The 56,894-nt window shown below is 70.1% G+C and carries 54 protein-coding genes, 1 tRNA gene and 2 riboswitches (1 of these 57 only partly in view); of the genes, 22 read left to right on the top strand and 33 right to left on the bottom strand.

Annotated elements, in window-relative coordinates; genetic code table 11:
• Positions 1–213: 213 nt before the first annotated feature.
• Complete coding sequence (locus HAV40_RS18910) at positions 214–363, top strand: hypothetical protein (protein ID WP_166383025.1); 150 nt, start codon at positions 214–216, stop codon at positions 361–363.
• Positions 364–626: 263 nt separating this feature from the next.
• Here the strand turns inward: HAV40_RS18910 and HAV40_RS18905 are convergent, their stop codons facing one another.
• The 3 genes from HAV40_RS18905 to HAV40_RS18895 all read right to left on the bottom strand — a co-directional run bounded on the left by HAV40_RS18905 (position 627) and on the right by HAV40_RS18895 (position 3,561).
• Positions 627–809 carry a hypothetical protein gene (locus HAV40_RS18905; RefSeq protein ID WP_166383023.1) on the bottom strand — a complete coding sequence of 61 codons (183 nt, stop codon included), beginning with the start codon at positions 807–809 and terminating at the stop codon, positions 627–629.
• A gap of 456 nt (positions 810–1,265) precedes the next feature.
• The gene (locus HAV40_RS18900; protein WP_166383021.1) at positions 1,266–3,008 is read right to left on the bottom strand and encodes a glycosyltransferase family 87 protein; all 1,743 of its coding nucleotides are present in this window, start codon (positions 3,006–3,008) and stop codon (positions 1,266–1,268) included.
• A 148-nt stretch (positions 3,009–3,156) separates the two neighbouring features.
• Positions 3,157–3,561, bottom strand: a complete 405-nt coding sequence (locus HAV40_RS18895; protein WP_166383019.1) for a hypothetical protein — start codon at positions 3,559–3,561, stop codon at positions 3,157–3,159.
• Between the two features lie 1,553 nt (positions 3,562–5,114).
• Between HAV40_RS18895 and HAV40_RS18890 the strand changes: the two genes are divergently transcribed.
• Entirely contained in the window at positions 5,115–6,059 is a 945-nt protein-coding gene (locus HAV40_RS18890; protein ID WP_203671136.1) for an alpha/beta hydrolase, read from the top strand.
• 125 nt (positions 6,060–6,184) lie between these two features.
• Positions 6,185–6,261, top strand: a tRNA-Arg gene (locus HAV40_RS18885).
• A 76-nt stretch (positions 6,262–6,337) separates the two neighbouring features.
• Here the strand turns inward: HAV40_RS18885 and HAV40_RS18880 are convergent.
• Positions 6,338–6,568, bottom strand: a complete 231-nt coding sequence (locus HAV40_RS18880; protein ID WP_166383017.1) for a winged helix-turn-helix domain-containing protein — start codon at positions 6,566–6,568, stop codon at positions 6,338–6,340.
• Positions 6,569–6,830: 262 nt separating this feature from the next.
• Between HAV40_RS18880 and HAV40_RS18875 the strand changes: the two genes are divergently transcribed.
• Positions 6,831–7,685 carry a DUF4190 domain-containing protein gene (locus tag HAV40_RS18875; protein ID WP_166383015.1) on the top strand — a complete coding sequence of 285 codons (855 nt, stop codon included), beginning with the start codon at positions 6,831–6,833 and terminating at the stop codon, positions 7,683–7,685.
• Between the two features lie 44 nt (positions 7,686–7,729).
• Here the strand turns inward: HAV40_RS18875 and HAV40_RS18870 are convergent, their stop codons facing one another.
• Genes HAV40_RS18870 through HAV40_RS18850 form a run of 5 tightly spaced genes read right to left on the bottom strand, consistent with a single transcriptional unit; the run spans position 7,730 to position 12,284 of the window.
• Positions 7,730–9,409: an insulinase family protein gene (locus tag HAV40_RS18870; RefSeq protein ID WP_166383013.1), complete on the bottom strand. Its 1,680-nt coding sequence runs from the start codon at positions 9,407–9,409 to the stop codon at positions 7,730–7,732.
• Between the two features lie 3 nt (positions 9,410–9,412).
• Positions 9,413–10,351 carry a hypothetical protein gene (locus HAV40_RS18865; RefSeq protein ID WP_166383011.1) on the bottom strand — a complete coding sequence of 313 codons (939 nt, stop codon included), beginning with the start codon at positions 10,349–10,351 and terminating at the stop codon, positions 9,413–9,415.
• A 55-nt stretch (positions 10,352–10,406) separates the two neighbouring features.
• Positions 10,407–11,399, bottom strand: a complete 993-nt coding sequence (locus HAV40_RS18860; protein WP_166383009.1) for an NADP-dependent oxidoreductase — start codon at positions 11,397–11,399, stop codon at positions 10,407–10,409.
• Entirely contained in the window at positions 11,396–11,866 is a 471-nt protein-coding gene (locus tag HAV40_RS18855) for a MarR family winged helix-turn-helix transcriptional regulator (RefSeq protein ID WP_166383007.1), read from the bottom strand. The genes HAV40_RS18860 and HAV40_RS18855 overlap by 4 nt, the downstream gene beginning before the upstream one ends.
• Before the next feature lie 4 nt (positions 11,867–11,870).
• A complete protein-coding gene (locus HAV40_RS18850) occupies positions 11,871–12,284 on the bottom strand; it encodes an organic hydroperoxide resistance protein (RefSeq protein WP_166383005.1) in 414 nt (137 codons plus the stop codon).
• A gap of 111 nt (positions 12,285–12,395) precedes the next feature.
• Here HAV40_RS18850 and HAV40_RS18845 point away from each other — a divergent pair, with 111 nt between their 5' ends.
• Together HAV40_RS18845 and HAV40_RS18840 are read left to right on the top strand one after the other, a co-directional pair.
• Positions 12,396–13,004: a thermonuclease family protein gene (locus tag HAV40_RS18845; RefSeq protein ID WP_166383002.1), complete on the top strand. Its 609-nt coding sequence runs from the start codon at positions 12,396–12,398 to the stop codon at positions 13,002–13,004.
• Between the two features lie 66 nt (positions 13,005–13,070).
• Positions 13,071–13,838: a serine/threonine-protein kinase gene (locus HAV40_RS18840; protein ID WP_166383000.1), complete on the top strand. Its 768-nt coding sequence runs from the start codon at positions 13,071–13,073 to the stop codon at positions 13,836–13,838.
• A gap of 7 nt (positions 13,839–13,845) precedes the next feature.
• Here HAV40_RS18840 and HAV40_RS18835 read toward each other — a convergent pair whose 3' ends face one another.
• Both HAV40_RS18835 and HAV40_RS18830 read right to left on the bottom strand, forming a co-directional pair.
• Positions 13,846–14,043, bottom strand: coding sequence for a DUF397 domain-containing protein (locus HAV40_RS18835; RefSeq protein WP_166382998.1), 198 nt, complete (start codon positions 14,041–14,043; stop codon positions 13,846–13,848).
• Positions 14,044–14,241: 198 nt separating this feature from the next.
• Positions 14,242–14,436 carry a DUF397 domain-containing protein gene (locus HAV40_RS18830; RefSeq protein ID WP_203671134.1) on the bottom strand — a complete coding sequence of 65 codons (195 nt, stop codon included), beginning with the start codon at positions 14,434–14,436 and terminating at the stop codon, positions 14,242–14,244.
• A 167-nt stretch (positions 14,437–14,603) separates the two neighbouring features.
• Between HAV40_RS18830 and HAV40_RS18825 the strand changes: the two genes are divergently transcribed.
• Positions 14,604–15,500, top strand: coding sequence for a helix-turn-helix domain-containing protein (locus HAV40_RS18825; RefSeq protein ID WP_308441006.1), 897 nt, complete (start codon positions 14,604–14,606; stop codon positions 15,498–15,500).
• A gap of 46 nt (positions 15,501–15,546) precedes the next feature.
• Positions 15,547–16,281: a PIG-L deacetylase family protein gene (locus tag HAV40_RS18820; RefSeq protein WP_166382994.1), complete on the top strand. Its 735-nt coding sequence runs from the start codon at positions 15,547–15,549 to the stop codon at positions 16,279–16,281.
• Between the two features lie 66 nt (positions 16,282–16,347).
• Here HAV40_RS18820 and HAV40_RS18815 read toward each other — a convergent pair whose 3' ends face one another.
• Positions 16,348–16,851, bottom strand: a complete 504-nt coding sequence (locus HAV40_RS18815) for a DUF6232 family protein (protein ID WP_166382992.1) — start codon at positions 16,849–16,851, stop codon at positions 16,348–16,350.
• A 489-nt stretch (positions 16,852–17,340) separates the two neighbouring features.
• Positions 17,341–17,480: riboswitch (cyclic di-AMP (ydaO/yuaA leader) on the top strand.
• 9 nt (positions 17,481–17,489) lie between these two features.
• Between HAV40_RS18815 and HAV40_RS18810 the strand changes: the two genes are divergently transcribed.
• Positions 17,490–18,470: an NlpC/P60 family protein gene (locus HAV40_RS18810; RefSeq protein WP_239085994.1), complete on the top strand. Its 981-nt coding sequence runs from the start codon at positions 17,490–17,492 to the stop codon at positions 18,468–18,470.
• Positions 18,471–18,546: 76 nt separating this feature from the next.
• Here the strand turns inward: HAV40_RS18810 and HAV40_RS18805 are convergent, their stop codons facing one another.
• The 4 genes from HAV40_RS18805 to HAV40_RS18790 form a co-directional block, all read right to left on the bottom strand.
• Positions 18,547–19,479: a sigma-70 family RNA polymerase sigma factor gene (locus HAV40_RS18805; RefSeq protein ID WP_155369971.1), complete on the bottom strand. Its 933-nt coding sequence runs from the start codon at positions 19,477–19,479 to the stop codon at positions 18,547–18,549.
• 494 nt (positions 19,480–19,973) lie between these two features.
• On the bottom strand, positions 19,974–20,900 hold the full coding sequence (locus tag HAV40_RS18800; protein ID WP_166382990.1) for an N-acetylmuramic acid 6-phosphate etherase: 927 nt from the start codon (positions 20,898–20,900) through the stop codon (positions 19,974–19,976).
• Entirely contained in the window at positions 20,893–21,837 is a 945-nt protein-coding gene (locus HAV40_RS18795; protein ID WP_166382988.1) for a MurR/RpiR family transcriptional regulator, read from the bottom strand. Before HAV40_RS18795 ends, HAV40_RS18800 begins: the two co-directional genes overlap by 8 nt.
• 15 nt (positions 21,838–21,852) lie before the next feature.
• A complete protein-coding gene (locus HAV40_RS18790; RefSeq protein WP_239085992.1) occupies positions 21,853–22,467 on the bottom strand; it encodes a dTMP kinase in 615 nt (204 codons plus the stop codon).
• Between the two features lie 144 nt (positions 22,468–22,611).
• Here HAV40_RS18790 and HAV40_RS18785 point away from each other — a divergent pair, with 144 nt between their 5' ends.
• Positions 22,612–23,508 carry an MHYT domain-containing protein gene (locus tag HAV40_RS18785; protein WP_166382984.1) on the top strand — a complete coding sequence of 299 codons (897 nt, stop codon included), beginning with the start codon at positions 22,612–22,614 and terminating at the stop codon, positions 23,506–23,508.
• Positions 23,509–23,626: 118 nt separating this feature from the next.
• Positions 23,627–24,349, top strand: coding sequence for an HD domain-containing protein (locus tag HAV40_RS18780; protein ID WP_166382982.1), 723 nt, complete (start codon positions 23,627–23,629; stop codon positions 24,347–24,349).
• A gap of 3 nt (positions 24,350–24,352) precedes the next feature.
• Here HAV40_RS18780 and HAV40_RS18775 read toward each other — a convergent pair whose 3' ends face one another.
• The 3 genes from HAV40_RS18775 to HAV40_RS18765 form a co-directional block, all read right to left on the bottom strand.
• Entirely contained in the window at positions 24,353–25,348 is a 996-nt protein-coding gene (locus tag HAV40_RS18775; protein ID WP_166383196.1) for a ribonucleotide-diphosphate reductase subunit beta, read from the bottom strand.
• Between the two features lie 17 nt (positions 25,349–25,365).
• Positions 25,366–27,846, bottom strand: a complete 2,481-nt coding sequence (locus HAV40_RS18770) for a ribonucleoside-diphosphate reductase subunit alpha (protein WP_203671132.1) — start codon at positions 27,844–27,846, stop codon at positions 25,366–25,368.
• Between the two features lie 252 nt (positions 27,847–28,098).
• Positions 28,099–28,283: riboswitch (cobalamin riboswitch) on the bottom strand.
• A 178-nt stretch (positions 28,284–28,461) separates the two neighbouring features.
• Positions 28,462–28,935: a rhodanese-like domain-containing protein gene (locus HAV40_RS18765; RefSeq protein ID WP_166382980.1), complete on the bottom strand. Its 474-nt coding sequence runs from the start codon at positions 28,933–28,935 to the stop codon at positions 28,462–28,464.
• A gap of 95 nt (positions 28,936–29,030) precedes the next feature.
• On the opposite strand from HAV40_RS18765, the gene HAV40_RS18760 reads away from it, so the two are divergent.
• A complete protein-coding gene (locus HAV40_RS18760) occupies positions 29,031–30,014 on the top strand; it encodes a helix-turn-helix domain-containing protein (protein WP_166382978.1) in 984 nt (327 codons plus the stop codon).
• A gap of 37 nt (positions 30,015–30,051) precedes the next feature.
• Here the strand turns inward: HAV40_RS18760 and HAV40_RS18755 are convergent, their stop codons facing one another.
• Positions 30,052–32,082 carry an AfsR/SARP family transcriptional regulator gene (locus HAV40_RS18755; protein WP_166382976.1) on the bottom strand — a complete coding sequence of 677 codons (2,031 nt, stop codon included), beginning with the start codon at positions 32,080–32,082 and terminating at the stop codon, positions 30,052–30,054.
• A 187-nt stretch (positions 32,083–32,269) separates the two neighbouring features.
• Between HAV40_RS18755 and HAV40_RS18750 the strand changes: the two genes are divergently transcribed.
• Entirely contained in the window at positions 32,270–33,142 is an 873-nt protein-coding gene (locus HAV40_RS18750) for a M23 family metallopeptidase (RefSeq protein ID WP_239085990.1), read from the top strand.
• A 35-nt stretch (positions 33,143–33,177) separates the two neighbouring features.
• Positions 33,178–33,957 (top strand): M23 family metallopeptidase, encoded by a 780-nt coding sequence (locus HAV40_RS18745; protein WP_166382974.1) that lies wholly within the window; start codon positions 33,178–33,180, stop codon positions 33,955–33,957.
• A 211-nt stretch (positions 33,958–34,168) separates the two neighbouring features.
• Here HAV40_RS18745 and HAV40_RS18740 read toward each other — a convergent pair whose 3' ends face one another.
• The 8 genes from HAV40_RS18740 to HAV40_RS18705 form a co-directional block, all read right to left on the bottom strand.
• Positions 34,169–35,173, bottom strand: coding sequence for a sugar phosphate isomerase/epimerase family protein (locus HAV40_RS18740; protein ID WP_166382972.1), 1,005 nt, complete (start codon positions 35,171–35,173; stop codon positions 34,169–34,171).
• Positions 35,174–35,289: 116 nt separating this feature from the next.
• Complete coding sequence (locus HAV40_RS18735; protein ID WP_203671158.1) at positions 35,290–36,459, bottom strand: Gfo/Idh/MocA family protein; 1,170 nt, start codon at positions 36,457–36,459, stop codon at positions 35,290–35,292.
• 89 nt (positions 36,460–36,548) lie between these two features.
• Positions 36,549–37,604: a substrate-binding domain-containing protein gene (locus tag HAV40_RS18730; protein WP_166382968.1), complete on the bottom strand. Its 1,056-nt coding sequence runs from the start codon at positions 37,602–37,604 to the stop codon at positions 36,549–36,551.
• 138 nt (positions 37,605–37,742) lie between these two features.
• On the bottom strand, positions 37,743–38,828 hold the full coding sequence (locus HAV40_RS18725; RefSeq protein WP_409364945.1) for an ABC transporter permease: 1,086 nt from the start codon (positions 38,826–38,828) through the stop codon (positions 37,743–37,745).
• 2 nt (positions 38,829–38,830) lie between these two features.
• On the bottom strand, positions 38,831–40,381 hold the full coding sequence (locus tag HAV40_RS18720) for a sugar ABC transporter ATP-binding protein (protein WP_166382964.1): 1,551 nt from the start codon (positions 40,379–40,381) through the stop codon (positions 38,831–38,833).
• A 25-nt stretch (positions 40,382–40,406) separates the two neighbouring features.
• Positions 40,407–41,594: an ROK family transcriptional regulator gene (locus tag HAV40_RS18715; protein WP_166382962.1), complete on the bottom strand. Its 1,188-nt coding sequence runs from the start codon at positions 41,592–41,594 to the stop codon at positions 40,407–40,409.
• Between the two features lie 675 nt (positions 41,595–42,269).
• A complete protein-coding gene (locus HAV40_RS18710; protein WP_166382960.1) occupies positions 42,270–42,767 on the bottom strand; it encodes a GbsR/MarR family transcriptional regulator in 498 nt (165 codons plus the stop codon).
• A 190-nt stretch (positions 42,768–42,957) separates the two neighbouring features.
• Positions 42,958–43,395 (bottom strand): hypothetical protein, encoded by a 438-nt coding sequence (locus tag HAV40_RS18705; protein ID WP_166382959.1) that lies wholly within the window; start codon positions 43,393–43,395, stop codon positions 42,958–42,960.
• A gap of 161 nt (positions 43,396–43,556) precedes the next feature.
• Between HAV40_RS18705 and HAV40_RS18700 the strand changes: the two genes are divergently transcribed.
• Positions 43,557–44,480 (top strand): DUF1835 domain-containing protein, encoded by a 924-nt coding sequence (locus HAV40_RS18700; RefSeq protein ID WP_166382957.1) that lies wholly within the window; start codon positions 43,557–43,559, stop codon positions 44,478–44,480.
• A 4-nt stretch (positions 44,481–44,484) separates the two neighbouring features.
• Here the strand turns inward: HAV40_RS18700 and HAV40_RS18695 are convergent, their stop codons facing one another.
• Positions 44,485–45,042 (bottom strand): DM13 domain-containing protein, encoded by a 558-nt coding sequence (locus tag HAV40_RS18695; protein ID WP_166382955.1) that lies wholly within the window; start codon positions 45,040–45,042, stop codon positions 44,485–44,487.
• Between the two features lie 112 nt (positions 45,043–45,154).
• On the opposite strand from HAV40_RS18695, the gene HAV40_RS18690 reads away from it, so the two are divergent.
• From HAV40_RS18690 to HAV40_RS18665, 6 genes are all read left to right on the top strand, one after another.
• A complete protein-coding gene (locus HAV40_RS18690; protein WP_166382953.1) occupies positions 45,155–45,859 on the top strand; it encodes a response regulator transcription factor in 705 nt (234 codons plus the stop codon).
• Positions 45,852–46,865 (top strand): sensor histidine kinase, encoded by a 1,014-nt coding sequence (locus HAV40_RS18685; protein ID WP_166382951.1) that lies wholly within the window; start codon positions 45,852–45,854, stop codon positions 46,863–46,865. Before HAV40_RS18690 ends, HAV40_RS18685 begins: the two co-directional genes overlap by 8 nt.
• Before the next feature lie 65 nt (positions 46,866–46,930).
• Positions 46,931–47,977 carry a lactonase family protein gene (locus tag HAV40_RS18680; protein ID WP_166382949.1) on the top strand — a complete coding sequence of 349 codons (1,047 nt, stop codon included), beginning with the start codon at positions 46,931–46,933 and terminating at the stop codon, positions 47,975–47,977.
• A gap of 279 nt (positions 47,978–48,256) precedes the next feature.
• Positions 48,257–48,574, top strand: a complete 318-nt coding sequence (locus HAV40_RS18675; RefSeq protein WP_239085989.1) for a GlsB/YeaQ/YmgE family stress response membrane protein — start codon at positions 48,257–48,259, stop codon at positions 48,572–48,574.
• Positions 48,575–48,684: 110 nt separating this feature from the next.
• Positions 48,685–49,182, top strand: a complete 498-nt coding sequence (locus tag HAV40_RS18670) for a hypothetical protein (protein WP_155369965.1) — start codon at positions 48,685–48,687, stop codon at positions 49,180–49,182.
• A gap of 134 nt (positions 49,183–49,316) precedes the next feature.
• Positions 49,317–49,706, top strand: a complete 390-nt coding sequence (locus HAV40_RS18665; RefSeq protein WP_239086019.1) for a PaaI family thioesterase — start codon at positions 49,317–49,319, stop codon at positions 49,704–49,706.
• A gap of 93 nt (positions 49,707–49,799) precedes the next feature.
• Here HAV40_RS18665 and HAV40_RS18660 read toward each other — a convergent pair whose 3' ends face one another.
• Positions 49,800–51,266: a pyridoxal phosphate-dependent decarboxylase family protein gene (locus tag HAV40_RS18660; RefSeq protein WP_166382947.1), complete on the bottom strand. Its 1,467-nt coding sequence runs from the start codon at positions 51,264–51,266 to the stop codon at positions 49,800–49,802.
• Positions 51,263–52,672, bottom strand: coding sequence for an MFS transporter (locus tag HAV40_RS18655; protein WP_166382945.1), 1,410 nt, complete (start codon positions 52,670–52,672; stop codon positions 51,263–51,265). The genes HAV40_RS18660 and HAV40_RS18655 overlap by 4 nt, the downstream gene beginning before the upstream one ends.
• Before the next feature lie 143 nt (positions 52,673–52,815).
• Here HAV40_RS18655 and HAV40_RS18650 point away from each other — a divergent pair, with 143 nt between their 5' ends.
• Positions 52,816–53,436 carry a GTP cyclohydrolase II gene (locus tag HAV40_RS18650; RefSeq protein ID WP_166382943.1) on the top strand — a complete coding sequence of 207 codons (621 nt, stop codon included), beginning with the start codon at positions 52,816–52,818 and terminating at the stop codon, positions 53,434–53,436.
• A gap of 249 nt (positions 53,437–53,685) precedes the next feature.
• On the opposite strand, the gene HAV40_RS18645 is transcribed toward HAV40_RS18650, so the two are convergent.
• Together HAV40_RS18645 and HAV40_RS18640 are read right to left on the bottom strand one after the other, a co-directional pair.
• Complete coding sequence (locus HAV40_RS18645) at positions 53,686–55,665, bottom strand: cellulase family glycosylhydrolase (protein WP_166382941.1); 1,980 nt, start codon at positions 55,663–55,665, stop codon at positions 53,686–53,688.
• 29 nt (positions 55,666–55,694) lie between these two features.
• Positions 55,695–56,894, bottom strand: the end of a protein-coding gene (locus HAV40_RS18640; RefSeq protein WP_239085987.1) for a glycoside hydrolase family 2 protein. Its footprint extends 1,230 nt past the window's final position; the window shows 1,200 of its 2,430 coding nt (coding positions 1,231–2,430); the start codon falls outside the window, past its right edge; the stop codon is at positions 55,695–55,697.

The raw sequence follows: 56,894 nt of genomic DNA, 5'->3' as shown, positions 1-56,894 counted from the left end.
GCCGCCTCCAGGCCGTCGAGCCTGCCTCCGGCCGTTGCCAGGCCGTCAAGCGGCGACCAACGACGACCGGTATTGCCTGACAACGCTAAGCGGAACATAAGCCCAAAGGGCATGCTGATCGCTTGACCATGAGGACGACGGACGAGGCGGCCTGTACGCCGGATTCTGGCCACGCTGGCGGGTCTGGGGGGGTAGTTACAGCGTCCGACGATCGTGCGCACGTACTACATCGACGGCCCGACCGCGGAGCCCATCACCGACCGGGCACATGCGCTGCGCGTGGCCGCGGGCATCCTGACCGGCAAAGCGGTCGGCCAGCACACGGCCGCCAAGCCCAAAGACACCTTGCTCGAAGGCATCTGACCGTACCCCCGGCGACCGAGCCGAAGGCGTGGTCGGAGGTCAGGCCGACCGGCTCGCCCACCTGCGCCCGGACGAGTACAGCGGATGGGGGTGCCGAGCAGGTCGCTGCGGCGCTCAAGCCCCACGGCGTCGGCACTGTCCAAGGGTCGGCACCCGACCCCACGACCGGCAAGGGTGCCAACCGGCGGGCATCGTCCGGACCACGTGACCCACGCGCTCACCGAACATGACGGACCCTCGCACGATCTACGCAGGTGCCAGTATCAGTCGGACTTCTTGTGCCTGATTGCAGCCTCAATCAGGAGCAGCGCGCCGCCAATTACCAGGAACGCTGCTACCGCCGATGCATCGTCCGGAACCTGACTGCCGTCGTTGGTGATTGCGAACAGTATCAAACCTCCGACGATGCCACTGAGGCCTACCGCTCCGCTCCAGTCAACCTTCACGATTCGCAGGATACGGGGCGAGCGCCATTACCGCTGTCCTGTGCAGGGTGAGTAACTGGCCGATGGCCAAAACCCTGAAGGTCCGCCCCCGGCGGCTCACCCGTCGGCAACTGCTACGCCAGCCCCCAACGGCTGGCCAGTGTTCCTGCTACCGCCGATCCAACGGCCCGTCGCGGACTGCGCCGCCTGCCAGAAAGCCAAGGTCGACGGTATCCTGCATGACCGGCAGGCGTGCCGGTGCTTTACCTGTCAGTGGGTTGATGCGGCCCCACCGACCCGTACCGCACCGCACCCGGGCGATGACGACCGGTGCCGCACGCCTGCTTGCCATCCGCGCCGGCGAACCTCCGGCCTGGTCGTCATCGAATAGGCCCGACGCCCGCACAAAACAAGCCCGGCAACACTGTGAATGAGCAGGACGATTGACCTAAGAAGTAGTTACTTCGTTCTCGACTACTATCGATCATCCCGCGTCGACAGAATCTTCGAGGCTCCAGAATAGACCATCTGACCCGTCGCATCGTAACCGACCAGGTCGACAGCATCGCTTGGCTTGACGGCGTATCCAAAGTACCGAACACCGTCCACCGTGGAAATCTTGACCGGCTCTCCGCTGGGTCGACTCTGCGTGACAGAGATAATCCGGGCAACCTGCGATCCGACAACGCCTCGGACAAATAAGATCTTGGCGTTTCCTTCGACCGCAATATTAACTGGCACCTCCGCCATCTTCAGCCCAACTTCGCAGTCATTCCCCATTATTTGATAATGAACAACAGACTGAGTGCAGCTCTGAACACCTATCCTCACGACTTCAACCTGCCACTTAACTCCATCAATTTCACCCGATGAGAGCGTCATAACCAGCTGTTGGCCACTTGGGCGCAGCACTTCCGGTGTTGTGTTGCCGCACCCGCCGAGAAGTAATGTTGCCGCTAGACAGGGTATCGCCATTTTCATAATTTTAGAACCCGCGCCCTTATCGGTTGATTGAGATGGGATATTGAACCTTAAAATTGAATGACTCTGGACAAGAGTAGTGCCGATCTTCGCGATTTCGGTAAACGGAAGAAGACCGGCAACGGCTAGTGCCAGCAGGCCACGTGCGTTACCGCCTAGCTGCGCCGCTGCAGGGAACGCCTTCGCGGTTATGGTTCCTAGGGGCACAATCATGATCACTAGCGCGATGGTCCGCCACAGATAGGTCGTCCACCGCCGATCGAACGAAGCGGCAGCGGCAAATACGAGCCAGACCTGGTGATGAGTCCAGGATACAGGCGAAATGGCAATTGCAGTTGCTCCTATGACGCTTGCTCCCACGACAAGATGCTCATTACGCGACGCTCGCACTCCTCGCCAGAGACCAAGTGCGAGTATGGCGGCAGACAATAGGATTAGGATCACAAACTTCTCGACTCCATTTATCCCAAGTCGCAAGAGCATACCATTAATCGACTGATTGCCACCATTCGAAAGGTCGCCGATCCGGTCCGTTGCCGATAGTAGTTCGAACCAAAAATAGCTCGAGTCGCTCGGCAGCAAAAGCCAGGCAACTCCGGTGCAACCCGCAAAAGTAGCGAGACTCATAAATGCCGTGCGTCGCTGTCCCGATAGCCAATAATAGGGAATAAATATCAATGGTGTGAGCTTTAGGGCGGATGCTACTCCTGTAGCAATACCTCTATGGCGCGCCGGAACGATCTTTAGTGCGTCGATCAGGACCAGAGCCACAAGGACCCAAGAGATTTGCCCAAAGCGGATGTTGCTCGACATCGGCGCCGAAACGAAGAGAACTACTGCGACAGCAGGCGTCCACCACGGAGCGGCCTCAGAGTTCCTGCCCCTTATTTTCGACCCAATCGCTACTGAAAGTATGACAATTAGCGATACTGTACCGATAAACCAAAGCCATCCGGCCGTACTTTCAGTGATCAAACCTAGGGGCGAGAGCACAAGGCCAGCGAATGGAGGGTAGGTGAACGGATCGCCATTTTGCGCGGCGAAAATGTAGAGGGAGCCATCATCGATTAGCGTGCGGACTGAACCATAGTAAACCGCCAGGTCGGCGAACGTATCTGATGGTGGCCGACGCAGCGCGGCGAAGGCATAGACGGTTACAATGCCTATAGCTGTGGCCCAGATAATGCCTGCAGCTACGCTGGCCTTAGTGCTACTTAAGCCCATACGCTCCCCCCACAAGATGATAGGGTGGCGGCCCCCGGGAGGGTGGCCGCCACCTGTCGCCAATCCGTTTAACTAGACGGCATCAAAAGGTTCGGCTACTGGCGGATGGAGTGCCTCGACAGCCTGACGCCGTAGCTGCCGGGCGGAACTGTGGCCCGCCGGATTACACCGTGACCGACGCCTGCACGCCCTGGCAGGGGGCTCCGTAGTATGTGTTGCCCGAAGCGTTCAGGCCGCGCCAGCGGAAGTAGTAACTTGTTCCGATCTGGACTCCAACTGGGTTCCAGTGCCACCACTGTCCATCCGCCCAAGCATTGCTGCTATTCCAGATGATCCCGCTATTGCTCGTCCTCAAGATCGAAATGTTGAAAAGGTACGCATCTCCACCGGAGCAGGCTTTTCCATAAGGCGTCACTGTTGGATTGGCTGGTAGCCAATCGCCGCTCGCGCGATAGCTGGCACTGGTGCTCCAGGTTTGGTAGAAGGCCGCTGCTGGCGATTGGACCGTTACTGCTGAAGCGGCCAGAATTCCAGCCACTAGTGTCGCTCGAATCAATGTTCGCAGCACGCTTGTCTCCCCTCTGACAGGTGCGACGCATCGCGATCGATGCAGCCGCAGGTTTGGCATTGCAGTTGATCGCTTCGAAGCTTGGCCAGAATTGCAGAGCAAGCGGGAGGTGTCAATGTGTTTTTTCATGAATTGAGATACGTAGATGGCGCCTTGGCCGTTCCTGCTGGATAGCGGGCCGATGCCGAAGCATTGGGCGTCGGGCAACTTGTGCAACGGTGCCCACTTCTACTAAGAATGTGATGATCGTCGATGTGCAGTGTGGCCACGTGAGCAGCTGCGGACCCGATCGCGCAGCTGCTTTCCGCCCCAAACGCGCCCGGCTTACGGCGACGTCGGGCTGGCAGGCAGGCAGTACTGCCAGGGAAACACCGCGTGCGTTGACTCACATCAGTAAATATGTAAGTGTGTGAACGCTTTGAGCAAGTGCCTACTTGGAGGGATGGCTTGCCGGCCATCCCGAACGCGGGGAGGAAGAATGAAAGCCAAGCACATGCTTCAGCGTGCCTTGCGGCGCGTCGTCATCATCGGGGGAATTGCAGCTCTGTCAGTGGCATCCGCCGCGCCCGCTGCCCAGGCTTGGTCCCAAAACTGGCCTTCGGAGGCTACCTACCGCGCAAGCTACGACTTCATACCGACGAGGTCAAGTGTTCGTATCGGCGGAACAGCCTGTACGGGTGCCGATGGAACGGCATTCAAGCTGACGCTGATGAGGACAAGTGGCGCATCCGTCATCTACACAGCTCCTCGCAAGGCGGTCGACAATACCTGGCATTACATAGACACGACAACTCCCTATGCAAACCAGGCGCACTACATGCGGCACACGACTGAAAGGTACAGTACTAGCTCTGGCATTTGGGTCAACGCATTTTCGTTGTGTCAGGGTGTTTCTGCAACCTGGTAGACAATTAGATCGCCTTTTCGAGTGCTTGGTCGCATGTAGACATTCCCATCATCTATATTCGAATGCCTAACATTATCTCGTCCGGCGGTCGCGTTCACGGACGAGTATTTACTGCGCCTTAAGGTGGCTACCGAGAAGGCGTCAACCCGGATGCGCCATTTCCTCAGCGCTTGGGATTGGTGCATCTGTTCTGACAGGCATGCGTAAGCGGTAAGTTCAGCAGCTTCCATGGAAGTGCTTAGTGTGGTCCTGCCTAGGTACGTGGCACCTAGGCAGGGGAGGTTGGCCCGCGAGGCCCGGCTAGCGCCAACGTCTCGCGGGCCAGGCCGTATGGGCGGTTTGCGGTTGGCTCGTTCCTGCCTTCGGCTGGCAGCCTCGGTCGATGAACCATGGTCATGCCGCTGGCGTAGCACCTGACCTGCAATCACCGGTGTGCGCTTTGGAGCAACCGACGATCGTGATGTTCGTGTCGAACACTGTCTTTTCTCCTCTCGGCCTGCGATGCCACTGAGAGTGCGCCGCAACCACCGCCGCACACCATCGCCCCGTCGCGCGCGCTGTGGACGGCGTCCCACTTGGGGATAACGGCCTGATCATGGAGTTGATCTGTTATGGCCCGGCACCTACTTCGCGGTAACATAGGCCCGTGCAGACCGACATCCTGGGCGAGCCGTACCTGCAGCGGGTCATCGAACTCCCCGACGACGACCAGGGCCGGGTCGTGGCCACCCTGGTCATCCGGCGCGCGCCCGAACCCACCCGGCGCGCGGTGCTCTACCTGCACGGATTCACCGACTACTTCTTCCAGACCCACCTGGCCGACTTCTTCGTCGCACGCGGCTACGACTTCTACGCCCTCGATCTGCGCAAGTACGGCCGCAGCCTGCTGGCGCACCAGACGCCCAACTTCACCCGCAGCATGGACGAGTACTTCCCCGAGCTGGACGAGGCGGCGCGGATCATCCGCGAGGAGGACGGCCACGACACGATGGTGGTCGCCGCGCACTCCACCGGAGGCCTGATCTCCGCGCTGTGGGCGCACGCCCGCGCCGGGGCCGGGCTCGTCGACGGACTGCTGCTCAACAGCCCGTTCTTCGACATCAACGCGCCGTGGATCATGCGCCGCCCGGCGGTGTCGGCGGTCGGCTCACTGGCCCAGCGCGCGCCGTACCGGGTGATTCCGCTGAAGCTGCCCGGCCTGTACGGCCGCAGCCTGCACCGCGACCACGACGGCGAGTGGGACTACCGCATCGACTGGAAGCCGGTGAGCGGCTTCCCGGTCCGGGTCGCCTGGCTCAAGGCGATCCGCAGCGGCCAGCGCCGCCTGCACGCCGGGCTGGGTCTGCAGGTGCCGGTGTTCGTCGGCTGCTCGACGGCGTCATACCGCCAGCGCGCCTGGTCGGAACAGGCGCACGAGACCGACGCCGTGCTCAACGTGGACCACATCGTGCGCTGGGCCCCCGCCCTCGGCCGCAACGTCACCGTCGCCCGCATCGAGGGCGGCAAACACGACCTCACCCTGTCCCGCCAGCCCGCCCGCGACCGCTTCTTCACCGAGTCCGCCCACTGGCTCAGCGCCCAGCTCCCCTGACCACCCAGCCGGTCGATCATGAACTTAAGTCACTGTTCGGCGGCGTGTCGCTGCCCTAGGATCGTGGTCAACTTCCGCCGGGTAGCCGATCACGGCGGACGTCTCGCACGGTAGCCTTCAATCGCGCGCTCGTAGCTCAGCTGGATAGAGCAGGGGCCTTCTAATCCTCAGGTCGCAGGTTCGAGTCCTGCCGGGCGCACCACACTTACCAGACGACATCTAGACGGGACAGAGACCTCCGTAAGACCGGAGGTCCGGGTCGAGTCCGCGAAGGTCCGTCAGGCCTGCGGTTCCCCAGCTACGAACACGCCCTTGCCTGGATGCCCGATGACCAGGTCACGGTCATGCAGCAAGGAGACCGCCCGGTACACAGTCGCCGGGCTGACGTCGTACTGGTCGGCAAGCTGAGCGGTGCTGGGCAGCTTCGCCCCCGGCGACAGCTCACCACTCTTGATCTTCTCGGTGATCGCATCAGCGATCCTGCGGTAGTCCGCTTTGGCGACAGGCATATGCGTTCCTCGGTTCGGCTTCTCGATGAGACCACGCCCGAACTGTCGTCATCAAGTGCAGCGATTGACGACTCCCTCCGCATCACATCTCTCCTGTACTTGAGCCACGCTTGGTAACCAGTCTCAGCCTTGGGAATCGCCTGCGCGTACCAGCCCTTCCCAGTTGTCGCGGCGGCCGCCGGGACCCGTTGTGCCTGCCCACCCGTCCAGCCAGGCGAGAACGAGCACGCGGCCCGTCGGCCCGTGGTGGTAGCTTCCGGCGGTGAACTACCCCTCTCCTGATTCGACCCCGCCGCCCTACGGGCAGCAGCCGTACCCGCAGGTCCCGCCGCCCCCGGGCGCGCCGCAGTCCGGCCCGCCGGCCGACCCGTACGCGCCCTACGGCTCGGCCCCCCAGTACGGCACGGGCCAGCAGCAGTACGGCACCGGCCCGCAGTACGCCGCGAGCCAGCCCTACAGCGCTCCCCCGCAGCAGACGCCCCCGGGCGGTTACGGCGTCCCCTACCAGCAGGGGCCCCCGCCGCCGTCCGGCACGAACGGCTTCGCCATCGCCTCGCTGATCTTCGGCGTGCTGGGCGGCATCCTGTTCGGCTTCATCTTCGGCTTCGTGGCGCTGTCGCAGATCAAGAAGCGCAACCAGAACGGCCGGGGCATGGCCATCGCGGGCATCGTGCTCAGTTCGCTGTGGACGCTGGCCATCTGCGCCGGGGTCGCGATCGCGGTCATCGCCGGGGCGAACGCGGACACGACCGACACCACCGGCGGCGACGACACGTCGGTGCACTCGCTGCGCATCGGCGACTGCCTCAACGATCTCAGCACCGAGGACGAGATCGAGGAGCTGCCGGTAGTGCCGTGCACCGAGCTGCACGACGGCGAGGTGTACGCGGAGTTCAAGCTGACCGAGTCGACGTTCCCGGGCATCGAGGCGATCGAGAAGAAGGCCGACCCGCGCTGCGCGGACCTGCTGAAGTCGTACGCCCCCAAGGCTGTGGACGATCCGGCCGTGGACACCTACTACCTCTACCCGACGTCGGAGAGCTGGGCGGGTGGGGACCGGGCGGTGACCTGCATCGCCACGTTCGATCCGGCCCGTACGGGCAAGCTCAAGGGCTGAACCGCCGACGCCGCCCGGGACCGCGTGTCCCGGGCGGCGTCGTGTCAGCGGCGTCGCCGCCGCAGCAGCACCACGGGGGTCGCGAACAGCGCGGTGCCCACCGCCGCGAAGCCGAGCAGTGTCAGGTCGAGCGGCGTGCCCCCGGTCCGGATCGCGGCGACGGCCTGCGCCACGCCGAAGACGCCCAGTGCCACGGCGACCAGCGTGAGCAGCACGATCGCGATGACCTCACCGGCGTTCGCAGCGCCGCCACGGGAGGCCGCGGCGCTGGGGCGTCCGGCGGCGGGCCTGGGGATCGCACCAGGGCCGCGCAGTGGCATCGGCAGGTGGCGGTCAGGGTCGACGGCGGCGTCGAGCGCGGCCAGTTCGGCCTGCGGCACGGCCCACAGGGCGGGTTCGAGGTGCAGCACGATGCCGTCGTCGCCGATGAGGCGGCGGGCACCGTCGGGCCAGGTCAGCATGGCCGCGCAGGCGTCGTAGCGGACCGTGGCGCGCGAGCCGGGGCGCACGATGCCGGCCGCCTGCGGCCCGATCACGAGCGCGACGTCCGCGTCGTCGCGGTGGGCATACCGGCGGCCGTCCGCCTCGTGCGCCGACGATGTCGGCGCGGCGGCGAAACCGGCCCAGTCGGCCGTGGTGCGGTGGGGTGTCTGCAGCAGTCCGGTGTCGGCGGCTTCGACGGCGACGGCGTGCACCTGCTCGGCGGTGACCGCCGACAGCTCGGCCCGCAGTTCGTCCACGGTCAGGTGACGCTGGCCGGTGAGCAGGTTGAGGGCGTGTCCGGGCAGGCGGGCCGCTTCGATCTCCGGGTGGTTCAGCTTGTCCAGGGCCTTGGTGCGTACGGCGGCGACGCTGCGCGGGTCGACGGCACCGTGGCGCATCCGGGCGAGCACGTCGACGAAACCGCCCAGCACGGCTCCCTGCTTCTCCGGCAGCGCGTCGGCGTACGCCGTGATCGTGGCGTAGCCGTCGCCGCGCGGGTCGTACGAGGAGGTGGCGGTGTAGGAGTAGCCGCCCTCCTGGCGCAGGTCGCGGAACAGTTCCCGTTCGAGCACGCCGGAGTGCACGCTGGCGGCGGTGCTGCGGCGGACCACCGCGCTGAAGACCACGCTGGTGTCGTCGCCGGCGAACCAGGCGGGGGTGCTCGGCAACACGGCGGTGGGCGGGGGCACGACTCGGCGTACGCCCGACCGCAGTGGCAGCCGCAGGCCGGCCGGGACGCCGCGCCCCGCGATCCACAGCACGGCGTTGTCGCGGGTGAAGTAGTCCTCGACCCACTGCCGCAGGTCGTCGGGGCCCAGCCGGGACAGGCCCCACTCGGGGTAGCCGGGCAGGCCGTAGCCTCGCGCGCCGTATCGCCGCACGGGCAGGGTGGTGGTGCCGCCGCGGCTGCGGCTCTCGGTGCGCAGGATCTCCTTCTCGATCTCCAGCCGGTGCATCGGCAGCGCGGCGAGCCCGGCGCACACCTTGTCGAGGTAGCCGACCACATCGGACTCGGAGCCGCGCAGGTGGAAGTGGGTGTAGACGGACGCGGTCTCGCCGTTGTAGTGGTAGTCCGACAGCCCGCTGTCGTGCAGCGCCAGGTGCTCGACCAGGTGCGTGAGGCCGTGCCGGGACAGCGTCTCGTCGGCCTGGCCGACCCGGAACATCAGCCCGGCCGCGGTCTGCCCGGACGACGGCGCGACCAGGGTGGGCACACCGTCGACCTCGGTCAGCTCGATCACCGGTCAGCCCTTCCGCGCGCGGGCGCGGTGCCGGGCGAACTGCTCGGCGGGGTCGCCGAGGTAGGCCCAGGGGAAACGGTCGGCCAGGTCGCCGAGGGCGTCGAAGTGGACGCGAGCCCGGCGGTGCTCCCCGGCGAGGCTGAAGGCCGCCGCGAACAGGTTGTGCGTGGTCACCCAGCCGTAGACCGGCCGGTACGACGGGTGCAGCACGGACCGGGCGGCGGCGTCGGCGAGTTCGGCGACCACGTCGGGGCGGCGGAAGTAGGCCGCCTGCTCGCCGCCGCGCAGCTCGCGCCAGCGCTCGACGTGGGCCTGGGCGAGCAGCCCGGCGTGCAGGCCGCCCTCGGGCGCGTCCGCGGCGGCCGTACGCGCGAACGCGAACGCGGCCGCCCAGCTGCCGCCCCATTTCGGGCACAGCTGCTGCAGGAGCTGCGCCTGTGCGCCGTGCATGTGCGGGTGGTGCCTGGCCAGCCGGTCGTAGCGCCGCCGGGCCTCGGCCTGGCCGAGTTCCAGGCCGCGCGCGTTGGTCAGGCGCAGCGCCCAGGCGACGCCGTCGGCGGGGTCGCGCGCGGTGACGTCGATCAGCAGCTGCTCACCGCGGCGCAGGTGCGCGTGCATCCGGTCGAGGCGGTCCCGGCTGACGTCCCGCGCCCCGGTGCGGGCCTGCCAGGCCAGCCCGATCGCGCGTGCGGCGAGCAGCACCCTGGGCAGCGGGTCCGTCGGCGACGCCTGCGCGACGTCCGGCAGGAACGTGTCCGCCTCCGGCTGGTCGCCGACGATCCGGGCCGTGAAGTAGGCGTCGTCGACGGTCGGCAACCGTGCGAAGTGGCCGGACAGCGCGGCCCAGTCGCCCTGACGACACCACGACCGCACGTCGGCGACCTCGGGAAAGGCCGCGGCGTGCGCCAGCGCGGAGGGCGCCGGTCGACTGATGATCGTCACCGGGGCATCCTAGGTGACCGGTTACGCTCCGCGATGCCCCGTGACGACCACCGTGCTACAGCCTGACCACCATCTTGCCGGTGTTCGCGCCCGTCAGCAGGCCGCCGAACGCCTCCGGCGCGTTCTCCAGGCCTTCGACCACGGTCTCCTCGGCCTTGATCTCACCGGCGGCGTACCAGGCGCCGACCTCGCGGATCAGGTCGGCCATGCGGTCGTTGTGGTCGGTGACGATGAACCCGCGCATGGTGAGCCGCTTGCCGATGAGCAGCGCCATGTTGTCCGGCCCCGGCACCGGCTCGTTGTACGCCGAGATCGCCCCGCACAGCGCGAACCGGGCGAACGGCTTCGCCCTGGCGATGGCGGCGGTCAGGTGGTCGCCGCCGACATTGTCGAAGTACACGTCGATCCCGTCCGGCGCGGCCTGCTTGAGCTGACCGGACACGTCGCCGTCGCGGTAGTTGAACGCGGCGTCGAAGCCGAGGTCGCCGGTGAGGTGGGCGACCTTCGCCGCGCTGCCCGCGCTGCCGATCACGCGGGCCGCGCCCTTGAGCCGGGCGAGCTGGCCGACCAGGCTGCCGACCGCACCGGCCGCGCCGGACACGAACACGGTGTCGCCGGGCTTCATCGCGGCGATGTCGAGCAGCCCGACGTACGCGGTGAGGCCGGGCATGCCGAGCACGCCGAGGAACGCGCTCGGCGGGGCGACCGGCTCGATCTTGCGGAAGCGCCGGGCGTCGTCGACGGCCCACTCCCGCCAGCCGTAGCCGTGCAGCACCAGGTCGCCGGGCTTCAGGTCGACCGAGCGCGACGCGACGACCTCGCCGACGGCCCCGCCGTCGAGCACCGCGTCCAGGGCGAACGGCGGCACGTACGACTTGACGTCGTTCATCCGCCCGCGCATGTACGGGTCCACCGACATCACCAGGTTGCGTACCTTGACCTGGCCTTCGGCGGGTTCCGGAACGTCCACCTCGACCAGGCGGAAGTTGTCCGGGGTGGGCACGCCCACGGGCCGGGAAGCCAGGTGGATCTCACGTCCGACGGTCACGTCGTCTCCTTGTCCGGGGCGGCCGTGGCCGCCTCAGTGATCTTGCGCAGCGTGTCGCGCAGATAGGTGAGTTCGGAAGCGGGCACGCCGGTCGCCTCGGCGATGGCCCGCGGGATGCCGGTGGCCTGGTCACGCAGGCCGTCCCCGGCGGCGGTGAGGCTGACCACCACGGAGCGCTCGTCGCGCGGGTCGCGGGCCCGGTCCACCAGACCGGCCGCTTCCAGCCGCTTGAGCAGCGGCGACAGCGTGCCCGAGTCGAGCTGTAGGGACTCGCCCAGCGCCTTGACCGAGGTCTGCCCGCGCTCCCAGAGCACCAGCATCACCAGATACTGTGGATAGGTCAGGCCGAGCCGTTCCAGGACGGGCCGGTAGACCGCGGTCAGCGCGCGGCTGGCCGCGTACAGCGCGAAGCAGACCTGCTTGGTCAGGTCCAGGTCACCGGGGTCCGGGCGGTCGGCGCGGGTCATGGTCTCAGCGAAGCACGAGCTGGACGTCGATGTTGCCACGGGTCGCGTTCGAGTACGGGCAGAACTGGTGCGCGGTGTCGACGAGCTGGCGCGCCGTGTCGGCGGGCACGCCCGGCAGGGCGACCTCCAGCGTCACGGACAGGCCGAACCCGGCGCCCTCGCGGCCGAGCCCGACGTGCGCGGTCACCTCGGACCCGTCGACGTCGGCCTTGCCCCGCCGCGCGACCAGCCGCAACGCGGAGTGGAAGCACGCCGCGTACCCCGCCGCGAACAGTTGCTCCGGGTTGGTGGCCCCGCCCGCGCCGCCCAGCTCGACGGGCGTCGCCACGGCCGCCTCCAGCAGCCCGTCCGAGCTGCGCACCGTGCCGTCACGTCCATCGCCGCTGGCCGTAGCCACAGCCGTGTAAAGAGGAGTCATACCCCGACCCTAACGACGGTTTAGATTGCGCACAACTAAACCGCCCGCGACACATCTCACTCTCCGGAGCGCGGTGGTGAGGGATGGAGGTGGTGCGAGGATGGGCAAGTGGTGCGTAGGGGGCGAAACGGGCGGCGGCGGGAGTTGCGGGCGACGTTGTTCTGGCTGGTCGTGCTGGTGCTGGCGGCGGGTGGGTGGCTCTGGTACGCCCACGGGCGGCCGGCGGGGACGCCGGTGGTCGCGAGCAGCCCGTCCATCCGGCCCACAGGGCCGCCCGCCGGGGCGCAGCCGGTGCGCGTCGACTTCGTGCTCGACGGCGACTCGCTGCAGGTCACGGCCGAGCAGCCGGGTGCGGTGATCGACGTCACCGCGCCCGTACAGCTACGGCTGCTCGGCATCGACGCACCCGAATCGCACGGTGCCGACGGCAGTCCACAGTGCTGGTCCGAGACGGCGCGCGACGAGCTGAAGGGGCTGGCCCCGAGCGGGGCACGACTGTGGCTGTTACCCGACAGACAGCAGCTCGACCCGTACGGCCGCCACCTGGTCTACGCGTGGACCGACGGCGGGCGCTTCGTCAACGGCGAGCTGGCCGCGCGCGGAGCCGTGCGTGAGCTGGCGATCCGGCCGAACCTGGCGCATCAGGCCGACCTGCACGACGCCGTCGAGCAGGCCCGCGCACAGCGCCGTGGCCTGTGGGGAAGCTGCGTGGACAGATAATCATTTAGCGAAGATTTCAAGTACGTCCAATGGCTTTGTGCAGTTGATTGCGGAAGAATCCCGCCCGTGGAAGTTCCGATCGGTACGGCGCTGGCAGGGCGGTACGTGCTGACCAGGCCTCTGGCGCGCGGCGGAGTATCCACTGTGTACCAGGCCGTCGACGCCACGGCCGGCCGCCGGCTCGCGGTGAAGGTGGTCGACGACCGCTATTCCGGCCTGATCCGGCACGAGGCCGCGATGACCGACCGGCTGCGCCACCCGCACGTGCCCAAGGTGCTCGACGTCGGCGTGGAGACCGGCCCCGACGGGCGCGACATCGGCTACCTGGCCCTGGAACTGCTCAAGGGCGAGGCCCTGACCAGCGTGCTGCTGGACGGGCCGCTGCCGTGGACCGGCGCGGTGCGGATCGCGGCGACGGCCGCCGACGTGCTCGCGGTGGCGCACCGGCGCGGCGTCGTGCACCGCGACCTGACCCCGGGCAACGTCATGATCACCACGACCGGGCCGAAGGTCGTCGACTTCGGCCTGGCCGAGCTCATCGTCAGCACCGGCATGCCGCAGTTCGCCAACCCCTCCGACGACGTGTACGCGCTCGGCGCGCTGCTCTACCAGTCGTTGACCGGCAAGTCGCCGTATGCCGGGGCCCACCGCAGCCCGCACGGTCCCACCGCGCTGCGCCACCTGGCACCCACGCCGGTGCTGGCCGTGCGTGGCCTGCCACAGGCCGTCTCCGACCTGTGCCGCGCCTGCATGGACAAGAACTCCACGGCGCGGCCCAGCGCCCGGGAGGCGTCACTGCGACTGTGGACCATCGTCGGCAACGCCATGCACTGATCGCTGGTCAGTCGCGGAACTCTCCGGTGGCGACTGCGGCGCAGAAGACACGCCACTCCTCGCGGTCGAACGTCAGCCAGGGGCCGTCAGGTTCCTGTGAGTTGCGCACCAGCACACTCGGCCCGTCGAAGCACACTTCGACGCAGTGCGCGGACTCACACGCCTGAGCGGTCACCCACCTTCGGCCGGTCTCTTTCTCGGACATGGCACCGCCTCATGCCTCGCATCCGGATCCCCGTCCACCACTGTGACACAAGAGGCTCGAGCAGGATATAGCCGGTGATGCCGGTGAGCCGCAGCGCGGCGGTGCCGCCGGGATGAATCACGGAGGTGGTCCCCCGGAGTCGGCAAAGGCACGTCGCGAGAATACGGCGACGTGCCTTTCACTCACGGGGCGGAAGCTTCAGACCCGGTCGAACTCGCCTGACTTGACGCCGTCCACGAAAACGCGGAACGACTCCGGCGAGATGATCAAATGCTGCTGTGGCGTGACCGAATCGCGGATACCGACCGCGACGGCGAGATCCGCGATCTCCACACAGTGCCCGGATTCGCACCGGCGGCTCTTCTTCCACACGGCATGCAGCACAGACGTCACCAAGACTCCCGATTATCTTTTCAAGATCCGATCGATGCCCGCGCATGGCATATCAGGTGCTGGCAGGCACAGCACCGTACAAGTAAACTCGCCGAAAGGAACTGTCGCAAGTAGCCACCTGGCGTGTCGCAACAAGACTGCGATGCGTCGCAGGCGACCAGCGGAGGGTGGAGATCAACGTGAGCGGCGGACAGAGTCCGACAGTCGCCCGCCTCCGGTTGCGCCACGCTCTGCGCTCGGCTCGTGAGAGTTCCGATTACACCCAGGAACAGGTCGCCAACGAACTCGAATGGTCGCTCTCAAAGATCATTCGAATCGAGAACGGCGCGGTGCGGATGACCGTGACAGACGTGCGGGCACTGCTACAGCTCTACGGGGTGAACGACGCGTCCGAGGTTTCGGAGATGGAGACGCTGGTCCGGGCGTCCCGTCAGCGGTCGTGGTGGACTGAGCACGTCGACCTGCCACCGCGTTTCGCCATGTTCATCGGCCTGGAGGACGGCGCGTCCGAGCTGTCCTTCTACAACTCGATGCTCATCCCGGGCCTGCTCCAGACCGAGTCCTACGCCCGCGCGGTGATCCGCACCCTGGAGCCGGACTGGGCGCTGACGCGGCAGGAGGAGGAGTTCGTCACCATCCGGATGCGCCGCCAGGAGCACGTGCTGGGGCGGGTCGACCCGCCCCGGGTGCGCGTGGTGCTGGAGGAGGCGACCCTGCGTCGGATCACGGGCGGCGTGCAGGTGCAGCGTGAGCAGCTGCTTCACCTGGTCGCGCTGGGCACTCGGCCCAACATCTGCCTTCAGGTGCTGCCGTTCAGCGCGGGCGTCTACACGCTGGAGCCTACCTTCGTGCTGATGGGCTTTCCGTTCGACAGCACCAGCGATGTCGTGGTCTACCTGGAGATGAGCAACGCCCTCGCGATGCCCAGCGACCGTGGGCAGTTCCTCGAACGTGGCGAGGTCGCCGCGCCGTACCTGGAGGCGTTCAGCCGCCTCACGGAAGCGGCGTTCAGCGAGGCCGACTCGCTGGCGTACATCGCGAAGGTCGCCGGCGAGCTGCGTTGATCACTGTGCGGAGTTCCGCCGCAGCGTGCGGCATATGCTCGGCGGCATGAGCTTCCCTGCCTCCGCCACCCCCTGCCAGGACGTACAGCGGGTGCTGTGCGTGTTCGCCCACCCCGACGACGTCGACTTCGGCGCGGCGGGCACCGTGGCCCGCTGGGTGGACGAGGGCCTGGAGGTGTCGTACCTGCTGGTCACCCGGGGTGACGCGGGCGGGTTCGACGAGACCCCGCGGCACGAGATGCCGGGTCTGCGCGAGGCCGAGCAGCGGGCCGCCGCGGCCGCCGTCGGGGTCGAGCGGGTCGACTTCCTGGAGGGGTATGCCGACGGCTCGGTCACGCCGAGCCTGGCCCTGCGCAAGGACCTCGTCGCGGCGATCCGGCGGGCCCGGCCCGACCGCATCCTGACCAGTGCCCCGCTGCGCCGGTGGGACCGCATCGCAGGGCCGAGCCATCCCGACCACCTGGCCGTGGGTGAGGCGGTGACCTGCGCCGTCTACCCGGACGCCCGCAACCCGTTCGCGCACCCCGAGCTGGCTGCGGCCGGCCTGGCCGCGTGGACCGTGCGCGAGATCTGGTACTCGGGCGGACCCGACCCCGACCATGCGGTGGACGTGACCGATGTCTTCGACCGCAAGCTCGCCGCGCTGCGGGGGCACGTCTCGCAGACGGCTCACCTGCCCGACCTCGACGTGATGCTGCGTGAGCGGCTGGGCGGGCTGGCGGAGTCGCTGGGCCTGCCCGGCCGCCTGGCCGAGGCGTTCACGGTCATCAGGACGGAGTGAACGCGCGTCCATGACCGGGCGTCGCCGTGGTGAGCGGCGACGCCTCGTCGTGGTGCGGCCGCCGGGTCAGGCGGCGCGTTCCCAGCCAGCCCGGCTTCCGCCGGAGGTCAGCCGGGAGGGGTGCATGTTCGAGGGGTGCGGCACCCCCCGGCTCGGGCGGGGGCGCGGCAGCGTCCGGTGGCCGAGCCGCGTCTCGGCGAGGCCGCGGCGCAGGTAGCGCTCCACCGCGTGGAACAGCCACCAGTCGTCGCTGACGAACAGCTGGGTGGGGTGACCGTGGTAGTCGGCCCACAGTTCCAGCCGCCGTGGCCGCCGCCGCGCGCTGACCAGGGTGGCCACGGCCAGACCGCTGAGCACGGCGACGGCGGCGACGATGCCGGTCGGCTTCAGCAGCGGCGCGAACGCTCCGAGCAGGACCAGGCCCACGACGGCCATCGCTCCGGCGCGACGGGTCAGCGGGTCGTGCCCCGCCTGTCGGGTGTGGACGTTGCCGATGGCGCTGAGCGTGAAGTGACGCCCGCCGACCTGGAAACATGTCGACGAGATGTGCAGCCCGGGGCGGATGGTCACGATCGCTTGTTCTGGTGGCCGTTCCGGCGCCCGTGTAGGCTCCATGGAAGTCTCCCAACTGCTTGATCGCGGGCCCGGCTGATGGTGGTGCCCGCGGAGGTGGCGACGCCTGGCATGTGGTGGAGCTGTGGACCGACATCCGGTGGCCGCCGGGTGTCGGTCTTTCGCGTATGGCGAGCCGTCTCTGGAACTGTCCACAGGTGAACTCTCGGCTGCCTCGTGACCTCAGTGTGACCGAGACAGCAATCGTTGTGAAGGCTCCCCATCAGCCACCTGTCAGATTGGCACGTTCCCCGAACCTAGGCCTCGTTCAGGCTCACCTGATGTGACAGAACTTTTTCCACAAGTCGGGACCAGCTCGGGCACATCGCCCATTACGCACTTGGGCTTGCCGGATCTCGGGACTACCGTGGCCGGTACTGGCCGGTCGTCCGCCGCCCACCCCCGGGCGGCACCGGACCAGCGCCGCCGAATCGCCCTCCGATCACGATGATCAATACCCCTCGCGGGTGGGCGAACCGGGGACCCAGGTTATCGGGGTGAATCAGCGATCACGCTCCGTGATCGCAGTAGGGCGCCCTTCGCCCGAACCCGTCAGCTAACTCGGTAGGCGGCTGCGGAGAAGGGCCACTCATACCTTGTCATCCCCCCATGGCAGGGGCTGGCGCGCCGCGGCGCGCCTGTTAGCCCCCGCCGGTGCACTGATCATCGGACTTCTCGCGACCGGCTCTCCCGCGCACGCCGCGCCCAGCGCCGCCGAACTCCGCAAGCAGATCTCGGAGAAATCCGACCAGCTGGAGAAGGTCGTCGAGCAGTACAACAAGCTCAACGCGCAGCTCAAGCAGACCCGCGCCGAGGCCGCCGCGCTCCAGGTGGAGCTGGGCCCGCTGGAGGTCAAGGCCGACCAGGCCAAGGGCAACGTCGCCCGGATCGCCGCGACCGCGTACCGCACCGGGTCGTTCAGCGGCTGGAACGCGCTGCTGGACTCGTCCGGCGACGGCAAGCTGCTGGCCCGGCTCAGTTCCCTGGACCAGCTCGCGACGAGCCAGCGGTCGCAGATCGACGAGGCGCGCCGGGCAGCCGGCGACCGGTTCGAGGTCAAGGCGGCGCTCGACGCCCGGCTGCAGGAGCAGACCACCCGGTTCACGGTGGTCGAGACCCAGCGCAAGGGCATCGAACGCGACCTGGCCGCGCTCAAGGAACTGCGGCGCAAGGCCGGACTGCTCGACGAGAAGTCGTCCACCTACACCGGCAGCATCCCCAAGTACAAGGGCAAGGCCGGTATCGCGGTGTCGTTCGCGTACAAGCAGCTCGGCAAGCCGTACGTGTGGGGCGCCGACGGGCCGGGCGGGTACGACTGCTCGGGCCTGACCATGGCCGCATGGAAAGCCGCAGGCGTGGGCCTCTACCACCAGGCGGCCACGCAGTGGCGCGAGACGACCCATATCAGCCGATCCCAGTTACTACCGGGCGACCTGGTCTTCTACTCGGGACTGGGGCACGTGGCGATCTACGTCGGCAGCGGCAAGGTGATCCACGCGCCCACCACCGGTGAGGTCGTTAAGGTCGCCAGCGTCAACATGATGTCCCCCTACGGCTACGGCCGGGTGCGCGTGTAACCCGATCGACCACGGCAAGAAGCCCTCTCCCGGTTCCGGGAGAGGGCTTCTTCGTCAGTCGGGGAGGAAGGTCGGGTCAGACGGACTGCAGGCCCTCCGCGCGGGCCAGTTCGCGCAGCCGGCCCAGCGCCTGGATCTCCAGCTGGCGGATGCGCTCGCGAGACAGGGAGAACCGCGACGCCACCTCGGTCAGCGAGTGCTCGCGACCGTCCTCCAGGCCGTACCGCGCGCGCATGATGCCGGCGGAACGGTCGTCGAGGTGGTTGAGCAGGCCCTCGATCCGCTGGCGCTCCAGCGCCGAGAGGACGATCTCCTCCGGGCTGGGCGTGTCACGGTCGGCGACCAGGTCACCCAGGTTGGTGTCGCCGTCGTCGCCCACGGGCGTGTCGAGCGAGACGGTGTCCTGCGACCAGCGGATCAGTTCGGTCACCCGCTCGACGGTGACGCCGAGCGCGGCCGCGATCTGGTCCGGCTCCGGGTCGCTGCCCAGCTCACGGGTGAGCTGGCGGGTCACGTTGCGCATCCGGTTGACGTCCTCCACCAGGTGGACGGGCAGCCGCACGGTGCGCTCCTGCTGGGCGATGGCACGGCTGATCGCCTGCCGGATCCACCAGGTCGCGTACGTGGAGAACTTGTAGCCCTTCACGTAGTCGAACTTCTCGACGGCCCGGACCAGGCCGGTGTTGCCCTCCTGGATCAGGTCCAGCATGGGCATGCCCGAGCGCACGTAACGGCGCGCGATGGACACCACCAGGCGCAGGTTCGCACGAATGAACAGGTCCTTGGCGTGGCTGCCGTCGGCAACCAGCTTCTCCAGCTCGTCGCGCTTCAGCCCGCGCTTGAGCTTGTCGGCCTCCAGCAGATGCTCAGCATATAGTCCTGCCTCGATCGCCTTCGAGAGGTCGACCTCCTGCGCCGCGTCCAGCAGCGGAGTACGCGAGATCTCGTGCAGATATACACCGACGAGGTCTCGCTCCTCAGCCACCTGGTCGGTGCGCAGCATGGTCATGTTCTCCACGTTCGGGTCCCTCCCACGTAATCGCCGCAGGGCCTTGCGGTACTGACACCTTCACAACAGATGACGCCCGGAGATGATTCCGCGTTGCCCATCGAAACTGTCACGAAAAGCTGTGAACTCGCTGATACCGACTTACCGACTCGCTGGGAGCGAGCCAACCGGTCCGCAATGCCCTATTTATGACACCACGGAGCTGCCCAGGGTACAGCGATCCACCTCACTACAACGCTGTGACCTGCGTCGCCATTTCTTGTGACGTCCGGGCCCGCGCGCTATTGCACGGTTCCACACCCAGCCCACCCGAACGCAGGACGCACATACCCCACGGAGTGAAAAGCACACCCATTCGGCCACGAAGAACCCGCCAATGGGGATCACCCCATCGCCGCATAAGCGCCTTGATCGCTGTTTACGGTCGAGAACGCCGGTCAGATCACACGTTCTGACACGAAACAGCGATAAAGCGGTGAAGACGCGGTCGCAGGTTATTCGGTGAGGGAGGCTACGGCGTCGCGAACGCGGTTGCCGTGACCGGCCAGGGCTCCCCGAGCGGCGGCGACCTCGCGGCCGGCGAGCAGCGCGACCAGGGCGGCGCGCAGGTCGCCACCGGCGGCGTCCAGCGTGCGGCGGCAGTCCTCTTCGTCGTGGCCGGTCGCCTCGACGAGAATGTTGAGCATGCGGCCGCGCAGTTTCGCGTTGGTCGGCACCATGTCGATCATGAAGTTGGAGAACACCCGTCCCAGGCGCACCATGACCGCGCTGGAGAACGCGTTGAGCAGCAGCTTCTGAGCCGTGGCGGCTTTCATCCGGGTCGAGCCGGTGATCACCTCGGGGCCGGTGTCGACGCCGATGAACACGTCCACCCAGGCCGCCGCGTCGGCATCGGGGTTGGCGGCGATCAGTGCGGTCCGGCAGCCCAGCTCCCCGGCCGCGCGCAGCGCGCCGAGCACGTACGGCGTGCGGCCACTGGCGGCGATGCCTACGACCACGTCTCCGGTGCGGGCGCACCGGGCGAGTTCCTCGGCCCCGCCCTCCACGTCGTCCTCGGCGTCCTCGACCGCGGCCAGCAGCGCGCCGGGGCCACCGGCGATGTGGGCGCAGAACCAGCTCGGCGGAGCGTTGAAGGTCGGCGGCAGCTCGGCCGCGTCGAGCACGCCCAGCCGGCCGGAGGTGCCCGCGCCGACGTAGTGCACGCGGTTGCCCCGCTGCAGGGCCGCCACGGCGTCCTCGACCACCACGGCCAGCGGGTCGAGCACCGCGCCGACGGCCTCGGCGACCGTGCGGTCGGCCTCGTTGATCACGCGCAGGATCTGGCGGGTGTCGAGCAGGTCGAGATCGGTGCTGGGGGCGTAGCGCCGCTCCGTCGGTGCGTCGACACGGACCGGGAGCGCGCTGGTGGGCAGCTCAGGCATCGCCGGACCGGCGGCGCGTGGTGCCGAGGCGTCGTCCGCGCACCGCTTCGGCGGTGACCTCGAGCGCCTTGCGGGCCCTGGTGCGGGTGCGTGCGGCCACCCCCACGAACAGGCAGTCCACCACCGTGAGCTGGGCCAGGCGGCTGGCCATCGCGCCCGACCGGTACGTGGTCTCGCGGGCCGCGGTCGTCAGCACGAAGTCGGCGACGTCGCAGATCGGCGAGCGGGGGAAGTTGGTCAGCGCCACGGTCACCGCGCCCGCGGCCTTGGCCCGCTCCAGCACGTCGATGGTGTCGGCGGTGGTGCCGGTGTGCGAGATGCCCAGCGCCACGTCACCGGGGCCGAGCAGGGCCGCCGAGGTGAGCGAGGTGTGCAGGTCGGGCCAGTAGTACGCCACGCGGCCTATGCGGTGCAGCTTGGCCTGGAAGTCGGCGGCGACGAAGCCGCTCGCGCCCGCGCCGAAGACCTCGACCCGGGACGCCTTCACCAGCGCGTCCACGATCTTGTCGCAGACCTCGGGGTCGAGCTGCTCGGCTGTCTCCTCGACCGCGCGGGCGTCGTTGAAGGCGATGGTGGCGATGATCTGCGCCATGTCGGCGCCGGGCGGGATGTCCCCGCCGACCACCCGGGAGTCGGTCGGCTCGACCCGGCGCGCGGCCTCGGCGGCGAGCCGGATGCGCAGCTGCGGGTAGCCCGACATGCCGATGGACCGGCAGAAGCGGATGACCGTCGCCTCGGAGGTCTCCGCGGCGGCGGACAGGTCGGTGATGGTGCGGCGGGCCGAGGCGGCCGGATCGGCGAGCACGAGCCGTGCCACGCGCTGTTCGGCCGGGGAGAGCGCGGGCAGCAGACCGTTGATCTGAACTATCAGCCCGGCCGGTTCCTGACCGGCGCGCGCGCCGTCATTCTCCTCGGAAACTTTCGTCTTCTTCGCCACGTTTGAAACTTACTTTCATGACAGCCCGGCGTCAACTGCCAAACCACGTTTAACGACTGGCCAGACGACCGCCCAGACCGCCCGCGCGACCGCGTCCGGATCACCGGTGCCGTCGACGTGTACCGCATCCGACAGTACGTCTTTATAGGCGGCGTAGCTCGCGTTCAGATATTCGATGTCCTCGTGGTCCTCGCCGCGGTGCTCCACCCGGTGATATGCCACCTCGGGCGGGACGTCGAGAAAGATGATGACAGCCGGACGGGGGAAAGGGGCATACGCCGCGCGTACCGTCCGCGTCAGCCAGTTGCCGCCCTGATGTGCCCGAATGCTGACCAGCTGGCAAGGGGTGTAGCGGTCCATCACCGCGGTCGCGCCGGTCAACCGCGCGCTGACCAGTGACCGGGCGATGGCGAGCCAGCGCAGCACCGCCTCGATGGTGAGCAGGCCACGACGGCCCAGCAGGGACACGGCGTCCTCGCGGCCGAACCTGCGGGCGACCCGGCCCAGGAACCGCCGGCCGCCCGCGTTGCGGCCGTAGCGGGCCGTGACCCCGGCCGCGCACAGCGCCGCGGCCAGCCGTACCGCCTGTGTGGTCTTGCCCGAGCCGTCGATGCCGACCAGGGCGACCACCGACGCACTCGTGCCTGCCATGCCGCTGACGCTACCCGGCGCGCGCCAGCGGTGATCGACAGTGCGGGCACGGACACACTGTGCGATTGCGCGCTCAACATTCGTGTGCCAATGGCATCCTCCTCAACGCTCGGAGGCCCTCACATGGCAGAAGTGCACCATTTCGCATACGGCTGGTTCAACCCGGTGACGGCGTACCTGATGGCCTTCATCGGCTCGCTGCTCGGTCTGGTCTGCACGGCCCGCGCCCGCCGCGCCCCCACTACCGGGCGCCGGGCCCGCTGGCTGGTCATCGCCGCGCTGTCCATCGGCGGCACCGGCATCTGGCTCATGCACTTCATGGCGATCATCGGTTTCGACGTGCCGCACAGCCCGGTCCGCTACGACCCGGTCGTCACGTTCATCAGCCTGGCCCTGGCGATCGTCACCGTCGGCATCGGGTTGTTCATCGTGGGCCAGGGCCGCCGGTCCGCGACCCGGATCGTGGCGGGCGGCGGCTTCACCGGGCTCGGCGTGGTCGCGATGCACTACAGCGGCATGGCCGCGATGCGCGTCGCCGGGCACGTCAGCTATGACCTCGGCATGGTCGCCGCGTCCGTGCTGATCGCCGTGGTCGCCGCGACCGTCGCGCTGTGGTTCACCGTCACCGTCTCCAGCATGCGTGCCATCGTGGGCGCGGCGGCGGTGATGGGCCTGGCCGTGTGCGGCATGCACTACACCGGCATGGCCGCCATCCGGGTCACCCTGGACACCGACGGCACCGGCCAGGTCTCCGGGCTCAGCCCGTTCGTGCTCATCGTGCCGATCGTGCTGCTGTCGGCGCTGTGCCTGATCGGGGTGACGTTCAACGCCCTGCAGGCGATGACCCAGGAGGAGTTCGACGGGGTCGAGGCGACCCGGGTGCGCCACCGCGCGCAGGTCCCCGCGTCGGTCATCCCCGGCCCGCGAGGAAGTGCCGAGCCGCAGCGGGCGCCGGTGAATCCGCCGTTCAGCCTGGCCAGGGCACTGGCCGACCGCAACCGCACGAAGATCCCCCGCTGACCGCGCACGCCCGACAGCCACCGTCCCCGTGTCGCAAGACCGACATCGGGGACGGTGTTCATCGTCGTCCATATAAGAGGGAGCGCGCGGGCGGCGTTGATCCGATATAAACGGCGGCATGGACAACCCGGCTTACCTCATGACCATGCCCCTGCACGCCATCACGGAGGTGCTGGGCGAGCAGGGTCTGCGTGACCGGTTCGCCCTGGAGATCCAGCGACTGCCCGAATCCGACCAGGCCGTCCTCACCGAGGCGCTGGTGCTGGCCGCCGGGCTGCACGCCGAGCAGCGGCGGGTGCGCGAGCCGTACCTCAACCACCTGCTGCGCGTCACCATCCGGATCATCACGTACTACCGGGTCACCGACCGGGACGTGCTGGTCGCCGCCCTGCTGCACGACGCTGTCGAGGACCAGCCGTGGGGCCTCGTCGGCCGCCCCCACCGGGGCGGTCCCCCGCCGCGCGACGAAGCCCTCGCCGTGCTCGCCGACCGGTTCGGCCCCCGCGTCGCGCAGCTGGTCAACGCGGTCACCAACCCGGAGTACGACCTCGACCGCGACAAGGACGAGCAGTATCGCGAGCACGTCGTGGAGTCGCTGGACGTCGACCCGTGGGCGCGGATCATCAAGGTCTCGGACTTCACCGACAACGGGGTCGGCGTCATCCACACCATCGGCCCGAAGGTGCTGCGCGCCGCCACCAAGTACCAGCCCCTGGTCCCGCTGCTGCGGGAACTGGTGGCCCGGCCGGACACGCCGCTTCTCGGCGAGGTCAAGGCGCACATCTTCGCCCAGTTCGACCTCGCCGAGAAGCGCTTCAGCGCGATCCTTGCCGAGAGCTGAGGCTCAGAAGTCCTCGTCGAGGCTGACCGTGCCGGTGACGGCCACCTGGTAGGCGGTGACCCGGCGCTCGAAGAAGTTCGCCAGCTCCTGCACGTCCTGCAGGGCCATGAACGGGAACGGGTTGCGCGAGCCGAACCGGGCCGGCAGGCCGAGCCGGGCGAGCCGCTGGTCGGCGACGTACTGCAGATACTCGCGCATGTCGGGCAGGGTCATGCCGGGCAGCCCCGCGCCGCACAGGTCCTCGGCGAATGCCAGTTCGGCGTCGACCGCGTCCTCCATCATCCGCGTGACGGACTTGCCCAGCTCGTCGTCGAACAGCTCGGGCTCCTCGGCCCGCACCGTGTCGACGACCGCGAAGGCGAAGTCCATGTGCATCGACTCGTCGCGGAACACCCAGTTCGTGCCCGCGGCCAGCCCGTCCAGCAGGCCGCGCGAGCGCAGCCAGTAGACGTACGCGAAGGCGCCGTAGAAGAACAGGCCCTCGATGCAGGCCGCGAAGCAGATCAGGTTGAGCAGGAAACGCCGCCGGTCGTCGGCGGTGGTCAGTTCGGGCACGTCGAACACCGAGTCGATCCACTCGAAGCAGAACCGGGCCTTGCGGGCGATCGACGGGATGTTCTCGACCGCCGCGAACGCCTGCGCCCGCTCGTGGTCGTCGGGCAGGTACGTGTCCAGCAGGGTCAGGTAGAACTGGACGTGCACCGCCTCCTCGAACAGCTGGCGGCTCAGGTAGAGCCGGGCCTCGGGGGCGTTGATGTGCCGGTACAGGTTCAGCACCAGGTTGTTGGCCACGATGGTGTCGCCGGTGGCGAAGAACGCCACCAGCCGGTTGACCAGGTGCCGCTCGCCCGCGCTGAGGGTGGCCAGGTCGGGCAGGTCGTTGCCGAGGTCGACCTCCTCGACGGTCCAGGTGTTGCGGATCGCGGCCCGGTAGCGCTCGTAGAAGTCCGGGTAGCGCATCGGCCGCAGGGTCAGGTCGAGGCCCGGGTCCAGCAGCATCTTCTTGGCGTCGGTCGTCACTGGCAGGCCTCGCAGATCTCAGGGTTTTCCAGGTTCAGGTTGATCAGGCCGGACGCCTGCCGCAGCGGCTGACCGGGCAGGCCGCCCGGCGCCGCGCCGCCGGGTGCGCCGTGGGGAAGGTGCCCTTCCTCCACGGAAGCCGATGGGAAGGTGCCCTTCCTCACCGTGGTCTGGGCGATGGCGGTGGCGGGCCGGGAGCGGAGGTAGTAGGTGGTCTTCAGGCCCTTCCTCCAGGCGTAGGCGTACATCGAGGAGAGCTTGCCGATGTCGGGCGAGGCCATGAAGAGGTTCAGGGACTGGGACTGGTCGATGAAGGGGGTGCGGGCGGCAGCGAGGTCGATGAGGGCGCGCTGCGGGAGCTCCCAGGCGGTGCGGAAGCGCTTGCGCAGGTCGGCGGGGACCTCGGCGATGTTCGCGACGGAGCCCTCGGCGGCGAGGATGGCCTCGCGCAGGGCGGCGGTCCACAGTCCGTGGGCCTTGAGTTCGTCTACCAGGTAACGGTTCACCTGCAGGAACTCGCCGGACAGGGTTTCGCGCTTGAAGACGTTGGCGACGGGAGGCTCGATGCACTCGGCGCTGCCGGCGATCGAGGCGATGGTGGCCGTGGGCGCGATCGCGATGAGCAGCGAGTTGCGCAGGCCGGTGCGGGCCACCTTGGCGGCCAGCTCGTCCCACGCCCAGGGGCGGGTGCGGACCGCGTCCGGATAGTGGTCGGGGTGCAGCACACCACGGGCGGCGCGGGTGTCGGCGTACGACGGATGGGTGCCCAGCTCGGCGGCCAGGTCGGCGCTGGTGTCGTACGCGGCGAGCGCGATCTCCTCGGCGATGCGGGTGGACAGGGCCAGCGCCTCGGGCGAGTCGAAGTCCAGCCGCAGCGCGAAGAACACGTCGGCCAGGCCCATCACGCCCAGGCCGATCGGCCGCCAGCGGTTGTTGGCCCCGGCCGCCTCCCCGGTCGGGTAGTAGGACAGGTCGATGGTGCGGTCGAGCACGCGTACCGCGACGCGCACCGTGTCGCGCAGCGCGTCCCAGTCGACGCCGTCGGCGCCGAGGTGGGCGGCCAGGTTGACCGAGCCGAGGTTGCACACCGCGGTCTCGCCGTCGCTGGTCACCTCCAGGATCTCGGTGCACAGGTTGGACAGGTGCACGGTGTTGCCGGGGACCGCGGTCTGGTTGCAGGCGCGGTTGGCGGCGTCCTTGAACGTCATCCAGCCGTTGCCGGTCTGCGCCAGGGTGCGCATCATGCGGCCGTACAGCTCACGGGCGTTGACCGTGCGCACCGCGCGCCCGGCGGCCTCCGCGGCCCGGTAGGCCGTGTCGAACGCGTCACCCCACAGGTCGACGAGCTCGGGGGTGTCCTTCGGGTCGAACAGCGACCAGCTCGCGTCGGCCTCGACCCGGCGCATGAACTCGTCGGGCACCCAGTTGGCCAGGTGCAGGTTGTGGGTGCGGCGGCTCTCCTCGCCGGTCGAGTCGCGCAGCTGCAGGAACTCGTCCAGGTCGGCGTGCCAGGTCTCCAGGTAGACGCAGGCCGCGCCCTTGCGGCGGCCGCCCTGGTTGACCGCGGCGACGCTGGCGTCGAGGGTGCGCAGCCAGGGCACGATGCCGTTGGACAGCCCGTTGGTGCCGCGGATCAGCGACCCCCGCGAGCGGATCCGGCTCCACGCCACCCCGATGCCCCCGGCGTACTTGGACAGCCGGGCGATCTGCCCGTAGCGCTCGTAGATCGACTCCAGCTCGTCGCGCGGCGAGTCCAGCAGGAAGCAGCTGCTCAGCTGCGGGCGGCGGGCACCGGCGTTGAACAGCGTCGGCGAGCTGGGCAGGTAGGCCAGGCGGCTGAGGATCGCGTACAGCCGGGCGACCTCGGCGGTGCTGCCGGGCAGCCGCCGACCGGCCGTGCCCGCGTCACCGGTCTCCCCCATCAGGCCGCAGGCCACCCGCAGCAGGAAGTCCTGGGGTGTCTCCAGCACCTTGCGGGTCACCGGGTGCCGCAGCAGGTAGCGGTCGTACACGGTGCGCAGTCCGAAGTATTCGAAGCGCTCGTCGGCGGCCGGGTCGACGAGCTCCCCCAGCTCGGCGGCGTGCGCGGCGACGAACGCGGCCAGGTCGTCGGCCAGCAGCCCGGCGGCGTGCGCGGTGCGCACGGAACTCGGGAAGCCGGTCACGCCCTGGGTGGCCGCCTCGGCGGCGATGTGCACCGTGAGCAGCCGTGCCGCCAGGCGGCTGTACGACGGCTCCTGCGCGACCAGGGCGGCGGCCGTCTCGATGGCGCGCAGCCGCAGGTCGGCCTCGGTCGCACCGGGCCAGACGCCCGCCGTCACCGGGTCGAGCACCTGGCGGTGGTCCACGTCGGGCAGCCCCTGCGCGGCGGCGGCGAGCTGGGTCGCCAGCGTCTGCGTGGGCAGCGGCTGGCCCGCTGCGGCCTGCGCACCGGCGTCGCCGGTCGTGGCGGTGTTGCGGAAGGTGGTGCTGGTCAAAGCGTGCGCTCCCCCTCGTCGAAGCGCGGGAGGGCACGCGAACAGCAGCCGCCCTGATGGTCCAGGAGACGTGCCGTCCACCGTGGACCATCCCGCGCGGCCCGGTGTCCCGTCCCTGCCCACGCCGGAGGCTCCGGCGGGCGCGAGGGCGCCCGCACGGAACCGGGCCCGGTCCGCCGTAGATCGGCAGGTCGGGCATGGCGCGGGTGGAGCGGGGCGTGTCGCGGAACCGTCCGCGGCACGCACGCTGGCAGGTCTTCGGGCTCGTGGGCACGGCCGGGCCGCACGGTGGTCCCGTGCCGCTGTCGACCCCCTAGACCGTCGCTTCCCAGGCCGGACCGGCCCAGTGCTGTCCGCATCCCTCCCAGGAGGGCGCGGGACGGTTTTCGTTCCCACTCACCGCTGCGGGGCAGCTCCGGAATCGCACCGGATTCCCTCTGCGCGGGCCGCCCTGCGGCGGCTCGCGCGCACCCCTCGACCCGGTCCCATGGGGGGACCGGAGGGGTGAACCAGCGATGCGCTCACACTACATCTAGTGGCACATCCACAACAGCGGCCCCACATAGGCCCGGCGTGTCGTCAATGGCCGATCCTCACCGGTATCGATCCCTGCGGTCAGCAGGCGCAGGCCGCACCGTTCGCGGGGGCCGTCAGCGGGTCGACGTCGTTCTTTCGGAGGCCGAGGAAGGTCTGCGTGTCGAAGCCCTCGCGCACCCAGTACTCGTACCCGCCGAGCATCTCCTTGACCTGGTAGCCGAGGCGTGCGAAGGCCAGCGCGGCCCTGGTCGCGCCGTTGCAGCCCGGCCCCCAGCAGTAGGTGACCACGACACTGCCCGCCGGGACGACCTCGGCGGCGCGCGCGGCGATCTCCGCCGTGGGCAGGTGCACCGCGCCCGGCAGGTGGCCCTGCTCCCACGCCTCCAGCGAGCGCGAGTCCACCAGCACGAATCCGGGCGCGCCCGAGGCCAGGTCGGCGTGTACGTCGGACACGTCAGCCTCGAACGACAGGCGGGCTGCGAAGTGGGCGGCGGCGACGTCGGCGACGGCCGGAGGCGTGCTGAGCACTGCGGAGAGGACGGCGGTGGACATGTGCGGCTCCTTCGGGTCGGCCAGTGGTTCCATCCTGTCGACCAGGGCGGACGGCCAGAAGTGGCGTGAACGCCGCTGTCCGCTAAGATCTCGCCATGGGTACGCCCGTGACACTGGAGACCCGCGCCCGGCACCGGATCGCGGTGCTCGCCTTCGCCGGGATGGCCCCGTTCGAGCTGGGCTGCGTCGTGGAGGTGTTCGGCCTGCCCCGCCCCGAACTCGACGTCGCCTGGTACGACCTCGACGTCTGCGCCGAGACCACGGAGCCGATGCCGACCGTCGGCGGCTTCTCGATCACCGCCCGGCACGGCCTGGACGTGCTGGCCGCCGCCGACACGGTGATCGTGCCCGGGGTGGCCGACGTATGCGCCGAGGTCTCCCCCGCCCTGGTCGGCGCGCTGCGTACGGCCGCCGCGCGGGGCGCGCGCATGGTGTCCATCTGCTCCGGCGCGTTCGCGCTGGCCGCGGCGGGCCTGCTGGACGGCCGCGCGGCCACCACGCACTGGAAGTACGCCCCGCTGCTGCGCGAGCGCCACCCGCTGGTCGAGGTCACCCCCGACGTGCTCTACGTCGACAGCGGGCAGGTGATCACCAGCGCGGGCAGCGCCGCGGGGCTGGACCTGTGCCTGCACCTGGTGCGCCGCGACCACGGGGCACGGATCGCCAACACCGTCGCCCGGCGGCTAGTGCTACCGCCGCACCGCGACGGCGGCCAGGCCCAGTTCATCGAGCTGCCCGTACGCGACGTGGTCGACGACGACGGCGTGGCCCGTGCCATGGCCTGGGCCCTGGACCACCTGACCGAACCGCTGACGGTGAACCTGCTGGCCGCGCACGCGCGCATGTCGCCGCGCAGCTTCCTGCGGCACTTCGCCCGGCACACCGGCACCAGCCCGATCCGCTGGCTCATCGACCAGCGGGTGGCGGCGAGCCTGCCCCTGCTGGAGACCTCCGACTCCCCCGTTGAGCAGGTCGCCGCCGCCGTGGGTTTCGACTCACCGGCAACCTTCCGGCACCACTTCAGCCGATGCATGCGCACCTCGCCGTCGTCGTACCGCAGGACCTTCCGCGGCCGGTGAACCCGCTCAGGTCAGCATCCGTCCGCGCGCAGGGGTCTCACGACGGGGTGAGGCGGGACATCTCCACGGTGGACTGCAGGCGGCGGGCCTCGGCCAGGTAGGCGTCGGACAGGCCGAAGCGCTCGTCGCCGCGGTGCAGTTCGCCGAGGCGGCGCGCGGTCTGCGCCTGGGCACGGCGGTCACCGATCCGCTCGAAGATCTCCAGCGCCTGGGTGAGCCGCTGCACCGCGACCTCGGGGGCCTCCAGCGCCGCCAGGTCGGTCAGGCAGTACGCCTCGCAGTGCGCGTCGCCGAGCACCGCGAACCGGTCCAGCGCGGCGATCAGGTCCGCTCGCGCGTGCGCGGGCTCCCCGCTGCGCAGCCGGACCAGACCGAGCTGGCGGGTCAGCAGCGCGGCCCGGTGCGCGTCGCCGATCAGCTCGGCGATGGCCAGCCCGGCCGTGAAGTCGCGGTACGCCTCGGCGAGGTCGCCCTTGGCCAGCCACACCATGCCCAGCGCACCGCGTGCGTACGCCTCCCCGTGCCGATGCCCGAGCAGCCGGTACGCCTCCAGTGCCTGCCGGTAGCAGTCCAGCGCCTCGTCGTGCTCGCCCCGGATGCGGTGCCCGGTGCCGAGCCCGGCCAGCGCCGCGGCCTGCCCGCACAGGTTGCCCAGCCGCGCGAACAGCAGCCGGGCCCGGCTGAACGCCTCCGAGGCCTCCTCGTAGTGGTCCCGGTACAGGTGCAGCTGGCCCAGCCCGCGCAGGGTCACCGCCTCGCCGAGCAGGTTGCCCTGCGCCCGGCACGCCGCCAGCGCGACCCGGTGCGTCTGCTCCCACTCGGCGGTGTGCCCGCCCATGTCGCACCAGGCGACCATGGCATGGGCCAGCTCCCAGGCCAGATCGGACAGCCCGTTGGCGGCGGCGGCCTCGACCGCGCCGAGCAGCGCCTCCCGTTCGGCCGCGAACCAGCGCACCGGATCGCGGGCCAGCTCGGCCGCGCCGGGCACCGGCCAGCGCGCGGCGACGGTGACCCCCGGGCCGAACACCTGCGGCGGCAGCCCCGCGGCGGCGCGTTCGGCCAGGGCCAGGTATCCGCCGAGCACGCGGGTCAGGGCCGCGCCGATCGCCTCGCCCGGCAGGTCCGGGGCGAGCAGGCCGACCAGCACCGGCAGCCCGTAACGCGGCTGGTTCAGGTCGTCGGTGCCGGAGGGGCGCAGCAGCCGGGCCCGGTCGAGCGCGTCGAGCACCTCCGTCGCGTCCGGCCGGTCCAGCAGCGCGGCGGGCACCCAGCCCGGGGTGGCCGTGATGCCGAGGCGGGCCAGGCCACGCAGCACCAGCGCGGCCGCGCCGTCCAGCCGGGTGCCCGGCAGCGCCGGACCCTCCTGCTCGACCAGCAGCGTGCGGTGCAGGCGGCGCAGCGGCTCGCCCGGTTCCACGCCCAGCTCCTCGGTGAGCGTGCGGCGCGCGGTGGCGTACGCCGAAAGGGCCTCGGCCCGGTGTCCCGCGTCGCGCAACGCGGTCACCAGCAGTGACCACGCCTCCTCGCGCAGCGGCTCCTCGGCGACCAGCCGCCGCAGCTCGTCGACGGCCGCCGCGGGCTGCCCGGCCTCGATGCGCAGCCGGGCCCGGGTCTGCCGGACTCCCCGGCGGCGCTCCACCAGCCGGTCGATCTCCGCGCGCCACAGCGGCGACGCGGGCAGGTTCTCCACCGGCTCGCCGCGCCACAGGCCCAGGGCCGCGTCGAGGCTGTCCGGGTCGCCCTCGCGGGCCAGTTCCTCGAAGCGCAGCACGTCCAGCTCGGCGCTGTCGAGTTCCAGCCGGTAGCCGGGCGCCTGGCGGCGCAGCCGGTCCTCACCCAGCCGGGTGCGCAGCGCGCTGACGTACGTCTGCACGTTGGCCAGCGCGGAGCGGGGCGGGTCCTGCCCCCACAGCACCTCGATCAGCTGATCCACCGACACCGTGCGGCCATGGTTGAGCGCCAGGGTGGCCAGGAGCTGACGCGGCTTCACACCGCCCACGGGTGCGTCGGCGCCGCCCAGGGTCAACTCGAAGGAGCCCAGGATGCGCACTTTCAGCCGGTCCGACACGTCCCCACCCACACGATCCGTGATCGATCGCCTGAGCCTACGCGTGCTCGGCTGATCGGACCAGAGCACTGAGCTGAACGGCTGTAGTGGTTCTGGAGAAACGTTGGAGGGCTTGTCGCGACGCTGTGGTCACCCCGCGCAGTCACGGGCTTCCTGTTCCACCACCCCACGGAAGGGAAACGTCCACATGCGACCACTTCGGCTGCTCTCCGGCGCGGCCGCGCTGATAATCGGCCTGGCGGGCTCGGTCCTGCTCGGCAGCCCGGCCCACGCCGCGCCCGCGTTCCAGCTGCCCTTCCCCTGCGGCCAGACGTGGAACGGCAACAGCAGCAACAGCAGCGCCCACGTCTCCTGGGAGATCGACTTCAACCGCGGCTCCACCGCCACCGCCGACCTCGGGGACACCGTGGTCGCGGCCGCCGCGGGCACCGTCGACGTCTCCGCCCACCAGGGCTCAGTCAACGGCTACGGCAACCTCGTCGTCATCAACCACGGCGGCGGTTACTACACCTATTACGCCCACCTGGACACCCGCGCCGTCACCGCGGGCCAGTCGGTGCTGCGGGGCCAGGCCATCGGCTCGGTCGGCAACACCAGCAAGCCGGGCAACGGCATCTCACCGCACCTGCACTACGAGGTGCGCTACCCGGACCGGTCGCAGTCGCACATCATCAAGGCCGTCTTCAACGGCAGCACCTTCGGCTACGGCTCGGCCAACGTGACCAGCAACAACTGCGCCACGTCGTACGACCCGGCGGCCGAGTGCGGCAGCGGGTTCCAGATCATCGACTCGGTGAAGCTGGCCTCGGCGGGCACCGCCAACCTGCTGTGGAAAGGTTCCACCGGCCAGAACTGCGTCATCACCCTGAAGATGACCAGCGTCGGCACCCCCACCGCCACCAGCGCGTTCCTGGAACCGCAGGGGGCCGGCAGAACAACAGACTCGGGCAGCTACTCCTACTACGCCGGGCCGGTGATCCGTACCGCACCGGACTGCGTCAAGTGGGGCGGCAGCGCGGGCGGCACCAGCTACACCTCCGGTTTCGAACACTGCGCCTGACCCTTCCCCCTCACGTCACCGAAAGGAACACCCCCGTGCACCTCAAGCGCATCCTGGGGCTGGCCGTGGCCACCGTCGCCATCGGCGCGGCCGTCCTGGTCGAGGCCTCGCCCGCGATGGCGGCCCCCACCTTCAAGGTCCCGTTCCCCTGCAACCAGGTGTGGTCGGGCCAGACCCGCACCAACCACAGCCCCGCCAACGCCATCGACTTCAACCGCACCGACGACCAGGGCGACCCGGTCGTGGCCAGCGCGCCCGGCACGGTCGACGTGGTCACCAACCTCGGTGACACCAGCTACGGCAAGTACGTCCGGATCAACCACGGCAGCGGTTACACCACCTACTACGCGCACCTGAACGCGTTCAACGTGTCCGTGGGCCAGACCGTCAAGTACGGCACCGTGATCGGGTACGTCGGCACCACCGGCGGCTCGACCGGCCCCCACCTGCACTACGAGCAGCGCTCCGGCGGCTCCGCCATCCAGATCAAGTTCAACGGCGCGACCGCGCTCTACTGGGGCACCAAGAACTACACCAGCGACAACGGCTGCGGCGGCGGCGCGGCGCAGGGCACCGTGAACACCGCGGGCACGGCGCTGACCGTGCGCTCGGGCCCCGGCACGAGCTACTCCTCGGTCGGCACCGTCAGCGACGGCGCGACCGTCGCCATCCAGTGCCAGACGACCGGCACCACGGTCACCGGCACGTACGGCACCAGCAACATCTGGGACCGCATCGGCTCGGGCCGTTTCATCTCCGACGCCTACGTCTACACCGGCTACGACGGCTTCATCCCCGGCGTCCCCCGCTGCTAGCGACCGCCGGTAACCATTGATCGCTGTCTGCGGTCAGAACCTCGGGTCACACCGCAGGTTCTGACCGCAGGCAGCGATCATGCTTTCCACAGCACGGCGTAGTGCGCGCGGGCGATCCCGTACGCGACGAGGCTCTCGAGCCGAGGCCGGTGGAGAGACAGGCCCGCCGGCCGTCACGTGGGAGCAGCGGCCGGCGGGGGCTGGCTGAGGGTCAGTCCGAGCTGAAAGCCGCGTCGAACGAGGCGGTGGGCGGGTCGAAGAGCAGGCCGCGGACGAACTCCAGCGCCTGGGGAGCACCGACGAGGCGGTCCATGCCGGCGTCCTCCCACTCGATCGAGATCGGGCCGTCGTAGCCGATCGAGTTCAGGGCGCGGAAGCAGTCCTCCCACGGCACGTCGCCGTGGCCGGTGGACACGAAGTCCCAGCCCCGGCGCAGGTCCGCCCAGGGCAGGTGGGACGACAGGATGCCGCGGCGGCCGTCGCCCATGCGCACCTTCGTGTCCTTGCAGTCCACGTGGTAGATGCGCTCGGCGAAGTCGAGGATGAAGTTCACCGGGTCGCAGCCCTGCCACACCATGTGCGACGGGTCCCAGTTCAGCCCGAACGCGGGCCGGTTGCCCAGCGCGTCCAGGGTGCGGCGGGTGGTGTGGTAGTCGTACGCGATCTCGCTCGGGTGCACCTCGTGCGCGAACCGCACGCCGACCTCGTCGTACACGTCGAGGATCGGGTGCCAGCGGCGGGCGAACTCCTCGTAACCTGCGTCGATCATCGACTGCGGCACCGGCGGGAACATGGCCACGAAGTGCCAGATCGGCGAGCCGGTGAAGCCGACGACCACATTCACCCCGAGCTTGGCGGCGGCGCGGGCGGTGTCGGCCATCTCGGCGGCGGCGCGCTGGCGTACGCCCTCGGGCTCGCCGTCGCCCCAGATGCGGGCGGGCAGGATGCCCTTGTGGCGCTCGTCGATCGGGTTGTCGCAGACGGCCTGCCCGACCAGGTGGTTGGAGATCGCGTAGACGCTCAGCCCGTACTTCTCCAGCTGGGCGCGCTTGCGCGGGATGTAGGTCTCGTCCGACAGCGCCTTGTCGACCTCGAAGTGGTCGCCCCAGCAGGCGATCTCCAGGCCGTCGTAGCCCCACTCGGACGCCAGCCGGCAGACCTCCTCGAAGGGAAGGTCCGCCCACTGGCCGGTGAACAGGGTGATGGGTCGGGGCATGTGTTCGCTCTCCGATCTGTGCGGTTAGCCAGTGCGGCGGGTCACGCCGGGTCGTTGGGCGAGAGGGCCGGTCGGTCGGCGTCCGGCCGGCCCTCCCACGTTCGGTGCCGGCGCGGTCAGGCCGCGACCGGGACGGTGGGCTGCGCCACCTGCGTCCAGGCGGACCCGGACGCGGCGGAGCTCTGCACCGCTTCGAGCACGAGCTGCACGCCGAGGGCCTCCTCGAAGGAGGGGTGAGGGTCGACGCCCTCCGCCACGGCCTGCACGAAGTCGCGCATCTGGTGGGTGAAGGAATGCTCGTACCCGATGATGTGGCCCGGCGGCCACCAGGCCGCCAGGTACGGGTGCTCGGGCTCGGTCACCAGGATCCGGTTGAAGCCCTGCTCGGCGGACGGCTTGGTGCCGTCGTAGAACTCCAGCTCGTTGAGGCGCTCCAGGTCGAACACGAGCGAGCCCAGCGAACCGTTGATCTCGATCCGCAGGCCGTTCTTGCGGCCCAGAGCGAAGCGGCTGGCCTCGTACGTGGCGATGGCCCCGCCGGACAGCCGCGCCGTGAACAGCGCGGCGTCGTCGACGGTCACCTGGCCGACGGCCTGGCCGTTGCCGGTGGCCGCGAGACCGCTCGCCTCGGCCGGGATCGGCCGCTCCTTGATGAACGTCTCGGTCAGCGCGCTCACGCCGGTGATGCGCTGCCCCGTGACGTACTGGGTCAGGTCGATGATGTGCGCACCGATGTCGCCGAGCGCCCCGGACCCGGCACGCTCCTGCTGGAGCCTCCAGACCAGCGGGAACTCCGGATCGGTGATCCAGTCCTGGAGATACACGGCACGCACGTGGCGGATCACCCCGAGCCTGCCGGCGGCGACCATCTGACGCATCAGCGCCGCCGCCGGCACGCGCCGGTAGTTGAACCCGCACAGCGTACGAATACCCGACTCCCGCGCCGCGGCTGCGGCATCGACCATCGCCCGAGCCTCCGCCACGGAGTTCGCCAGCGGTTTCTCGCACATGACGTGCTTGCCCGCGGCGAGGGCGGCGATGGTGATCTCGGCGTGGCTGTCGCCGGGCGTGCAGACGTCGATCACGTCGATGTCGTCCCGGGCGATCAGTTCCCGCCAGTCCGTGACGTAGCCGTCCCAGCCGAGCTTGTCGGCCGCCTCGGACACCTTGGCCTCGTCACGGCCGCAGACCGCCGCCATCCGGACCCGCAGGGGCAGGTCGAACGCGCGGTTCACGGTGCGCCACGCCTGTGAGTGCGCGGCGCCCATGAACGCGTAGCCGACCATGCCGACCCGCAGTTCCTTATTGTCGTTTATGGACACGGGGTGGGCTCCTCCGTTACCGAGCCCGCTGGTGCGGGCGAACCATGTCGGGCTTAGAAACCGAGCTTGAGGTACGTGCTCGCGTTCTCTTTCGTGATCGTCTCAGAAGCCAGGATGACCTCCTTGGGCACCTGCAGCTCGACCAGGTCCGACATGCCACGGCCCTGGGCGATCAGGCGGGCCAGCGAGATCGCCGACGACGCCATGGACGGGCTGTAGGTGACCGTCGCCTTGAGCACGGTCTTGTCGGCGGCGATGTCCTCGATCGCCTTCTTCGAGCCGGCGCCGCCGACCATGAAGAACTCGGAACGGTTGGCCGCCGTGATCGCGGCCAGCACGCCGATGCCCTGGTCGTCGTCGTGGTTCCACAGCGCGTCCATCTTCGGCAGCGCCTGCAGGAGGTTCTGGGCCTCCTTCTGGCCGCTGTCGGCGGTGAAGCGCGCGGCGCGACGGTTGGCCACGGTGAAGCCGTAGGTGGCCAGCGCGGCCTTGAAGCCCGCGCTGCGCTCCTGGGTCAGCTCCAGCTCGTCCATGCCGGCGATCTCGCCGATGATCGGGCTGGCCACGTTCTTGGCCTTGAGCGTCTTGCCGATGTAGTGGCCGGCGGCCACGCCCATGCCGTAGTTGTCGCCCTTGATCTGCAGGCGGTAGGCCAGCGCGTCGGGGAAGGCACGGTCCAGGTTCACGACCGGGATGCCCGCCTCCATCGCCTTGAGGCCGAACGCGTTGAGCTCCTTGCCGTCGTGCGGCAGCAGCACGATCACGTCGGGCTTCTCGGCGATCAGGGTGTCCAGCGCGGCACGCTGGGCGGCGGCGTCCTTGCCCGCCTCGACCTGCTTGAACGTGACGTCCTTGTACGCCCCGGCCTGCGCCTTGGCGTTGTTGGTGATCGCCGCGATCCAGCCGTGGTCGGCGGCCGGGGCGGAGAAGCCGATCGTGACCGCCTTGCCGGCGGCGGTGTTCGGGTTTTCGGTGTCGGCGCCCTTGGTCTGCGTCGGGGTCGGCGTCTGCTCGTTGCTGGTGCAGGCGGTAAGCAGGGCGCCGGCGGCGATCGCCGTGCCGCCGAAGAGGAGCCGGCGGCGGGACGTGTCCGGAATCGGGTTGGTCATCACGACCTCCTGGTCGTCGCGAGGGTGCATTCGGCCTGGCGGCCGTCGCGTTCGACGGTCACCCCAGGTGGAGCGGGCTGTGCGGTGATGGAACCTGTGCGGTTGCGGGCCGGGCGGGCTGCCCGGCGCCGCGGGCGGTCAGGTCTGCGGTTTCGCCCGAGTGAGACCGTGCCTTCGGGCGAACTGCGTGATGGACGAGAACCGCACCTGCTGGAGAAGGACCGCGACCACGATGATCGCGCCCTTGACCATGTTCTGGACCTCGGTGGGCAGGTTGGCGATGGCGAACAGGTTGGTGATCGCGGAGAACACGATCACGCCGAACAGCGAGCCGACGATGGTGCCGCGGCCGCCGGAGAGCAGCGTGCCGCCGATGATCGCCGCGGCGATCGCGTCGAGTTCGTAGAGTTCGGCCGCGGCCGCCTGGGACGAGGTGGCGAGCGAGGTGAGCATGATGGCGGCGATGCCGCAGCACAGACCCGACAGGGCGTACAGCAGCATGGTGTGGCCGCGGACGTTGATGCCGGCCAGCCGGGCCGCCTCGGGGTTGCCGCCGATGGCGACGGTGCGCCGGCCGAAGGTGGTGCGGTTGAGCAGCACCCAGCCGAGCCCGGCGACCACCAGCAGGATGATGACCAGCATCGGGATGCCCAGCGGGCGGGTGGTGGCGAGGCTGTTGATGAACGTGTCGGTGGAGATCTGGGTCTGCTTGCCGGAGATCTGCGCGGCCAGACCGCGCGCCGCGACCAGCATGGCCAGGGTGGCGATGAAGGGCACCAGCTTGCCGTACGCGACGAGCGCGCCGTTGACCAGGCCCGCGCCGATGCCGACCGCGACCGCGGTGAAGATCATGCCGACCGGGCCGAAGCTCTGCGTGGCGAGCGTGGTGGCCCACACCCCCGACAGCGCGATCAGCGCCCCGACGGACAGGTCGATGCCGCCACCGATGATCACGAAGGTCATGCCGACGGTGATGACGCCGATCGCGGCCGCCTGGGTCAGGATGACCATGATGTTGTTGACGACCCAGTCGGCGTCGCTGTAGAGATCCGGCCGGATGAACGCGCCGATCGCGAACAGCGCCAGCAGCACCCCGACCAGGCCGAGGTTGCGGCGCGTCGACTCCTGCGCCTCGTCCTTCCACCAGCTCGTCTTCTGGGCGGCCGGGGCCGGGTGAGGCGCGTGGCCCACCGCCCCGTTATCCACCTTCTGTTCACTGGACACGCTCACGCGGCCACCTCTTCAGTCGTCGCGGCGGTCAGCGATCCCGCCATCACCAGATCGAGTACGTCCTCTTCGCTGAGGTCGGTCGCGGGCGCGGTGCGCACCACCCGTCCCTCGCGCATGACCAGCACCCGGTCGGACAGCCCGAGCACCTCCGGCACCTCACTGGAGACCAGCAGCACCCCGACGCCGTTCGCGGCGAGGTCGCGGATCACCTGGTAGAGCTCCGCCCGTGCGCCCACGTCCACGCCCCGGGTCGGCTCGTCGAGCAGCAGCAGCCGGGTGCGGCCCAGCAGCCACCGGCCGACGACCACCTTCTGCTGGTTGCCGCCCGACAGGGTGCGCACGGCCCGGCGCACGTCGCGGGGCCGCAGCTCCAGCGTGTCCGCGACGCGGCTCGCCTCCGCCTGCTCCTTGCCCGCGTCGGTGAACCCGGCCGTGGCGTACGAGCTGAAGTTGGTCAGCGTCATGTTGCGGTAGATCGGCTGGCCCAGCAGCAGCGCCTGGCTCTTGCGCTCCTCCGGGGCCATGCCCAGGCCCGCCCGCACCGCGGCGGCGACATTGCCGGGCGGAAGGGCGCGGCCGTCCATGACCACCGTGCCGGCCTCGGCCTGGCGTGCGCCGAACACCGTCTCCAGCACCTCCGACCGGCCCGAGCCGACCAGGCCCGCGATGCCGACGATCTCGCCCGCGTGCACGTCCAGGTCGATGCCGGTGAACTCGCCGGACCGGCCCAGCCCGCGCACCTCCAGCAGCTTCTCGCCGGGCGCGGTGTCCGGGCGCGGGGGGAAGACGTACTCGATGGAGCGGCCGGTCATCCGGCTGACCAGGTCACGGGTCGGGGTGGTGCGGGCCGGCAGGTTGACCGCCGAGGTGCGGCCGTCCTTGAGCACGGTGACCCGGTCACCGATCTCGCGGATCTCCTCCAGCCGGTGCGAGATGTACACCACGGCGATGCCCTGCGCGGTGAGCTCCCGGATGATCCGGAACAGGTTGCCGACCTCGTCGTGCGCCAGCACCGCGCTGGGCTCGTCCATGATGATCAGCTTGGCCGAGTGCGACAGCGCCCGCGCCATGCTGACGATCTGCTTGCCCGCGGCGGGCAGCGACCTGACCAGCCGGTGCGCCGGGATCTCGCCGTGGCCGAGGCGGCCCAACAGCTCCCGGGCCTGGCGCGCGGCCTGCCCCTTGTGCACGAAGCCGAGGCTGCGCGGCTCGTGGCCGAGGTAGATGTTCTCCGCCACCGACAGCTCGTCGACGAGGTCGAGCTCCTGGTAGATGGTGGCGATGCCGGCCTTCATCGCGGCCTGCGGGCCGCTGAACGAGACCTGCTCGCCCAGCCACTGCACGTCGCCGGAGTCCGGGCGGTGCACGCCGGCCAGCACCTTGATCAGCGTCGACTTGCCGGCGCCGTTCTGCCCCAGCAGGCAGTGCACCTCACCCGCGCGCACCTCCAGCTCGACACCGTCGAGGGCGCGTACGCCAGGGAAGGTCTTGACCACACCGGACAGTTTCAGGACGACGTCGCCGCCCCGCTCCGCCTGCTCGCTCATGCTCGACTCCACGCTCATCTCAGGCTCAGGCCTGCTCGAAGGCGATCTCGCTGGCCAGCACCGCGGCACCGGCCACACCGGCGCGGGGACCCAGCTCGGACAGCACCAGCGGCAGGTTGCCGGTGGCCAGCGGCAGCGAGCGCCGATACACCACACTGCGGATCTCGGCGAGCATGATGTGGCCCAGCTGGGCCAGCCCGCCGCCGATGACGATCATCGAAGGGTTCACGAAGCTGACCAGACCGGCCAGCACGGTGCCGATGCGGCGGCCGCCGTCGCGGATCAGCTGCACGCAGGCCACGTCGCCCTCGACCGCGGCGACGGCGACGTCCAGCGCGGTGACCACACCGTTGGTCGCCAGCCGGTCGGCCAGCGCGGGCGAGGTGCCCGAGCGGGCCGCGGCGGTGGCCTCGCGGGCCAGCGCGGCGCCGCTGAACACGGCCTCCAGGCAGCCGACGTTGCCGCAGGTGCAGACCGGCCCGTGGCTGTCGACCTGGATGTGGCCGATGTCGCCCGCGCAGCCGTCCGTGCCCCGGTAGACCTCGCCGCCGAGGAAGACGCCGCAGCCGATGCCGGTGCCGATCTTCACGAAGAGGAAGTTGTCGACGGAGTGCGCCACGCCCGCGTTGCGCTCGCCCACCGCCATGATGTTCACGTCGTTGTCCACCACCGCCGGGCAGCCATGTTCCCGCGTGAGCAGCTCGCGCACCGGGAAGCGGTCCCAGCCGGGCATTATCGGCGGGGAGACGGGCACGCCGTCGCGGAAGCTGACCGGGCCGGGCACGCCGATGCCGATGCCGTCGAGGTGCGCGAACGCGCCCTCCACCTTGGCCTTGGCGAGCAGCTCGTTGACCCGCTGCAGGGTGACCTTCGGCCCGCTGCGGATGTCGGCCGGCTCGCTGTAGTGCGCCACCGGCTCCAGCCGCCCGTTGGTGACCTCCACGTCGATGGACGTCGCGCCGAGGTCGACGCCGGCGAAGCGCATGCTCGGGTTCAGCTCCACCAGCGTCGAGCGGCGACCGCCGCGCGACTCCGCCGGACCCGCCTCGGCGACGTGACCGCCGGCGACCAGCCGGTCGAGCTCGCCGAGCAGCCGGGGACGCGGGATGTCGAGCCGGTCGGCGAGTTCCGCGCGTGACAGCGCACCCTCGTCTCGCAGCAGCCGCAGCACTCTGACGTGCAGCGGATCCCAGAGCGTCCGCGCAAGGCTCATCCGCTCGTTCCTCCGACCTGATAGGACTCCACCGATGTGGTGTGTCGCACAGGTTACGAGCTTTCGACAATCGTGTCCATAGCTTCTCGCAGAATCCGCGAAACTTTTGTTTGATCTAGCAGAAGTTAGCCATTACCCTCCAGAACACCCCCTCCTCTACCGCGCAAGTCTTAAAAAGTCGCGGTCTCATAACGGTCTCGACACGGCCACTGCGTCAGAGTTGCGCCCGGCACGCGCCGCGTGGCCGCCTGTCGGCGGATCGCCGCAGGTCAGGTGGGGTCTGATCACGACGGCGGGAGCGGCGGGCCGGTGTACCCGTGCGAGATCGTCCGGGGCCGCCACTGCGGGCCGGATCGTCGGCACCGGGTGCCGGAGGGGCGCTGGACGACACTGAACGGCGGCTCAGCCGCCGCCGAAACGGACCGCACGAGCCCGCCCGGGAACGGCTCGCCACCCGCGCCGAGCCCGCTCGTTCACACGGGTGAACACCCCCGATTCATGCCGGGCGCGACCGAAAGTCGGCCCCTCCCCGACGAAACCCTCCGCCACAGCACCAAGGTCGTCGGATCTGCCCGGAATCCGCGCGTATCGTGGGCGCGCGGTCGCCACGGCTCGGCCAAGGCAAACGATCGTGGACCGGCACGCCGGGGCGGGTGCGGCCGGAGAACGGATACGTCAGGAACGCGGTGGACGCTGTTCCTGCCAGCGCTGCATCGCGCCGCCGACCCGCTCCTCCACGAAGCGGAAGAAGTCGCGCATGTCGACCATGCGCTCGCCGGCCAGCGTCGCCGCGCCGCCCGCGGCTTCGATCACCACGTCGGCCTCGTCGGAGAACTGCCCGTAGAAGCCGCGTTTGGCCGTGGTCACGCCGTACCAGGGCTGGTCGGGGAGGCGGTAGCGGTCGCGGCGCGAGCCGGGGGCGGGCTCGCGTACGACGAAGCCCATCTGCATCAGGTAGCGGACCGCGCCGGAGATCGCGGCCGCGCTGACTCCCAGCCGCTCCGCGAGGTCACCGGCAGTGAGCGAGGTGTCCTCGGCGCTCATCATGGTCATCAGCACCCGCGACGGCATCCGGGGAAATCCCATGTCAGCGAGCATCATCGCCATGTGCTCCACCGACCGGCGCACACCGTCCTCATCACGCGGCGTCACCGCGTCAACCTTGTCGCTCATCGGCCCTGATCATAACAAGCTTACGAGCCTTCACAACCTTCTGAACAGCCCGCACACCCGTCCCCCACTTTAAAATAGACGTTGGCCTATCTAGATGAGTTTTTGTAGATCGGACTCATCCAGATAGGCCAGCGTCTATTGAAAGACGGAGCAGGGGACGGTGCCCGCCACGGCCGCGGGCACCCGGGAGTCAGGAACCCGCACCCTTGGCGGTGCCGGTCAGCGCGCCGACGATCCAGCCCACGAACAGCCCGTACGCCGAGCCGCTGGCCGCGGCCTGGAGCGCGCCGACGAAGGTCGGGTCACTGATGATGAAGGCGGTGATGAAGGCCGCCAGCGCCGATCCGAAGATCAACGCCGACCAGCCGAGCAGGAAGCCGCCGGCGCCACCGGTGACCGCCTTGCTGACCACGCCGAGGATGAGGGCCACGAAGAGGATCAGCAGCAGCGCGCGCAGGTCGTCGGCGAGCAGCCGGCGCATCGCGCCGCTGGATCCGTCGACGGGACCGAAGGCCCAGCGGGGCCAGGTCAGCACGCGCAGGAACCAGCCCCACGCACTGTCGGAGCTGGTGTGCCTGGACACCCACTCCACGAAGGGCTGATTACCGAACAGAAGGACGAGCGCCACGGTTGCGATGATCCCGGCACCTGTCACCGTACGAGTCCGCGCCATGACGAAATGATAGTTTGCCAAGCGCGCATATGTCGATGGGTCATACCGCCGGTAACACCTGCCCGTCCAGCCCGTCGGCCGGTCCGGCGGCGGCCGTCCCACCTAGACTGACGCCCATGCGCACCGCCCACGTACGCTGCGGCGACGACCTCCGGGAAACCCTCGTGGCGGCCGGTTTCCCCGGTGACTTCGTGCCGTTCACGGACCCGGTGAGCCAGGGTCCGGTCCCCCGCACGGCTGACCCGGCCGAGTTCGACGCCGTACGCGCCGACTGGCTCGCGTCGGCGTACGACCTCGACCGCGCGCCCGTGTTCGAGCGCCTGTCGCGCGAGCGCGCCGGGCTGGACGCTCTCGACGCGTACGACCGGGTGGTGCTGTGGTTCGAGCACGACTGGTTCGACCAGGCGATCCTGATCCGGCTGCTGACCGTGCTCGCCCGCCGCCCGGCCCTGCACGAACGGTTGCGCCTGCTGTCCATCGGCGCGTTCCCGGGAGAGGACCCGTTCATCGGATTCGGGCAGCTGTCGGCATCGCAGCTCGCGACGCTGGCCGGGCGGGAGCGGCCGGTCGCCCCGGACCAGTTCGCCACGGCGGAGCGGGCGTGGGCCGCACTGTCCGCGCCCGACCCGGTCGCGCTGGCCGGGATCGACGGCGACGCGCTGCCCTACCTGCGCCGGGCGGTGGCCCGGCACCTGGCCGAGCTGCCGTGGACGACCGACGGGCTGTCCCTGTCGGAGCGGCTGTGCCTGCGTGCGGTCAGTGCCGGGCCGCTGCCGTTCCCGGCCGTGTTCCAGGCCCACCAGGACGGCGATCCGCTGCCGTACCTCGGTGACGTCATGCTGCTGCCGGTGCTGCGGCGGCTGCACGAGGCCGAGCGCCCGGCGCTGGCGTCGCGCGGCGGGCAGTACCAGCTCACCGCGTACGGCCAGCGGATCCTGCACGGTGACGCGACCTGGCAGACGTTCCCCCGGTGGGTCGGCGGCGTGCTGCTGCCCGGCTGGCGCTGGGACCCGGCCGCGTCCCGGCCCGTTCCGGACTGAACCGTCACGCCGCCAGCGGCGCGGCGGCGAAGGAGACCTTGAAGCGGGCGCACCAGATGGTGACGCTGCGCAGGGTGGCCGGGTCGACGCCGCTGGGCACGGCGTAGACCTGGGTGCCGTGGGTGCCCTTGAGGCGGCCCAGTTCCACGTGCTTGCCGTCGTCGAAGACGTGCCAGCCGGCGCGGCCGGGCAGCACGGGCTGGTCGGTGAGCCATACCCGCAGGTCGGGTCCGTCCGAGGTGGCCAGGTCGCGCAGGATGACCTGGTATCGGCCGTCGGGCAGCCGTACCAGCTGCGCGGTGCCGGAGCTGTCGTGCTCGTGGGTGACCAGCCTGCCCTCGGCGACCAGCACCGCGACGGCCGAAGGTGACGCGCTGCCCGCGACCGGCGACGGGGTCGGCACCGGCGACGCGGGCGCGGACACCACCGCCGGGGCGGCGTCGTTGACGGTCTTCGAGGTCAACAGCTTCCAGGGCTGGAACCAGTACAGGCCGAACACCAGGCCCACCACCAGCACCGTGGCCACCGCCCAGAAGGCGGGCTTGCGGGACAACCTCGTCATGCCCCGACGCTAAGGCCCGCGCCGCCCGCGCGGGACCCCACGTTCGCGGATCGTAAGGAGGCGATCACGCCGCCGCCCGGCTACGCGGATGATCACGACGTACGCTCGCGATATGGCCACCAGCGTGCTCGTCGTCGACGACGACCCGACCGTCAGCGACGTCGTACGCCGCTACCTGGAGCACGCCGGGCACCGGGTGGTGCTGGCCGCCGACGGGCAGGCGGCGCTGGACGCGTACGCCCGGGAACGGCCCGATCTGATCATCCTGGACCTGATGCTGCCCGGCATCGACGGGCTGGAGGTCGCCCGGCGGCTGCGCGCCGAACGCGGCCCCGGCGTGCCGATCATCATGCTGACCGCGCTCGGCGAGGAGGTCGACCGCATCGTGGGCCTGCAGGTCGGCGCGGACGACTACGTGACCAAGCCGTTCTCGCCACGGGAACTGGTGCTGCGCGCCCAGTCCGTGCTGCGCCGCAGCGCGCCGCAGCAGGTCCCCGCCGCCGTGCTGGCCGACGGCGACCTCGTCGTCGACCCGGTGCGCCGCACCGCCCAGCTCGGCGGCCGCGAGCTCGCGCTGACCGTACGCGAATTCGACCTGCTCGCCTTCCTGATGACGCACCCGAACGAGGCCCTGCGCCGCGCGCAACTGCTGGAGTCGGTGTGGGGCTGGACCTTCGGCGACCAGTCCACCGTCACCGTCCACGTGCGACGGCTGCGCGAGAAGATCGAACCCGACCCCGCCATGCCGCAGCGCATCCACACCGTGTGGGGCGTCGGCTACCGGTACGAGCCGGTGCGGGCGGCCGACGGTGCGTGACGTGCTGCTGATCCTGCTCGCCGCGCTGCTCGGGGCCGCCGCCGTCTGGCTGCCCGCCGCCCTGCTGCTGCGCCTGCTGCACCGCCGCTCGATCACCCTGAACGTGTGCGTGCTGCTGGTCGCCACGGTGCTGGCGATGCTCGCCGGGGTGCTGGCCGTCGCCGAGGGCATGTTCATCTCCGCCCACGACCTGCACGTGCTGCTCGTCGTCGTACCACTGTCGGGCCTGGTCAGCCTGCTGATCGGCGGCTGGGTGGCGTGGCGGCTGGCCCGCACGGCGATGTGGGCGGCCGACGCCCGCGAACGCGAGCGGCAGGTCGAGGCGAGCCGCCGCGACCTGGTCGCCTGGGTGTCGCACGACCTGCGCACTCCGCTGGCCGGTATGCGGGCCATGGCCGAAGCACTGGAGGACGGCGTGGTCAGCGACCCGGCCACGGTGGCCGAGTACCACCGCCGCATCCGCACCGGCACCGACCGGATGGCCTCGCTGGTCGACGACCTGTTCGAGCTGTCCCGGATCAACGCCGGGGCGCTGCAGCTGTCGCCGGTCGACGTGCCGCTGGGCGAGGTCGTCTCCGACGCCGTCGCCGCGACCGCCCCGGTCGCCGCCGCGCGGGGCATCAGCGTGGTCGCCGACGGCGACTGGCCGGTGGTGCGGGCCGGTGAGCGCGAGCTGTCCCGGATCGTGGCGAACCTGCTGCTCAACGCCGTGCGCTACACCCCCGCCGACGGCACCGTCACGGTCACCGGCGGACGCGACGCCGACGGCGGCTGGCTCGCCGTCACCGACACCTGCGGCGGCATCGCCGAAACCGACCTGCCACACGTCTTCGACGTCGCGTTCCGGGGCGCGAAAGCGCGTACCCCGGAGGCCGACGGCGGCGGGGGCGGCCTGGGCCTGGCCATCGTGGCCGGACTGGTCGAGGCGCACGGCGGCCGGGTCGGCGTGGCCAACACCGCCGCCGGGTGCCGCTTCGAAGTCCACCTGCCGAGCGCGACCGCCTGACGGCCACCCGGGCGGCCCACAGACAGGCCGACTGCCGCCGATCAGCCCGCACTAAGCTGCGTGCCATGCCTTCGGTTCCCCCTGACGCGGTCCTCATCGGCTCCTACACGGCGACGGCCGGCACCGGGCGGGCGATCACCGCCTGGCGACAGGACCCGCGCACCGGGCGGCTGGAACCGGCGCACGCCCCGGTCGAGGCGGTCGACCCGTCCTGGCTCGCCTGGCACCCCGAGGGCACCCACCTCTACGCGGCCTCCGAATCCGCCGCACAGGTCCTGTCGTACGCGGTGACCGGTGACGGCCTCAAGCTGCTCGGTGCACAGCCCACCGGCGGCGCGGACCCCTGCCACCTGGCCGTCGACCCGCAGGGCCGGTTCGTGGTGGCGGCCAACTACAGCGGCGGCTCGGTGAGCGTGTTCGCGATCGGCGCCGACGGGGCGCTGCTGCCGTACCACGACCTGGTGGCGCACGAGGGCACCGGCCCGGACCCGGAGCGCCAGGAGTCGCCGCACGCGCACATGGCACTGCTCGCCCCGGACGGGCTGCTCTACGTCACCGACCTGGGCACCGACGAGGTACGCGGCTACGCCGCCGGGCCCGAGGGCCTGCGGCACGTGTCGACGTCCCCGCTGATCGCCGGGATGGGCCCGCGTCACCTGGCCGTCCACCCGTCCGGCGCGGTGTTCGCCGCCGGTGAGCTGGACTCCACCGTGGTGGTCTGCGCGGTCGCCGACGGTGTGCTGCGGCCGGTGTCAGCCGTGGCGGCGACCGTCGGCGAGCCCGCCGAGCGCAACTACCCGAGCCACCTGGAGTGCTCGCCCGACGGCCGCTTCCTGTACGTGGCCAACCGGGGCGCGGACTGCCTGACCGTGTTCGCGGTCGAGGAGGCGGGGGCGGAAGTCACGTTGTGGCCGGTCGCGGATGTGCCGACCGGTGGACGGTGGCCGCGGCACTTCGCGCTCGTCGGCGAGTTCGTCTACGTGGCCAACCAGGACGGCGACTCGGTGACCGTGTTCCGCCGCGACCCGGCCACCGGCCTGCCCGAGCCCACCGGCGAGGCGGTCCAGGTGCCGAACCCGTCCTGCGTACTGGCCGCCCCGCCCCGCACCTGACCGATCACCCGCCCCGCCCCACCACGGCGCGTCCCGCCCGACGCAGCGCGTCCCGCCCCGCACCGGCTCGGCTTGCCATAGACGCTGGCCTATTACATCGAGAATGATCTACGAATAATCGATGTGATAGGCCAGCGTCTATGGAAAACGGGGTGCGGGAGAGCGCCCTCGGGCCGCGTCGGCGGGTGGAGGGTCCTCCTGTCGGCTCGGGGAACGGCGAATATCCCCAAATAACGCCAAACCCTCCCGTGACCGGCCGATACTGGCCACATAGCAGTCATGATCACGGGAGGCGTACACATGGTCGGGGCGATCCTCTGGGGCATCATCGGCGGCGCGATCGTCGGTTACCTGGGCCGGCTGCTGCTGCCGGGCAGGCAGAACATCTCCGCGCTGACGACGGTGATCGCGGGCATCCTGGCCGCGACGCTGGGCGGCATCATCGCCACCTGGCTCGGCGTCGGCGAGACCCGGGGCATCGACTGGATCAGGCACATCATCCAGCTGGCACTGGCCGTGTTCTTCGTATGGCTGGCCGCGCGGATGTCGGCCAAACGCCACCAGCAGACGGCGGTCCAGCCCCGACGCGCCCCGTGATCTCCTGAGAGCCGGGCGCACGTCCGCTGTGCGCCCGGGTAACGCAGGATTATTCAGTACACACTGGACATGCATGTTTACTGACCGTGGCGCCCGGCAATCGAGGCGCCATGGTACTTGCCGCATCGCGATACCGCACCACTACCGGTGCGGGCGTTCTCGCCGCACTCATCCTCGTGCTGGTGTTCGGCAGCCCCGTCTACGTCGACTGGGCGAACGACAACGCCAACACCAACACTGCCGGTGGCTGGTTCCTCAAGCTGCTGACGTGGCCTGCCTGGAGCTTCGACGCCGACAGCTCGGTGCAGGACGTGCTCGCGGCCGACCTCAAGGCGATCCTGCTGATCGTCCTGACGGCCGTCTTCCTGGCCCTGACGACCAATGCTCAGCTCGGACGCGCCCGCGGCAGCTTCAGCCAGCTGCTGGCCGGCTGGTCCGGGTACATCTTCGCGGGTGCGGTCGCGGGTCTGCTGACCGCGTTCATCCGCTCGGACGCCTCGCTGCTGGGCGCGTTCCAGGCGGCCGGTTCCGGCGCGATCTACGGCCTGTTCGTGGGCTGGATCGTCGGCATCGCCACGCTGGGCCACTACCGCGGCAACACCCCCTGACCGCGGTTCGCCGCACCCCTCCCGTACCTGGGGAACCCGCCCCCTCCGCTCCCCCGGAGGCCGCGGGTTCCCCACAACCGTCTCCGGGCCACTGCCCGCCGGGGTGACCGGCGGGTAACGTGCGGCGGGTGGAGATGACTTACGACACGACCATGCAGGGCGCGCTGGCCGAGCGCATGGGCATCAAGCTGCTGGAGGCGACGCCGGAGCGGCTGGTCGCGACGATGCCGGTGGACGGCAACACCCAGCCGTTCGGCCTGCTGCACGGCGGCGCGTCCTGCGTGCTGGCCGAGACCCTGGGCTCGATCGGGGCGACCCTGCACGGCTCGACGATCGGCCGCCCGTACGCCGTGGGCGTCGACATCAGCGCCACGCACCACCGCGCGGCCCGCTCCGGCCTGGTCACCGGCGTGGCGACCCCCCTGCACCGCGGCGGCAGCATCGCCACCTACGAGATCGTCATCACCGACGACGAGGACCAGCGCATCTGCACCGCCCGCCTCACCTGCCTCCTGCGCAAGTAGCCTCGCGGCGCCACTCCAAGATCGCCGTTTCGGGTCAGGAACTCGGGTCTGACCAGAGTTTCTGACCCGAAACGGCGACCATGCCTTCCACAGTTACCACGACGGACGCTGAAGGAGGCTGACGAACTCGACCAGCAGCCGCTCCCGCAGGCGGGGCGGCGCCGCCGCGAGCACCGCGTTGACGACGGCCATCCGGGGGGCCGCGCCGGGCTCGCCGCCGGTGAGGCCGAACATGTCGGCCAGGCCCGCGACCATGTCGGCGGTGAGCTGGTCCGGCGGCAGATGGGCGGCCATCGCCAGGAGTTCGGCGGGCAGCTCGACCGGGCCGTGGGCACGGGCGGCGGCGGCCGACTCGGCCAGCGCCGGGCCGAACTGGGGCACCTGCGGCAGCACGGACGCGGTCACGGTCAGGTGGATGCTGGCCGGGATGCCCTCGTACGGCAGCTGCGGCTGGGTGTGCCAGCCCCGCGCGGCCAGCTCGTCGGCGAGCACGAACAGGTCCAGCCCCGGGTCGTCCGAGGTCAGGCACACGACCGTGAAGTCGGCCGGGGCGAGCAGCCGCAGCCCGTCCACCTCGGACACCGCCTTGGCCAGCCCGGTCACCGCGTCGCGGGTCTGCCGGGCCAGTTCGAGGTAGCCCTCGTCGCCGACGTGACGCAGCGTCGCGAACGCCGCCGCGATCGGCCCGCCGGAGCGCGTCGACGAGATCACCGGGTTGACCATCGTGTAGCCCGGCCAGTCGGCGAAGGCGAAGTACTGCGGGCGGCGCAGCCCCGCGTCGCGGTGCAGCAGCACCGACACCCCCTTGGGGGTGTACGCGTACTTGTGCAGGTCCACCGACATGCTCGTCACACCCGGCAGGCTGAAGTCGAACGCGGGCACCGCGACCCCGACCCGGCGCAGGAACGGCAGCGCCCAGCCGCCGAAACACGCGTCCACGTGGCAGCGCACGCCCCGCTCGGCGGCGATCGCCGCGATCTGCTCGACCGGATCGACGACCCCCTGGGCGTACGACGGCGCGGAGCACGCGACCAGCACCGTGTCGGCGGTGATCGCGGCGGCGACCGCGGCCGGGTCCGGCGTGAACGTCTCCGGGTCCACGGGCACCAGGTCCAGCGCCACACCGAGGTAGTGCGCGGCCTTGGCGAACGCCGCGTGCGCGGTCGACGGGGCGACCAGGCGCGGCGAAGTGATCTCCGGGTGCGCGTCGCGGGCCGTCTTCACGGCCAGGATCAGCGACTCGGTGCCACCGCTGGTGACCGAGCCGACCACGTCCGGCGCGTCCGTGCCGGGGCCCGCGCCGAGCACCCGCGCCGCGGCGGCGACCAGCGCGTTCTCGGTCGCCAGCAGGGACGGGAACGCCGTCGGGTCCAGCCCGTTCACGTGCGCGGACAGCGCGTACGCCGACATCGCCAGCTCGTCGAGTCCTGCCTTGGCCGGGTCGTACACGTAGGCGAACAGCCGCCCGCCGTGGGTGGGCAGGTCGGCGTCGCGCATGCCGCGCAGCTCGGCGAGCACCTGGTCAGCGGGGACGCCCTGAGGCGGGAGTGCGTCGATCATCGGGTCACACTATCTTTGGCGGCTCTACCTGTCTCCACCTGCACCGATGCCAGGCGCTCCGGGGTCAGGTCGTAGCGGCGCAGCAGCAGCGTCACCGGGCCGACCAGCAGCGCGGGCACGAGGCTGAAGCCGAGCAGCACGCCGAGCTTCGCCCCGTCGGACTGCGCCACCGCGCCCCCGGCCGAGGACGTGTAACCGGACAGCTGCAGCACCAGCGCGTACAGGCCGGGACCGAGCGCGAGCCCGAACGTCTCCCCCGCCGTCCACAGACCCGTGAACACGCCCGCCTGGCGGCGGCCGGTGCGGGCGGCGTCGTACGCCACGCAGTCGGGCAGCATCGCCATCGCGAACACCTGCTGGCCCGCGTAACCGACCCCGATCAGACCCGTGACGACGTACGCCACCACCGGCGGCACGGAGCCCGCCACGACCAGCGCCAGCGCGCCGCCCGACAGCAGCACCGAGGCCAGCACCAGCGCCTTCGTCTTGCCGACCCGCGCGCCGACCCGGCTCCACAGCGGCATCACCAGCAGCGCCGGGCCGACGAAGCAGGCGAACAGCAGCGTGGGCCCGTCCTCGGGGCGCTCCAGCACATGGTCGGCCACGTACTTGACCCCGGCCAGCATCGTCGCTACGCCGATCGACTGCACCACGAACACGGTCAGCAGCACCGTGAACGGCCTGTTCCGGCGTACGACGGCGAGCTGTGCACGCAGCGTCGGCTCGCTCTCGGTGACCCGGCCGACCGGCGCGCGCCGGGTGCCGAAGAACGAGCCGAGCGCACCGACCACGATCAGCGCGGCGACGAACACACCCATCCAGCGGTGCCCGGGCACGCCTCCGCCCCCGGCCTGCACCACGATCGGAGCGACCGCGCCCGACACCAGGATCGCGACCGCGAGCACGGCCACCCGCCAGGTCATCAGCCTGGTGCGCTCGCTGTAGTCGTCGGTCATCTCGGCGGGCATCGCCACATACGGCACCTGGAAGAACGCGTACGCCGTCGCCGTGGCCAGGAACGCCACCGCGACGTAGATCGCCGCCCCCGACCCGTTGCCGAACGGACCGGCGAACATCGCCGCGAACAGCACCGCCACGGCGAGGCCGCCGAACAGCAGGTACGGCCGCCGCGCGCCCCAGCGGGACACGGTGCGGTCGGAGATCCGGCCCGCGACCGGGTTGATCAGCACGTCCCAGGCCTTCGGCACGAGCACCAGCAGCCCGGCCAGGCCGGCGGCGACCCCGAGGTTGTCGGTCAGGTACGGCAGCAGCAGCAGGCCGGGAACGGTACCGAAGGCCCCGGTGGCCAGCGAGCCCAGCGCGTATCCGGCGCGTACGCCACCGGTCAGCGGCTGGTCCTGGTCAGGGGCGGTGACCTCGGAGGATGTGGGGGGCGACACGGTCATGGCTGCGGATGCTACGCGGCGTGTGGCGCAGCGCACAGAGGGAGGTGAGGGAATTTCACACAGTTCTTGATGCTTCAACAATCGAGTAGCAACGTGCGCGTCAACTGATACCGGGCACGTTCCGACGACGAGACTGGTGAACCATGACCGAGCAGCTGGGTGTACGCACGAGGGTGACCGTTCCGCTGCGCTTCCCCGACGGATACGCCACCACCGCCGAGGTCTTCACCTTCACCGGCCTGTCCGACGGCCTGGAGCACCTCGCGCTCGGCCTCGGCGACTTCCAGAACGCGTCCACGCCGCTGGTCCGGGCCCACTCCGAGTGCATGACCGGCGACGTGTTCGGCTCCGCCCGCTGCGACTGCGGCCCGCAACTGCGCGAGGCAGCCCAGCGCATCACCGAGCACGGCGGCTACCTGCTCTACCTGCGCCAGGAGGGCCGGGGCATCGGCCTGTACGCCAAGCTCGACGCGTACGCCCTGCAGGACGCGGGCCTGGACACCTACGCCGCGAACCGGGCCCTCGGCTTCGCCGACGACGAACGCGACTACACCGCCGCAGCACAGATGCTGTCCGCCCTCGGCGTCGGCCGCATCGACCTGCTCACCAACAACCCCGACAAGCCCAGCCAGCTCCGCGACCACGGCATCGAGGTGACCGACGTGGTCCCCACCGCCGTCCACGCCAAGCCGGACAACCTCCGCTACCTGCGCGCCAAGGTCACCCACACCGGCCACACCATCGCCCTTCCCACAGCCGCCTGACCACGCCTCGGGCGCGCCCTTGCCCGTGAGCGCACGGCGCGGGTACCCGGCGCTGGTACAACTCGCGGGTACGCGGCCTCGCCGCGATGATCGCTATTTCGTGCCAACAACTGCGGTCTCACCCGACCTTCTGACCCGAAACAGCGATCATGCGCTGGTCGATCGCCAGGAAGGGCACCTTCCACATCGGATGACGATGTGAAGGTGCCCTTCCTTCGCCCGGGGCGCTCGGGCGCTCGGGAGCTTGGCTTATTCGGCGCGGAGGTTGTCGAGGTCGAACGAGCCGGGGCTGAGCCAGAGGTAGACGGCGTGGACTTCGTTGAGGGAGGACGGGTCGCAGGACAGGCCCGTGTTCAGGTCGACTTCGACCGTCGCGACGGTGTCCTGGTTGAACCAGTTGAAGGGGCCCTGGCACCAGGTCCAGGACGGGCCGGTCTGCAGGACGATGCTGGTCGAGGTGCCCGCAGCGGCCGTACGCAGGTCGAACGTGACGGAGGACTTGCCGGACAGGTCGACGGGCGCGGGGAAGCTGACGCCGAACCAGCCGCCGTCGGCGGCGTCGGCGTGCAGCCCGGCGGTGCCGTCGGTGTGGAAGTCCGACTGCGGGCTGAGGGTGCCCGCGTTGGTCTGCCAGTTGCCGGGAGCCCAGCCGTCGACGCCGTTCTCCCAGGAGGCCAGGCTGATGGCGGCGGTCGGGTCGGGCAGCACGGTCACGGTCACCGTGGCCACGTTGGAAAGTCTGGCCGCCGTGTCGCGGATCGTGTAGTTCACCGACGCCTTGCCGGTGAAGCCCGCGTTCGGGGTGAACGTGAGCTGACCCGAGGTGGCGAGGGTGAACGTGCCGCCGGGCACGGTCGCGGTGGTCTGGCGGCCGTCCGCCGCCGGGTCCAGGTCGAGCTTGTCGGCCCGGACGTGCGTCTGGTAGGCGATGTCGTTGGCCGCCGGGCTGAGCACGGCCGTGGTCCCGAACGGCACCACCGCGGTGTCGTGGTCGGCGACCGGCGGGAAGGTGCGCCTGCCGCTGCTGATGATCGTCCCGGCGTTGGTGATGTTCTGGCACACCGGCGTCGGGCAGGCCACGGTGAAGCCGTCGTAGTCCGGATACATGGTGCCGTCGTCCTGGACGCCGTTGAGCATCCAGTAGAGGAAGCCGTCGCCGCCGTCGCTCGCGGCGGCTTCGGTCCACTGCTGGTAGACGGGGTTGCGGGTGGCCTTGTCCCGCCAGCCGAACTCGCCGAGCATCGACGGCTTCGTCGCCCGCGTGGCGTCACGGTTATGGCGTCGGATCCAGTCGGCGCCCCACCGGGCGCTCTTGTCGCCCCAGCCGTCCGGGTACAGGTGGAACGAGACCACGTCCACCGCGGGCAGCCTGCCGAGGGCGACCGAGTCGACGCCCTCGCCGCAGTTGGTGGTCCAGTCCGCCGAGGCCGGGTCGTCGCAGTAGAAGCCCTCGTCGCCGACGCCGACCAGGTGCCTGCGGTCGACGCTCTTGACGTGGCGGGTCATCTCGTCGGCCCAGGCGGTGAGCGTGGCCGGGGTGCACGACGCGGACGGCGGATACAGGCCGGAACCCTTGCAGCGCGGCTCGTTGCCCAGCTCCCACAGCATCACCGCCGGGTCGTCCTTGTACGCCAGCCCGGTCAGCGGGTTCACCCGGTTCAGCAGGTGGCTGATCCAGTCCTTGTACCAGCCCCTGATGACCGGGTCGGTGTAGAAGTCGTCGTGGTTGTCGGCTCCGGCCCAGCGGACGTACTGGTCCATGCCGCCGAAGTCGGACCAGTTGTTGGTGAACGGGATGACGAGCTTGATCCCGGTCTGCCCGGCCTTCCACAGCACGTAGTCCAGCCGCTGCAGCCCGTCCGGCCCGTCGTTGTACGCGGGCCGCGTGCCGTCCCAGTACTGCAGGTAGACGCCGTTCTTCTTGCCCGACACCGAACCGGAGTCGTCCTGGTTCCCGATGTCGAGCCAGCCCCAGCTACGCAGCACGGACAGGCCCGCACCCTTGGCGCGGGCGAACACGTCGTCGACCATCAGCTGCGACGAGTAGATCAGGTAGTAGTTGTTCGTCCCGGCGAACCGGAACGGCTTGCCGTTCAGTTTCAGGTCACTGCCCTGCCGGGTCACGAATCCCGCGTCGGGGTGGCCACCGGCCGCGGCGGCGGTGCCGCTGCCGGTGCCGAGCAGCAGGATCAGCGCCCCGGCGGCGACCGCCAGGATCCGTCTGTTCATGAGCGTGCTCCTTGGGGAGGGGTGGGGTGTCAAACGCTCCGTGGGGTGATGTCGTTGACGCAGCGCAGGACCGGCTGGGCGGCCAGCGCTGCGGTGTTGAGGGCCGCGGTGGTGTGGACGGTGAAGGTGGCGGACTCGCCGGGCAGCAGCGTGACCAGGGCCTGGTCGACGGTGGCGGCCGGGTCGAGGCGGTCGGGGAACAGGGACAGGTCGCGCAGGATCGTTGCGGCGGTGACGGTGACGTCGTAGCCGGTGGCGGTGCGCTCGACGTGCGTCTCGTACCGCGCGGCCGGGTAGTCGATCTCGCGGTCCTCGGCGTGGAACCACCAGGCCCGTTGCTCCCCCGCGACGGCGCGGAGCAGCTCGGAGCGGGGTTCGGAGGGCAGCGCGACGCCGTCCGGGATCGGCGTCACGACCACCGAGCGGGGCGCGACGTCGAACGGGATCGTGATCGCGGCCAGGGCCTTGCCGCTGAGATCGTGACTGGTCACGGACGCCTCGGCCCGCCACGGCCGGTCGGTGTCGTTGGACGCGACCAGGGCCAGGCCGCCGTCGCGCGGCTGGATGGTGAGCAGCCGGTCGGCGTACGCGGCGCGCAGCGCGTGCCACAGCGGTTTGCGCCGCCCGTCGCCGTCGATCGCCGCCCAGGAGGTCACCGGCCAGCAGTCGTTGAGCTGCCAGACGATCGCGCCCATGCAGACGGGCTGGTGGGAGCGGAAGTGCTCGACGGCCAGCTGGATCGCGCGGGCCTGGTTGACCTGCGTGAGGTAGTGCCAGTCGTCGAAGCCCTGCGGCTCGGGCAGGTGCGCGTCCAGCCCCCGCCGCAGCTTGAGGTCGCCGTCGGCCGCCTTCTGGTGGTCGCGCATCCCGGGTGAGTCGCTGGCCAGCGGTTCGTCGCTCAGGGCGCGGCGCAGCGTGGCGTACACCGGAGGGGCCTGGAAGCCGAACTCGGCGCAGAACCGGGGGATGTAGTCCCGGTAGTGCGTGTAGTCGACCTGGTTCCACACGTCCCAGATGTGCATGGTGCCGTGCGCCGGGTCGTTCGGGTGGATGTCCGGGGTGCCCGACCAGGGGCTGCCCGGCCAGTACGGGCGGGTCGGGTCCAGCTCGGCCACGATCGACGGCAGCAGCCCGTGGTAGAAACCCGCACCCCAGCTGCGCCCGGCGAGCTGCTCCGGCCAACCCCAGTCCGCGTACCCCCAGATGTTCTCGTTGTTGCCGGTCCAGGT

The organism is Catellatospora methionotrophica (assembly GCF_011297335.1).
GTDB lineage: Bacteria > Actinomycetota > Actinomycetes > Mycobacteriales > Micromonosporaceae > Catellatospora > Catellatospora methionotrophica.
The sequence above is the reverse complement of the archived record's forward strand: the minus strand, read 5'-3'. Positions and strand labels throughout refer to the sequence as shown.

What these genes read in the sequence shown, in the direction of transcription:
- HAV40_RS18760 (WP_166382978.1), top strand. Translation starts at nt 29,031, where the DNA reads ATGGGTACGCCCGTGACACTGGAGACCCGCGCCCGGCACCGGATCGCG.
- HAV40_RS18690 (WP_166382953.1), top strand. Translation starts at nt 45,155, where the DNA reads ATGGCCACCAGCGTGCTCGTCGTCGACGACGACCCGACCGTCAGCGAC.
- HAV40_RS18680 (WP_166382949.1), top strand. Translation starts at nt 46,931, where the DNA reads ATGCCTTCGGTTCCCCCTGACGCGGTCCTCATCGGCTCCTACACGGCG.
- HAV40_RS18785 (WP_166382984.1), top strand. Translation starts at nt 22,612, where the DNA reads ATGGCAGAAGTGCACCATTTCGCATACGGCTGGTTCAACCCGGTGACG.
- HAV40_RS18720 (WP_166382964.1), bottom strand. Translation starts at nt 40,381, where the DNA reads ATGAGCGAGCAGGCGGAGCGGGGCGGCGACGTCGTCCTGAAACTGTCC.
- HAV40_RS18735 (WP_203671158.1), bottom strand. Translation starts at nt 36,459, where the DNA reads ATGGTCGGCTACGCGTTCATGGGCGCCGCGCACTCACAGGCGTGGCGC.
- HAV40_RS18715 (WP_166382962.1), bottom strand. Translation starts at nt 41,594, where the DNA reads ATGAGCCTTGCGCGGACGCTCTGGGATCCGCTGCACGTCAGAGTGCTG.
- HAV40_RS18650 (WP_166382943.1), top strand. Translation starts at nt 52,816, where the DNA reads ATGACCGAGCAGCTGGGTGTACGCACGAGGGTGACCGTTCCGCTGCGC.
- HAV40_RS18710 (WP_166382960.1), bottom strand. Translation starts at nt 42,767, where the DNA reads ATGAGCGACAAGGTTGACGCGGTGACGCCGCGTGATGAGGACGGTGTG.
- HAV40_RS18855 (WP_166383007.1), bottom strand. Translation starts at nt 11,866, where the DNA reads ATGACCCGCGCCGACCGCCCGGACCCCGGTGACCTGGACCTGACCAAG.
- HAV40_RS18765 (WP_166382980.1), bottom strand. Translation starts at nt 28,935, where the DNA reads ATGTCCACCGCCGTCCTCTCCGCAGTGCTCAGCACGCCTCCGGCCGTC.
- HAV40_RS18780 (WP_166382982.1), top strand. Translation starts at nt 23,627, where the DNA reads ATGGACAACCCGGCTTACCTCATGACCATGCCCCTGCACGCCATCACG.
- HAV40_RS18655 (WP_166382945.1), bottom strand. Translation starts at nt 52,672, where the DNA reads ATGACCGTGTCGCCCCCCACATCCTCCGAGGTCACCGCCCCTGACCAG.
- HAV40_RS18800 (WP_166382990.1), bottom strand. Translation starts at nt 20,900, where the DNA reads ATGCCTGAGCTGCCCACCAGCGCGCTCCCGGTCCGTGTCGACGCACCG.
- HAV40_RS18850 (WP_166383005.1), bottom strand. Translation starts at nt 12,284, where the DNA reads ATGACTCCTCTTTACACGGCTGTGGCTACGGCCAGCGGCGATGGACGT.
- HAV40_RS18805 (WP_155369971.1), bottom strand. Translation starts at nt 19,479, where the DNA reads ATGACCATGCTGCGCACCGACCAGGTGGCTGAGGAGCGAGACCTCGTC.
- HAV40_RS18820 (WP_166382994.1), top strand. Translation starts at nt 15,547, where the DNA reads ATGAGCTTCCCTGCCTCCGCCACCCCCTGCCAGGACGTACAGCGGGTG.
- HAV40_RS18670 (WP_155369965.1), top strand. Translation starts at nt 48,685, where the DNA reads ATGGTACTTGCCGCATCGCGATACCGCACCACTACCGGTGCGGGCGTT.
- HAV40_RS18775 (WP_166383196.1), bottom strand. Translation starts at nt 25,348, where the DNA reads ATGCTGCTGGACCCGGGCCTCGACCTGACCCTGCGGCCGATGCGCTAC.
- HAV40_RS18880 (WP_166383017.1), bottom strand. Translation starts at nt 6,568, where the DNA reads ATGCCTGTCGCCAAAGCGGACTACCGCAGGATCGCTGATGCGATCACC.
- HAV40_RS18665 (WP_239086019.1), top strand. Translation starts at nt 49,317, where the DNA reads ATGACTTACGACACGACCATGCAGGGCGCGCTGGCCGAGCGCATGGGC.
- HAV40_RS18835 (WP_166382998.1), bottom strand. Translation starts at nt 14,043, where the DNA reads ATGTCCGAGAAAGAGACCGGCCGAAGGTGGGTGACCGCTCAGGCGTGT.
- HAV40_RS18700 (WP_166382957.1), top strand. Translation starts at nt 43,557, where the DNA reads ATGCGCACCGCCCACGTACGCTGCGGCGACGACCTCCGGGAAACCCTC.
- HAV40_RS18675 (WP_239085989.1), top strand. Translation starts at nt 48,257, where the DNA reads ATGATCACGGGAGGCGTACACATGGTCGGGGCGATCCTCTGGGGCATC.
- HAV40_RS18660 (WP_166382947.1), bottom strand. Translation starts at nt 51,266, where the DNA reads ATGATCGACGCACTCCCGCCTCAGGGCGTCCCCGCTGACCAGGTGCTC.
- HAV40_RS18740 (WP_166382972.1), bottom strand. Translation starts at nt 35,173, where the DNA reads ATGCCCCGACCCATCACCCTGTTCACCGGCCAGTGGGCGGACCTTCCC.
- HAV40_RS18750 (WP_239085990.1), top strand. Translation starts at nt 32,270, where the DNA reads ATGCGACCACTTCGGCTGCTCTCCGGCGCGGCCGCGCTGATAATCGGC.
- HAV40_RS18695 (WP_166382955.1), bottom strand. Translation starts at nt 45,042, where the DNA reads ATGACGAGGTTGTCCCGCAAGCCCGCCTTCTGGGCGGTGGCCACGGTG.
- HAV40_RS18730 (WP_166382968.1), bottom strand. Translation starts at nt 37,604, where the DNA reads ATGACCAACCCGATTCCGGACACGTCCCGCCGCCGGCTCCTCTTCGGC.
- HAV40_RS18645 (WP_166382941.1), bottom strand. Translation starts at nt 55,665, where the DNA reads ATGAACAGACGGATCCTGGCGGTCGCCGCCGGGGCGCTGATCCTGCTG.